This window comes from Aeromonas sp. 600527, assembly GCF_049175415.1.
Classification (GTDB): Bacteria; Pseudomonadota; Gammaproteobacteria; order Enterobacterales; family Aeromonadaceae; genus Aeromonas; species Aeromonas veronii_A.
Genome location: NZ_JAAKVA010000006.1, coordinates 168,268 through 225,321 on the forward strand (window position 1 = coordinate 168,268; position 57,054 = coordinate 225,321).

General features: G+C 57.4%; 51 protein-coding genes, 1 tRNA gene and 1 pseudogene (2 of these 53 cut by a window edge). 33 read left to right on the forward strand and 20 right to left on the reverse strand.

What is annotated here, in order from left to right; all coding sequences use genetic code 11:
• Both G5154_RS10335 and gshA read left to right on the forward strand, forming a co-directional pair.
• On the forward strand, window positions 1-64 hold the 3' end of the coding sequence (locus G5154_RS10335) for a M16 family metallopeptidase (RefSeq protein ID WP_421250775.1). It extends 2,750 nt beyond the left edge of the window; the window shows 64 of its 2,814 coding nt (coding positions 2,751-2,814); its start codon lies off the left edge, out of view; the stop codon is at window positions 62-64.
• 61 nt (window positions 65-125) lie between these two features.
• Window positions 126-1,724 carry a glutamate--cysteine ligase gene (gene gshA / locus G5154_RS10340; protein WP_421250776.1) on the forward strand — a complete coding sequence of 533 codons (1,599 nt, stop codon included), beginning with the start codon at window positions 126-128 and terminating at the stop codon, window positions 1,722-1,724.
• Window positions 1,725-1,805: 81 nt separating this feature from the next.
• On the opposite strand, the gene G5154_RS10345 is transcribed toward gshA, so the two are convergent.
• Window positions 1,806-3,596: an AMP-dependent synthetase/ligase gene (locus G5154_RS10345; RefSeq protein ID WP_421250777.1), complete on the reverse strand. Its 1,791-nt coding sequence runs from the start codon at window positions 3,594-3,596 to the stop codon at window positions 1,806-1,808.
• Window positions 3,597-3,823: 227 nt separating this feature from the next.
• Here G5154_RS10345 and G5154_RS10350 point away from each other — a divergent pair, with 227 nt between their 5' ends.
• The gene (locus G5154_RS10350) at window positions 3,824-4,327 is read left to right on the forward strand and encodes a hypothetical protein (protein WP_421250804.1); all 504 of its coding nucleotides are present in this window, start codon (window positions 3,824-3,826) and stop codon (window positions 4,325-4,327) included.
• 37 nt (window positions 4,328-4,364) lie between these two features.
• On the opposite strand, the gene rimI is transcribed toward G5154_RS10350, so the two are convergent.
• Both rimI and G5154_RS10360 read right to left on the reverse strand, forming a co-directional pair.
• The gene (rimI, locus tag G5154_RS10355; RefSeq protein WP_421263929.1) at window positions 4,365-4,814 is read right to left on the reverse strand and encodes a ribosomal protein S18-alanine N-acetyltransferase; all 450 of its coding nucleotides are present in this window, start codon (window positions 4,812-4,814) and stop codon (window positions 4,365-4,367) included.
• Between the two features lie 111 nt (window positions 4,815-4,925).
• On the reverse strand, window positions 4,926-5,351 hold the full coding sequence (locus G5154_RS10360) for a DNA polymerase III subunit psi (RefSeq protein ID WP_421250779.1): 426 nt from the start codon (window positions 5,349-5,351) through the stop codon (window positions 4,926-4,928).
• Between the two features lie 313 nt (window positions 5,352-5,664).
• On the opposite strand from G5154_RS10360, the gene G5154_RS10365 reads away from it, so the two are divergent.
• From G5154_RS10365 to G5154_RS10385, 5 genes are all read left to right on the forward strand, one after another.
• Window positions 5,665-7,278: an ATPase RavA domain-containing protein gene (locus tag G5154_RS10365; RefSeq protein WP_421250780.1), complete on the forward strand. Its 1,614-nt coding sequence runs from the start codon at window positions 5,665-5,667 to the stop codon at window positions 7,276-7,278.
• Between the two features lie 9 nt (window positions 7,279-7,287).
• A complete protein-coding gene (viaA, locus tag G5154_RS10370; RefSeq protein WP_421250781.1) occupies window positions 7,288-8,742 on the forward strand; it encodes an ATPase RavA stimulator ViaA in 1,455 nt (484 codons plus the stop codon).
• A gap of 204 nt (window positions 8,743-8,946) precedes the next feature.
• On the forward strand, window positions 8,947-10,794 hold the full coding sequence (locus G5154_RS10375; RefSeq protein WP_421250782.1) for a diguanylate cyclase: 1,848 nt from the start codon (window positions 8,947-8,949) through the stop codon (window positions 10,792-10,794).
• 219 nt (window positions 10,795-11,013) lie between these two features.
• Window positions 11,014-12,600, forward strand: a complete 1,587-nt coding sequence (prfC, locus tag G5154_RS10380; protein WP_005341267.1) for a peptide chain release factor 3 — start codon at window positions 11,014-11,016, stop codon at window positions 12,598-12,600.
• Between the two features lie 56 nt (window positions 12,601-12,656).
• Entirely contained in the window at window positions 12,657-13,133 is a 477-nt protein-coding gene (locus tag G5154_RS10385; protein ID WP_421250783.1) for an ASCH domain-containing protein, read from the forward strand.
• A gap of 43 nt (window positions 13,134-13,176) precedes the next feature.
• Here G5154_RS10385 and G5154_RS10390 read toward each other — a convergent pair whose 3' ends face one another.
• Together G5154_RS10390 and mdtH are read right to left on the reverse strand one after the other, a co-directional pair.
• Complete coding sequence (locus tag G5154_RS10390; RefSeq protein WP_421250784.1) at window positions 13,177-14,091, reverse strand: bifunctional helix-turn-helix transcriptional regulator/GNAT family N-acetyltransferase; 915 nt, start codon at window positions 14,089-14,091, stop codon at window positions 13,177-13,179.
• 135 nt (window positions 14,092-14,226) lie between these two features.
• Entirely contained in the window at window positions 14,227-15,423 is a 1,197-nt protein-coding gene (gene mdtH / locus G5154_RS10395) for a multidrug efflux MFS transporter MdtH (protein ID WP_421250785.1), read from the reverse strand.
• 92 nt (window positions 15,424-15,515) lie between these two features.
• Here mdtH and G5154_RS10400 point away from each other — a divergent pair, with 92 nt between their 5' ends.
• The gene (locus G5154_RS10400; protein ID WP_337073239.1) at window positions 15,516-16,409 is read left to right on the forward strand and encodes a LysR family transcriptional regulator; all 894 of its coding nucleotides are present in this window, start codon (window positions 15,516-15,518) and stop codon (window positions 16,407-16,409) included.
• Between the two features lie 32 nt (window positions 16,410-16,441).
• Here G5154_RS10400 and G5154_RS10405 read toward each other — a convergent pair whose 3' ends face one another.
• Entirely contained in the window at window positions 16,442-18,217 is a 1,776-nt protein-coding gene (locus G5154_RS10405; RefSeq protein WP_421250786.1) for a M4 family metallopeptidase, read from the reverse strand.
• A gap of 346 nt (window positions 18,218-18,563) precedes the next feature.
• On the opposite strand from G5154_RS10405, the gene G5154_RS10410 reads away from it, so the two are divergent.
• Complete coding sequence (locus tag G5154_RS10410) at window positions 18,564-19,118, forward strand: GNAT family N-acetyltransferase (protein ID WP_139436561.1); 555 nt, start codon at window positions 18,564-18,566, stop codon at window positions 19,116-19,118.
• Entirely contained in the window at window positions 19,118-19,669 is a 552-nt protein-coding gene (gene rimJ, locus G5154_RS10415; protein ID WP_216959370.1) for a ribosomal protein S5-alanine N-acetyltransferase, read from the forward strand. The genes G5154_RS10410 and rimJ overlap by 1 nt, the downstream gene beginning before the upstream one ends.
• Before the next feature lie 62 nt (window positions 19,670-19,731).
• On the opposite strand, the gene G5154_RS10420 is transcribed toward rimJ, so the two are convergent.
• From G5154_RS10420 to G5154_RS10430, 3 genes are all read right to left on the reverse strand, one after another.
• Window positions 19,732-19,977: a hypothetical protein gene (locus G5154_RS10420; protein WP_193860654.1), complete on the reverse strand. Its 246-nt coding sequence runs from the start codon at window positions 19,975-19,977 to the stop codon at window positions 19,732-19,734.
• A gap of 309 nt (window positions 19,978-20,286) precedes the next feature.
• The gene (locus G5154_RS10425; protein ID WP_421250787.1) at window positions 20,287-21,336 is read right to left on the reverse strand and encodes an oxidoreductase; all 1,050 of its coding nucleotides are present in this window, start codon (window positions 21,334-21,336) and stop codon (window positions 20,287-20,289) included.
• 135 nt (window positions 21,337-21,471) lie between these two features.
• The gene (locus G5154_RS10430; protein ID WP_042053392.1) at window positions 21,472-22,635 is read right to left on the reverse strand and encodes a multidrug effflux MFS transporter; all 1,164 of its coding nucleotides are present in this window, start codon (window positions 22,633-22,635) and stop codon (window positions 21,472-21,474) included.
• 238 nt (window positions 22,636-22,873) lie between these two features.
• Between G5154_RS10430 and rdgB the strand changes: the two genes are divergently transcribed.
• On the forward strand, window positions 22,874-23,470 hold the full coding sequence (rdgB, locus tag G5154_RS10435; protein ID WP_058059723.1) for an RdgB/HAM1 family non-canonical purine NTP pyrophosphatase: 597 nt from the start codon (window positions 22,874-22,876) through the stop codon (window positions 23,468-23,470).
• Window positions 23,471-23,560: 90 nt separating this feature from the next.
• Complete coding sequence (hemW, locus tag G5154_RS10440) at window positions 23,561-24,706, forward strand: radical SAM family heme chaperone HemW (protein ID WP_421250788.1); 1,146 nt, start codon at window positions 23,561-23,563, stop codon at window positions 24,704-24,706.
• Between the two features lie 215 nt (window positions 24,707-24,921).
• Here hemW and G5154_RS10445 read toward each other — a convergent pair whose 3' ends face one another.
• Together G5154_RS10445 and zntR are read right to left on the reverse strand one after the other, a co-directional pair.
• On the reverse strand, window positions 24,922-25,161 hold the full coding sequence (locus G5154_RS10445; RefSeq protein WP_236348958.1) for an alternative ribosome-rescue factor A: 240 nt from the start codon (window positions 25,159-25,161) through the stop codon (window positions 24,922-24,924).
• Between the two features lie 214 nt (window positions 25,162-25,375).
• Window positions 25,376-25,831, reverse strand: a complete 456-nt coding sequence (gene zntR, locus G5154_RS10450) for a Zn(2+)-responsive transcriptional regulator (protein WP_335837108.1) — start codon at window positions 25,829-25,831, stop codon at window positions 25,376-25,378.
• A 415-nt stretch (window positions 25,832-26,246) separates the two neighbouring features.
• Between zntR and purH the strand changes: the two genes are divergently transcribed.
• The 16 genes and pseudogenes from purH to G5154_RS10530 all read left to right on the forward strand — a co-directional run bounded on the left by purH (window position 26,247) and on the right by G5154_RS10530 (window position 41,827).
• A complete protein-coding gene (purH, locus tag G5154_RS10455) occupies window positions 26,247-27,839 on the forward strand; it encodes a bifunctional phosphoribosylaminoimidazolecarboxamide formyltransferase/IMP cyclohydrolase (protein ID WP_421260222.1) in 1,593 nt (530 codons plus the stop codon).
• A gap of 109 nt (window positions 27,840-27,948) precedes the next feature.
• Complete coding sequence (purD, locus tag G5154_RS10460) at window positions 27,949-29,241, forward strand: phosphoribosylamine--glycine ligase (RefSeq protein ID WP_216980125.1); 1,293 nt, start codon at window positions 27,949-27,951, stop codon at window positions 29,239-29,241.
• A gap of 247 nt (window positions 29,242-29,488) precedes the next feature.
• On the forward strand, window positions 29,489-29,863 hold the full coding sequence (locus tag G5154_RS10465; protein ID WP_216980126.1) for a cytochrome b562: 375 nt from the start codon (window positions 29,489-29,491) through the stop codon (window positions 29,861-29,863).
• A complete protein-coding gene (locus G5154_RS10470) occupies window positions 29,844-30,401 on the forward strand; it encodes a cytochrome b/b6 domain-containing protein (protein WP_216980127.1) in 558 nt (185 codons plus the stop codon). The genes G5154_RS10465 and G5154_RS10470 overlap by 20 nt, the downstream gene beginning before the upstream one ends.
• Window positions 30,402-31,031: 630 nt before the next feature.
• On the forward strand, window positions 31,032-32,480 hold the full coding sequence (locus G5154_RS10475) for a tyrosine-type recombinase/integrase (protein WP_043852300.1): 1,449 nt from the start codon (window positions 31,032-31,034) through the stop codon (window positions 32,478-32,480).
• The gene (locus tag G5154_RS10480) at window positions 32,473-33,483 is read left to right on the forward strand and encodes a DUF6387 family protein (RefSeq protein WP_368172282.1); all 1,011 of its coding nucleotides are present in this window, start codon (window positions 32,473-32,475) and stop codon (window positions 33,481-33,483) included. The genes G5154_RS10475 and G5154_RS10480 overlap by 8 nt, the downstream gene beginning before the upstream one ends.
• A 98-nt stretch (window positions 33,484-33,581) precedes the next feature.
• Window positions 33,582-33,812, forward strand: a complete 231-nt coding sequence (locus G5154_RS10485; protein WP_075116276.1) for a helix-turn-helix domain-containing protein — start codon at window positions 33,582-33,584, stop codon at window positions 33,810-33,812.
• A gap of 16 nt (window positions 33,813-33,828) precedes the next feature.
• Window positions 33,829-34,041, forward strand: a pseudogene (locus tag G5154_RS10490) (ogr/Delta-like zinc finger family protein); the annotation flags it as partial.
• 104 nt (window positions 34,042-34,145) lie between these two features.
• Window positions 34,146-34,775: a GPO family capsid scaffolding protein gene (locus G5154_RS10495; protein WP_019444969.1), complete on the forward strand. Its 630-nt coding sequence runs from the start codon at window positions 34,146-34,148 to the stop codon at window positions 34,773-34,775.
• A gap of 12 nt (window positions 34,776-34,787) precedes the next feature.
• Window positions 34,788-35,753, forward strand: a complete 966-nt coding sequence (locus G5154_RS10500) for a P2 family phage major capsid protein (RefSeq protein WP_421263930.1) — start codon at window positions 34,788-34,790, stop codon at window positions 35,751-35,753.
• Between the two features lie 4 nt (window positions 35,754-35,757).
• Window positions 35,758-36,471 (forward strand): hypothetical protein, encoded by a 714-nt coding sequence (locus G5154_RS10505; RefSeq protein ID WP_421263931.1) that lies wholly within the window; start codon window positions 35,758-35,760, stop codon window positions 36,469-36,471.
• 381 nt (window positions 36,472-36,852) lie between these two features.
• Complete coding sequence (locus G5154_RS10510; RefSeq protein ID WP_231556980.1) at window positions 36,853-37,020, forward strand: host cell division inhibitor Icd-like protein; 168 nt, start codon at window positions 36,853-36,855, stop codon at window positions 37,018-37,020.
• Window positions 37,017-37,268 carry a hypothetical protein gene (locus G5154_RS10515; RefSeq protein WP_043851642.1) on the forward strand — a complete coding sequence of 84 codons (252 nt, stop codon included), beginning with the start codon at window positions 37,017-37,019 and terminating at the stop codon, window positions 37,266-37,268. Before G5154_RS10510 ends, G5154_RS10515 begins: the two co-directional genes overlap by 4 nt.
• Window positions 37,265-39,982, forward strand: a complete 2,718-nt coding sequence (locus G5154_RS10520; protein WP_421263932.1) for a DUF927 domain-containing protein — start codon at window positions 37,265-37,267, stop codon at window positions 39,980-39,982. Before G5154_RS10515 ends, G5154_RS10520 begins: the two co-directional genes overlap by 4 nt.
• Window positions 39,983-40,058: 76 nt before the next feature.
• Entirely contained in the window at window positions 40,059-41,318 is a 1,260-nt protein-coding gene (locus G5154_RS10525) for an AAA family ATPase (RefSeq protein ID WP_421263933.1), read from the forward strand.
• Window positions 41,315-41,827 (forward strand): hypothetical protein, encoded by a 513-nt coding sequence (locus G5154_RS10530; protein WP_421263934.1) that lies wholly within the window; start codon window positions 41,315-41,317, stop codon window positions 41,825-41,827. The genes G5154_RS10525 and G5154_RS10530 overlap by 4 nt, the downstream gene beginning before the upstream one ends.
• Window positions 41,828-42,421: 594 nt before the next feature.
• On the opposite strand, the gene G5154_RS10535 is transcribed toward G5154_RS10530, so the two are convergent.
• The 6 genes from G5154_RS10535 to rpsU form a co-directional block, all read right to left on the reverse strand.
• A complete protein-coding gene (locus G5154_RS10535) occupies window positions 42,422-42,889 on the reverse strand; it encodes a DUF2335 domain-containing protein (RefSeq protein ID WP_167566886.1) in 468 nt (155 codons plus the stop codon).
• A gap of 769 nt (window positions 42,890-43,658) precedes the next feature.
• A tRNA-Ile gene (locus tag G5154_RS10540) sits at window positions 43,659-43,735 on the reverse strand.
• Window positions 43,736-43,922: 187 nt separating this feature from the next.
• On the reverse strand, window positions 43,923-45,818 hold the full coding sequence (gene rpoD, locus G5154_RS10545; RefSeq protein ID WP_263718854.1) for an RNA polymerase sigma factor RpoD: 1,896 nt from the start codon (window positions 45,816-45,818) through the stop codon (window positions 43,923-43,925).
• A gap of 183 nt (window positions 45,819-46,001) precedes the next feature.
• On the reverse strand, window positions 46,002-47,789 hold the full coding sequence (dnaG, locus tag G5154_RS10550) for a DNA primase (protein ID WP_421250798.1): 1,788 nt from the start codon (window positions 47,787-47,789) through the stop codon (window positions 46,002-46,004).
• 89 nt (window positions 47,790-47,878) lie between these two features.
• A complete protein-coding gene (locus G5154_RS10555) occupies window positions 47,879-48,322 on the reverse strand; it encodes a GatB/YqeY domain-containing protein (protein ID WP_005341238.1) in 444 nt (147 codons plus the stop codon).
• Between the two features lie 15 nt (window positions 48,323-48,337).
• Entirely contained in the window at window positions 48,338-48,553 is a 216-nt protein-coding gene (gene rpsU / locus G5154_RS10560; RefSeq protein ID WP_005309452.1) for a 30S ribosomal protein S21, read from the reverse strand.
• A 179-nt stretch (window positions 48,554-48,732) separates the two neighbouring features.
• Between rpsU and tsaD the strand changes: the two genes are divergently transcribed.
• Complete coding sequence (gene tsaD / locus G5154_RS10565) at window positions 48,733-49,746, forward strand: tRNA (adenosine(37)-N6)-threonylcarbamoyltransferase complex transferase subunit TsaD (RefSeq protein ID WP_005340567.1); 1,014 nt, start codon at window positions 48,733-48,735, stop codon at window positions 49,744-49,746.
• A 560-nt stretch (window positions 49,747-50,306) separates the two neighbouring features.
• Here tsaD and G5154_RS10570 read toward each other — a convergent pair.
• Window positions 50,307-51,626 carry an anaerobic C4-dicarboxylate transporter gene (locus G5154_RS10570; RefSeq protein WP_021229055.1) on the reverse strand — a complete coding sequence of 440 codons (1,320 nt, stop codon included), beginning with the start codon at window positions 51,624-51,626 and terminating at the stop codon, window positions 50,307-50,309.
• A gap of 125 nt (window positions 51,627-51,751) precedes the next feature.
• On the reverse strand, window positions 51,752-53,194 hold the full coding sequence (gene aspA / locus G5154_RS10575; protein ID WP_005341227.1) for an aspartate ammonia-lyase: 1,443 nt from the start codon (window positions 53,192-53,194) through the stop codon (window positions 51,752-51,754).
• 442 nt (window positions 53,195-53,636) lie between these two features.
• Here aspA and G5154_RS10580 point away from each other — a divergent pair, with 442 nt between their 5' ends.
• Window positions 53,637-54,113, forward strand: coding sequence for an FxsA family protein (locus tag G5154_RS10580; protein ID WP_421250799.1), 477 nt, complete (start codon window positions 53,637-53,639; stop codon window positions 54,111-54,113).
• A gap of 47 nt (window positions 54,114-54,160) precedes the next feature.
• On the opposite strand, the gene G5154_RS10585 is transcribed toward G5154_RS10580, so the two are convergent.
• A complete protein-coding gene (locus G5154_RS10585; RefSeq protein ID WP_236758186.1) occupies window positions 54,161-55,495 on the reverse strand; it encodes an MATE family efflux transporter in 1,335 nt (444 codons plus the stop codon).
• Window positions 55,496-55,755: 260 nt separating this feature from the next.
• Between G5154_RS10585 and G5154_RS10590 the strand changes: the two genes are divergently transcribed.
• Window positions 55,756-56,049: a co-chaperone GroES gene (locus tag G5154_RS10590; RefSeq protein WP_005309514.1), complete on the forward strand. Its 294-nt coding sequence runs from the start codon at window positions 55,756-55,758 to the stop codon at window positions 56,047-56,049.
• 44 nt (window positions 56,050-56,093) lie between these two features.
• A protein-coding gene (groL, locus tag G5154_RS10595) for a chaperonin GroEL (RefSeq protein ID WP_374807702.1) crosses the window boundary here: on the forward strand, window positions 56,094-57,054 show its 5' portion. It continues 674 nt past the right edge of the window; 961 of the gene's 1,635 nt are visible here — the first part of the coding sequence; it begins with the start codon at window positions 56,094-56,096; the stop codon falls past the right edge of the window.

Here is a 57,054-nt window from a genome sequence, read left to right on the forward strand (position 1 = left end):
GCAAAAGCTTGAAAAACCCCTGAAGGAGCTTCATCTTCCCATCTATCCGCTGCAGTTGCCGTAACTGACGCTTTATAAAAATCAAGAGCCGCCCCGGATGGGGCGGCCTCACATGAGCCGTGAATATGACTACAACAAGCTTGTCGCTCACCGAGTTGCTGAATGCGTTGGGATCACCGGAGCGCCTGACCGCGCTCAAGGGGATCCGGCGCGGGATCGAACGTGAATGCCTGCGCATCACGCCGGATGGCCGACTCGCCCAGAGTGACCATCCCCGGGCGCTGGGCTCGGCCCTGACCCATCCCAATATCACCACCGACTACTCGGAGAGCCTGCTGGAGTTCATCACCCCGGCCACCGACTCCATCGATAGCCTGATGGAGCAGCTCGGCGATATCCATCACCATGTGATTCAGCATCTGGGTGACGAGCGGATTTGGCCGCTCTCCATGCCCTGCTTCGTCGGTGGGGAAGAGAGCATCCGGCTGGCCCAGTACGGCAGCTCCAACATCGGCAAGATGAAGACTCTCTACCGTCAGGGCTTGAAGAACCGCTACGGCAGCCTGATGCAGGTGATCGCCGGGGTGCACTTCAACTTCTCCATGCCCGACAGCTTCTGGAGCGAGTGGCAGGATCTGGTGTGCGAAGGGTGCTGCAGCCAGCGCTTTATCTCCGACAAGTACATGGGGCTTATTCGCAACGTCTACCGCTTCGGCTGGCTGGTGCCCTATCTGTTCGGCGCCTCCCCGGCCATCTGCGAATCCTTCCTCAAAGGGCGCAAGAGCAACCTGCCGTTCGAGAAGACCGGCAAGGGCACCCTCTATCTGCCTTACGCCACCGCGCTGCGTCTCTCCGATCTTGGCTATACCAACAGCGCCCAGGCTGGGCTCAAGATCAGCCACGACAATCTGCCGGCCTATGTCAGCAGCCTGCGCCGCGCCATTAACACCCACAATCCCGACTTTGCCAAGATCGGGGTCAAGGTGGATGGGGAGTATCGTCAGCTCAACGACAACGTGTTGCAGCTGGAGAATGAGCTCTACGCCCCGATCCGCCCCAAGCGTACTCCGCGCAGCGGCGAGAAGCCTTCGGATGCGCTGGATCAGCGCGGCATCGAATACATCGAGCTGCGTACCGTGGACGTCAACCCCTTCACCCCGCTCGGCATCGATGCGGATCAGATCCGCTTCTTCGATCTGTTCCTAGTCTGGTGCCTGCTGCGCCCCTCTCCGGTGCTGAGTGACGAAGAGATTGCCCGCAACCGCCGCAACCAGAACAAGGTGGTGCTGGAGGGACGTCGTCCCGGCCTGACGCTGGAAGATGAGCAGGGCAATGCCATTGGCCTCAAAGAGTACGGCCTTAAACTGTTTGACGAGCTGGCTCAGGTGGCCGACCTGCTGGATCGCTGCTGTGGCCGCAACCGCTATCGCGAGACGCTGGCGATGCACCGCGAGAAGCTGCTCGACCCCGAGCTCACCTACTCCGCCCGCATGCTCAGGGAGTTGCTGGAGAGCGGCAAGGACAACGGCTGCTATGGCGACAAGCTGGCTACCCGCTATCGGGAGGAGCTGCTGGCAGGGGAGCTGCAATACTGGGATGAAGCCTACTTTGCCGGTGAGGCGAAGGATTCGCTGGCCAAGCAGCGCGAACGCGAGCGCAGCGACAGCCTGTCGTTCGATGACTTCCTGGCCGACTACTTCGGAACCAGTACCCCCACGGCCTGAAGGCTGGTTCATACCAACCAAGGTGCCAACAAAAAGCCGCTCGAGTGAGCGGCTTTTTGATTTCTCTGAACCTGAGCGATATCAGACGTGGTTATACATGGCCTCGATTTCGCTCTGGTATTTTGCCTCGATGATCTTGCGGCGCAGCTTCATGGTGGGGGTCAGTTCACCCAGCTCCATGGAGAAGGCGCTCGGCAGCAGGGTGAACTTCTTCACCTGCTCGAACTTGGCCAGCTCTTTTTGCAAGTCGGCGATGCGGGCCTCGAAGAACTCCATCACCCGGGAGTGGCGCAGCAGCTCGGTCTTGCACTGGTACTGCAGGTTGATGGAGCGGGCGTACTCCTCAAGCGACTCGAAACAGGGGACGATCAGCGCCGAGACGAAGTGGCGGGCATCGGCGACGATGGCGATCTGCTCGATAAAGCGATCCTTGCCGATGGTCCCTTCCACCAGCTGCGGTGCTACGTACTTGCCGTTGGAGGTCTTCATCAGCTCCTTGAGGCGCTCGGTGAAGTAGATATTGCCCTGGCTATCGAGCTCACCGGCATCGCCGGTACGCAGGAAGCCATCCTCGGTCATCACTTCTGCGGTCGCGTCCGGCTTGTTGTAGTAGCCGCGCATCACGGTGGGGGAGCGCACCAGCAGCTCGTTGTTCTCACCCAGCTTCACCTCGATGCCGTTCAGTGCCGTGCCGATGGAGCCCAACTTGAACTGGCTGTCTTCGTAGCAGCAGACAGTGGCGGTGGTCTCGGTCATGCCGTAGCCGTACTTGAGGTTGAGCCCCATCGCCTGGAAGAAGAGGTTCACATCGTCGGCCAGGCGGGCGCCCGCCACTGGCAGGAAGCGGGTGCGGCCGCCAAAACGGGCGCGCAGCTTGCGAAACACCAGTCGCTCGGCGAGCCAGATCTGGCCGTAGAGCAGCGGGGAAGCGGACTTGCCCGCCTGACGGGTGGCAACCATCTGCTTGCCGACCTTGGTCGCCCAGCCAAACAGGGCGCGCCGCAGAGCCGGAGCCTGAGCGACTTTGGCCTGGATCATGGCGTAGGCCTTCTCGTAGAGGCGCGGCACGGCGCACATTACGGTCGGCTGCACCTCGCCAATCACATCCATCACCTTCTGTGGATCGCGGATATAGACGTTCTCGGCACCGCAGTAGAGCACGTAGTAGCTCCAGGCCCGCTCGAACACGTGGCTGAGCGGCAGCATGCAGAGCGACACATCCTGCTGATTGAGGTCGAGGCGGCTGTTGTGCATCTCGAAACAGGCGGCGATGTTGCTGAAGTCGAGCATCACCCCCTTGGGCTCGCCTGTGGTGCCGGAGGTGTAGATCAGGGTCAGCAGATCATCCATCCGGTACTGGGTTTCCCGCTCGCGCAGCTCCTGCTCGCTGGGCTGATGGTTGCCGGAGACCAGAAATGTCTGGAAGTGACTCGCCTGCTCGCAGCCGCGCAGGTTGACGCTGCCATCGAGGGCAATGAGCTGGCGGATCTCGCCGCTTTCAATCAGTTGCAGCGCCTGATCGAACTGAGGTTGCTCGCCAACGAACAGCACCTTGATGCCGGCATCTTTGACGATGTAGCGCAGCTGATCGAGTGTGCTGGTGGGGTAGATAGGGACGCTGACGCCGCGGGCGGCAAGGATGCCGAGATCGGCCTGGGTCCACTCCGGCATGTTGCGGGCATAGATGCCGACCATTTCGGTTGGCTGGTGGCCGGCACGGATCAGCGCCTGTGCGCAGTAGTCCATGGCCTGGCCCAGAGTACGCCAGCCGATGGCGCGCCACTGGCCATCTTGCTGAACCCGCAGGGCAGCCTTGTTGCCAAGCTGGGAAATACGTTCACGCATCAGTCGAACCAGATGAAGCTTCGGCATCAGTTAAACATCCTTTAATTACAGTTGTACGCCCGCGAGGGCACTAAAAATCGGGCTAGAGTTTAAACTCCAACATTACGGCTTACAAGTGTTCGCCGTTTGTCTTGGATCACAAAGAGCGCAAATAGCTCTCCCTTTGCGCAGACTGGCCGATACTGCTAGGAGGCAGAGAGAGGGTTAACGATATGAATCTGTGGGTGAAAGGGGCGTTGGCCGCGGTCGGGCTGATGGTGGTGGGGGGCGCTGCGTTTTGGTTCTTTGCCGGAACGTCATCACAGGGGCCCGCCAATCCCTGGTATCAGGGGGCCGAGGGGTATCAGCAGGCGCAGCAACAGGCGCTGGCACTGGGCTATCCGCTGCTCTATGTGCTGGAGACCCCCAAGTGCCGCCGCTGCAGCGATCTGGAGAAAAAATTCTGGCAGAGCAAGGAGATGGCTGGTCCGCTTGCCCGGCTGGTCAAGGTGCGGCTCAACCCGGGCAAGGGGGATGGCAGCGAGCAGATCCTGCGCCGTTTTCCCAAGGTCGCCACACCGCCTGGCATCTATATCCAGCAGCCGGGTCAACCCCTTAAACCGATCAAGATAGTGGTGGATATACAGCAGATCTGGATGCCCGGGAAAACCTGGCAGCGGGGCTTCTATATGCCGCTTTCTGCCGCCGGATTCGAGGCGGTGGTTCATACCACTCTCGCCTTGCAGGATCCGACGCTGGACAATGCCCCCCTCGATTGAAGAGGGCAAGGTGCCTGAGTGCGATGAACAGGCAGGATCAGCCGAAATCGAACAGCCGTGACATCAGCACCGCATCTTCCCGATCATTACCGGTGCCGTAGTAGTCGGCGCGTCGGCAATACTCGGCAAAGCCGGCACTCTCGTAGAGGTTGATGGCGGTCTGGTTGCCAGCCCGCACCTCGAGGAACCAGGCCTGTGCCCCGGCTTGCTTGCTGCGAGTCAGGTAGGCTTGCAACAGTGCCCTTCCCAACCCCTTGCCCTGACATTCGGGATGGACACAGATGTTCATCAGCGAACTGTCTCCGGCTACCAGATCCGAGATATAGAAGCCGGCCGGGCGACCATCGACCAGCATCAAACCGTTGAGATAGCGAGGACCGAAGCAGGAGAGCAGGTTGGCCTCACTCCACGGCTCCTTGTGGGCAGCCTGCTCGATGGGGTAAACAAGGTTGAAATCGGCTTCGAGCAGGGGGTGAAACTCAGGCATGGTGACTCCGGGTAGCTGAATAGGGGATGTCTCGGGGTTGTCAGACACAACTTTTGTAAAATCAGGTAAATAGAGCTGCTTCAGTGAGGATGTTGAAGGCAGGATGCAGGATCATGCCGTGGAACTTGCCATATGTCGGCGCAGTTGTTGCCACAAGGCTCGCTTTTGCGCGGCGCTGGGGTCTAGCGGACAGATCAGCGCATCGGGTCGTTCCGGGTTGGCCTCCGTCAGCCAGAGTAGCGGCGAGGCGCCCGCCGTTTGCAGATCGGCAGGCGGCAGCTCGCTGAGCAGTGAGACCTCGTCGGGGGTCATGCCGAGCAACTGGCAGATATCCGCCAGCAGCGTGGTGGCAGGCAGCTGAGGTGCCAGCAACCAGAGTTTGCCGCTGGGCAGCGGGGCGCTGGTGGCGGGGGCTGTCTGGCTGGTATGTTGCTCAAGCTCTCGAGCGGGGTCTGCGCCCAGCAATGCCGGACGACGCAGTTGCCAGCTTTGAATGCCCATGCGGGCCAACATGCTCTGACGAACGGGATCTTGCATTTGAGGCGACTCACTCTTGATCTGCATTGGGGAAAAATGTGTTGCGCAGGGTACACTCGAACCGCTTTTGCTGCACCCTTTGCAACGCATCATCTGGCGCATGCTGGTATGGTGCCATCAGGACACTGGCTATGCATGGGCGCAACACGATGTCTATACGGTATCACGCCGACCTTGGTTTTTTTCCTGCCAGAGGCGGGTATTGTGCGGCAAGAGATACCAGAATAACCATCATAACCAGACAAAACCCTGTGGCGAATAGATGGATATCACGCCTTGGGGTCATCATTATCCCAGCTTCGGAACACTCTCTATGTCGCCTTTAGCTCAAGCCCAGAACCCTGCGCGTCTTATTCCTATCCAGGAGCGCCTGCCCCGGTTGCTTGCCGCCCTCGGTGAGGGACTCTACGAACGGCAGGATGCCCTGCGCCTCGGTCTGCTGGCGGCCCTCAGTGGCGAGAGTGTCTTCTTGCTGGGGCCACCCGGTATCGCCAAGAGCCTGATCGCACGCCGCCTCAAGCTGGCCTTTCACGACGCCCGCCACTTTGAATACCTGATGACCCGTTTCAGTACGCCGGAGGAGGTGTTCGGCCCCCTCTCCATTCAGGCGTTGAAAGAGGATGGCAAATACCTGCGCCTCACCGCTGGTTATCTGCCAGAGGCCGAGGTGGTGTTTCTCGACGAGATCTGGAAGGCGGGCCCCGCCATCCTCAACACCCTGCTTACCGCCATCAACGAGCGACAGTTTCGCAACGGCGACAGCCAGCACCCCATCCCGATGCGGTTGCTGGTGACCGCATCCAACGAACTACCGGCGCCGGATAGCGGGCTGGAAGCGCTTTACGACCGGATGCTGGTGCGGATCTGGATGGATCGGGTGCAGGAGAAAGCCAACTTTCAATCCATGTTGGCCAGCGATGGTCACGCCCACCAGAACTTGCCGGAATCCCTGCAGATCCGGGGGGATGAGTACGAGCAGTGGCAGAGCCAGATTGAACAGGTGCGCCTGCCGGATGCCTGTTTCGAACTCATCTATCAGCTGCGCCAGCAGCTCGACAGCCAGTTGGCCCACCGCTGCTATGTGTCGGATCGTCGCTGGAAGAAGGCGGTACGGCTTATCAAGGCGAGCGCCTTCTTCAACGGTCGTGACGAGGTCGCGCCGGTAGATCTGCTGCTGTTCAAGGACTGTCTATGGCATGACGAGGAGTCCCGCACCGCCCTGCTGGAGATGATGACCGAGTTTTCCCGTCTCTACGGCTATCAGCAACTGGCGATGACCCGTCAGCTGCTGGCGCTGCGGGATCAGTTCAAACAGCTCAAACAGAGCGTGGCCCAGCGCCTTTGCACAAAGGCCCGCCAACGCAAGCAGTGGTTTGGCCGGCGGGCCCGGGGTATCGAGATCCCGCTTGCCAATGCCAGACCCTTTGGCAAGCAGGTGCATTTCCATCTGCTCACCCCGGCGCCGCTGGATGGCAGCGATCCCGAGCGTCTTACCCGCACCTTGGTGTTCGATCGCACCCTGCTCTCCCACTGGCGCCCCACCGGTGAGGCGCTGGTGGGTTATGAGTTCGGCAACCCGAAAGAGGGGCATTACGAGCTGGTGCTGGACGATGAGCTACGGCTGCAGGTGCTCGATATCCAGCGCCAGCAGATCCCGTTGGTATTGATGGAGCGCAACGCCATCCCTGAGGTGGTGCTGGCGCCCTGGTTGCAGTCGCTCGACGAGCAACTGGTCCAGGTCGGCAAGGTGATGCAGGAGCTCAAGCAGCAGCGCAGCCTGTTCGAGCGTCATCAACAACACCTCTTTATCGCCTCACGCTGGCTGCAGCAGGTGGAAGATAGCTTCTTCGTGCTGAACCGGGATCTCGAACTGCTGCGCAGCGAGCTGACCCAGTGGCGCGAGCGGTTGCCAAGGCTGGACGAGTAAGGAGCGCTCATGCTTGAGATCGGCATGCTGGATCTGGGCCTTCTCATGGGGGAGGGAGAGCTGGCGGGAGAGGTGGTGGCGTTGCTGGCGGCCTCGCCCAAGATTTCCGAATTTATCAAACGCTCCCCGCTACAGGGCAAGCTGTTGAAAAAGCGCCTGCAGAGCTGGGGCGAGCAACTTGGTGAGGAGATCCGCCACAAGCCGGTGCCGGTGGCGCTGGAGCAGGAGTACCTGCTCTATCAGGCGCACCGGCAACTGCCGATGACCGAGCTGATTGGTCGCCTGCCCGGCCTGCTGGAGTCGCTGGAGCAGTACAGCCCCTTCGCCGGTGAGGCCAGATCCTTGGTGCGTCAGCTGACGGCCCACCCCACCGAAGGGCTGCGCCAGCTCTTTATCGACAAGTGGCGCGCCAGTCTGGTGGGGAGCCTGTTGCAGTTGCAGCAGCAGATCGCCGAAGCGGAGCGGGAGAAGCAACGTCAGGAGATTGAAGACCAGCTGCTGGCGAGCCGCACCCTGGCCGATGCCCTCGACCCCAACCAGATCTCCGCCGGTGGTTTGTGGGATCTGGCTCAGGGGCACTGGCACAAGCGCAGTCTGGTGCTGGTCAAGCAGTACGCCCGCATGTTGCAGCGCGAGCCCTTGCTGGCGGAGATTGCCGGTCTGCTCGGGCGCAGCGAGCGGGATCGGCGGGCGCAGGAGCAACCTGTGCCGCCGGTTCAGGTGCTGGAGCTGGAACCGGCACCCAGCGATGATGTGCCCGACGATCTGGTGGGCATTCATCAGGCGAGCGACCTGATGCGGCTGCTGCCCAGCGAGGCAGTAATGCTGGGGCTGCCTGAGCTGGAGCTGGAGTTTTACCGTCGCTATCTGGAGCGGCGTCTGCTCAGCTATCAGTCGCGGGGTACCCTGCCGCGCCAGCGCATCATGCTGCGTACCCCGGAGCAGGGGGGCAAACAGCTGCAGCAGCGCGGTCCCTTTATCGTCTGTGTCGATACCTCCGGTTCCATGGGGGGCTACCCCGAGGAGTGTGCCAAGGCACTGTTTCTGGCGCTGCTCAAGGTGGCGATGGATGAGAAACGCGGCTGCTACCTTATGCTCTTCTCTACCGAGGTGGCGACCCTGGAGATCACCGCCGATACCGGACTGGACAAGGCAGAACGCTTCCTTTCCATGAGCTTTCACGGTGGTACTGATCTGGTGCCCTGTCTCGAGAAGGCGCTGGTCAAACTCGATGAGCCCGCTTTTGCCAAGGCGGATGTGCTGGTCATTTCCGACTTTATCGCCCAGAGCCTGCCCCACGCCTTGCTCGATCAGATGAACCGCTATCGTCAACGCCAGACCCGTTTTCACGCTGTTGCCATGTCCCGTCACGCCAAACCGGCACTGCTGCGGGTTTTCGACAACAGCTGGTTGCTCGATTGTGGTCTGCGCGGTCGGCTGCTTCGGCGATGGCAGCATCATTAGTCACCGGGATGGGGCAGCTCATCTCTTTTCTCCCTGCATCCCCATCTTATTCCAACATTATGATATCCCTGTGAAATGTGACCAGGTAGCCATTCGAAATATCTCTCCTTGCGGTAGCCTATATAGCCATTGTTACAGGGGACAAGAGAGTGATTTTCCAGTATCGGCTTGCCCGGTGCTCTTTCCCATTGATCCGGAGTGTGTATGAGCCGACTTGCCTTGCTGCTGTTGCTGGCGGTATTCGGGCTTGCAGCCAAACCCTTGTCACCCGAGCAGTTGGAAAATGAACTGGAGGGGATGGAGCGTGCCCACCAACCGATAGCGTTGTTGCGGGAGCGTGTAACTCGCTTGCTACAAGATGACAGCGCCTATCCGCCGTCACAGCTAATGCGGATCCACCGTCTGGCTTGCTGGACGCAATCTGCCGATGACATTCTGGCATCTCGCCGTGCGATTGCGTATGCCGACAGCCAACTGGTGCAGGCTCAAAAACAGGAAGATGACGCAGCCATTGCAGAGTTGCTCATCTGTCGTGGCTGGTTCAATCAGCTACTCGGCGAGGTGGCACAGGCTCGTCGTGATTACGATGAGGGGCTGCGGGTGGCAGGGGAGGCTGCCCTACCCAAGCTGGAGGCGCTAGCGCTGTCCCACCGGGGAGCCATGTTGTCGTTTCAGGGGGCGTCAGGGCAGGGGCTGGTGGATCTCACTAGGGCGCACGACATCTACGAACGGTTGGGATTGACCACCTGGTATAACCGGGCGCAGCTCGAGATTGCCGCCGCGTTTCGTCGCATGGGCCTCTATGCCGAGGCGTTTACCACCCTGAATCGATTGCATGATCACTTTGCTCACAGCCATGACGAGTTCGGTCTGGTGAGGATGAGAGAGCAGTTGGCTCTGGTTTATCTGGAGACGGGACGCTATCAGGAAGCACAAAATGAGCTTGAACATAGTCTCGCTTTCTTGCATCAGCCCGAGTACCGGATTGAACATGCGGATCGTCAGGTGATGCTGGCGGAGGCTCTGCTCGGTCTGGCACATACGAAGGAGGCCAAGCGCTTGCTGGTGCAGGCTGCTGGCGTGCTCACTCCTGACGTAGACCCTATCCTCTACGCCCATCTCGAGCTGGTGATGGCTAAATTACAGGTGAAAATACGGGAGCCTGCCCCGGCCCTGAGCGCGCTGGAGAAGATTGAACCGATCCTGGAAGCTGAGGGGCACACTCGTTACTTGATGGACCTCTATGCCGTCCGAAGTGGTGCATTCGAGTTGCAAGGGGACTATCCGGCGGCATTGGCGGCGCTCCGAGAGCATCTGGCACAGGAACAGCGTCTCGACCAGATGCAACGAGAGCAGAGTACCGCCTGGGTGCGCGGCCAGTTTGAACTGACCCGCCAGGCGGAGGAGAACAAGCGGTTGCGGGTCGAGCAGCAGTTGCAACAGCATGAGCTGGCGCGGATCAAGGAGCGTCGCTTTTGGTTGCTGGTGGTGATGGTGCTCTGCGGGGGCGTGGTTTTGCTGACGATGAGATGGTTGCTTGAGCGCAATCGGCGAATGCATCGGTTGGCCTTTACCGATGAGCTGACCGGTATCGATAACCGGCGTCGGGTGCTGGTGGATGGTCGTGAACATTTTGAGCTGGCCCGCAGACAGCAAATGCCCTTTTCACTGTTGCTTTTTGATATCGACCACTTCAAGCGGATCAACGATTTGCTGGGGCATCATCAGGGAGACCGGGTACTGCAGTGGGTATCCCGAATGGTGGCAAGAGAGTTGCGGCAGCAGGATCTGTTGGGCCGCACCGGCGGAGAGGAGTTTTTGGCGCTGCTGCCGGAGACGGGGCTGGAGGAGGCGTCTCGTGTGGCGGAACGGATCTGCTCCAGGATCGGTCAACGGGCGTTGCCCGGTTTGTCTCATCCGGTGACCATCAGCATCGGGTGTGCTTGCCTGCGCGATGATGATCAGGATCTGGCCGCGTTGATCCGTCGTGCAGATGCTGCTCTCTACCGCGCCAAGGGGGCTGGGCGCAACCGGGTGGAAACAGACAACTGACGGACTGGGTATTTTTCACCCGTACGGGTATAATGCCGCGCAATTTTGCTTTGACTCAGGCGAGAAGACCCATGTAACGCAACCCTCCTCCCTCTCTCCACCAGGTTGGCAACACGCCAGCTGGCGTGGCTTTCGTTGCGTATACATGTGCCGTGAGCGGCATTCCGGATTTATTCCCACGGTGGCTGATGCCACCGCTCAATAGAAGAACGTTGAATTATGTCAGCTGAATTTCTGAGTGAAGTCTCCAAGAGACGCACTTTTGCGATCATTTCGCACCCGGATGCGGGTAAAACCACCATCACCGAGAAAGTCCTGCTGTTCGGACAGGCCATTCAGCGCGCCGGTACCGTCAAGGGCCGTGGCTCGGGCCAGCACGCCAAATCCGACTGGATGGAGATGGAGAAGCAGCGTGGTATCTCCATCACCACCTCGGTGATGCAGTTCCCCTATGCCGACTGTCTGGTCAACCTGCTCGACACCCCGGGTCACGAGGACTTCTCCGAAGATACCTACCGTACCCTGACCGCGGTCGACTGCTGCCTGATGGTCATCGATGCCGCCAAGGGTGTTGAAGACCGGACCCGCAAGCTGATGGAAGTCACCCGTCTGCGTGATACCCCCATCCTCACCTTCATGAACAAGCTGGACCGCGAAGTGCGCGATCCGATGGAAGTGATGGACGAGGTGGAGCGCGAGCTGAAGATCATGTGTGCCCCCATCACCTGGCCGATCGGTTGTGGCAAGTCCTTCAAGGGGGTCTATCACCTCTACAAGGATGAGACCTATCTGTATCAGAGCGGTCAGGGCCACACCATCCAGGAGAAGCGGGTGGTCAAGGGGCTGAACAACCCGGAGCTGGATGCCGCCGTCGGCGAAGATCTGGCCCAGCAACTGCGCGACGAGCTGGAGCTGGTGCAGGGCGCCTCTCCCGAGTTCGATCACGATGCCTTTATCGCTGGCGAGATGACCCCGGTCTTCTTCGGTACTGCGCTGGGTAACTTCGGTGTCGATCACATGCTGGATGGCCTGACCGACTGGGCGCCGGCACCCATGCCGCGCAAGGCCGAGAGCCGCGAAGTGGTAGCGACCGAGGAGAAGTTCTCCGGCTTCGTGTTCAAGATCCAGGCAAACATGGATCCGAAGCACCGCGACCGCATCGCCTTTATGCGTATCGTATCAGGCACCTACAGCAAGGGCATGAAGATGCGCCACGTGCGTATCGGCAAGGATGTGAACATCTCCGACGCCGTTACCTTCATGGCCGGTGACCGGGAGCAGGCGGAAGACGCCTTCGCCGGCGACATCATCGGTCTGCACAACCACGGTACTATCCAGATCGGCGACACCTTCACCCAGGGTGAAGATCTCAAGTTCACCGGTATCCCGAACTTTGCACCGGAACTGTTCCGCCGCATCCGCCTGCGCGATCCGCTCAAGCAGAAGCAGTTGCTCAAGGGGCTGGTCCAGCTCTCCGAAGAGGGGGCGGTACAGGTGTTCCGTCCGCTGATCAGCAACGATCTCATCGTTGGTGCGGTCGGTGTGCTGCAGTTTGACGTGGTGGTTTCGCGCCTCAAGAGCGAGTACAACGTCGAGGCCATCTACGAGGCGGTCAACGTCTCCACCGCCCGCTGGGTGGAAGGGACCGACGTCAAGAAGTTCGAGGAGTTCAAGCGCAAGAACGAGGTCAACCTGGCCCTCGATGGCGGTGACAACCTCACCTATATCGCGCCGACCATGGTCAACCTGCGCCTGGCCCAGGAGCGCCACCCGGACGTGGAGTTCCGCCAGACTCGCGAGCATTGATACTGCTTACCGAATCCCGCCAGATGGCGGGATTTTTTATCTATCAAGGAGAGATGATGGCTGAATCGATGAATCCCGCCTGCTCGGCTCTGGTTGAGCGTTATCTGTTATCCCTACCCGTTGAAGCACGAGTACGCCATGTGTCTGCTGACTACTTTTGTGCTGATGAACACAATGCCAATCTTTGTGCCGAGCTGGTGGCAGCAGGGCGCAAGCGAGCGACCTGTAGCCTCGCTTACTGGTATCTGGAGAAGGGCGAGCGGATGCCGGAACAGGGTGACTTGCTGGTGGTAACCGACTGGAGTGGTCACCCCAAGGCTCTGGTTGAGCTGGTGTCAGTCACCTTGTGTCCATTCGATGAGATTGATGCTGCGTTTGCCGCCGAGGAGGGGGAGGGCGATGGCTCTCTGGCCTGGTGGCGCAAAGCGCACAAGGCATTCTTCGAATGCGAGATGAAGGCGGAAGGGGGCGAATTTGATGAGCACGCCACGCTGGTGCTGGAGCGATTCCGGGTAGTGGCGCTGCCGCAGTAAACGAAGCGGCAAGCAGGGAAGACTCCTGCTTGCCGCTATCACTTTAGAGCGCCAGGTCTAACACCATGCAGATCTCGCAATCCCCGTGGCCGGTGCAGCCAAGGGGGCCGGGCAGGTGTTCAAAGCCCAGTGATTCATAGAGGCTGGTGGCTTCGCGCAAGACCTCGGTCGTTTCCAGATAGCAGCGCTGATAACCAAGCGCACGCGCCTCGTCCAGTGCCTGCAACACCAGCCGCTTGCCAAGACCCAGTCCGCGCAGGGCGGGCATAAAGTACATCTTCTGCAGCTCGCAGACTCCCTCTTCTCCCGCCAATGGTGCGATACCGCCACCGCCGAGGATGGAACCGTCCGGCCCTTCGATAACCCAATAGCGGCTCTTTTCCCCCTGATAGCTCTGGGAGAGGGTGTCGAGATTGGGATCCGAGACGCCATATCCCTTGTCGGCGGTGAGCCCATATTCAGCCGAGACGGTGCGGATAACGGTCGCGATGTGAGGGTTGTCTGCTTCTGTGATAGGGCGAATATGGTAGCCCTGCTGGCGGCGAGCGCGGGAGAGGGCGCTGCGGTAGAGCAGCATGCCGCTCCACAGCTGTTCGCGCTCGGATTGGCTCAGCTGCGCCAGCATCTCTTCCATCGCCCCGTCCATCTCCCGATGCAGCGTCAGCAACATCGCCTGCCCCTCGGCAGTGAGGCGGGCCTCCTTGCTGCGGCCGTCGGAGGGGTGCGGGTGCCAGCTGATGAGATCCCGCTCGGCGAGGCGCGCAAGCGGGCGGCTGGCGTTGGATTTGTCGATGTGCAGCTTTTCTGCCAGCTGCTGGTTGGTGGCCGGGGCGTTCTCCAGCTCGATCAGCAGGTGAGCCTCGATGGGGGTGAGGGCCAGATTGCCGCACTGCTGGGAGAGCATGCCGAGTTCGCGAACCAGATCGCGCGACAGGGCGCGCAGGGGACGGGGATCCATATCGTGGTTTCCTTTTTAGTTGTGCATGACAACTAAAATAGCGTAAAAGTTGTAATTCGCAACCTTTTGCTGTGATGACTTGCAGAATATGGGGTGAGCGGCAGCCCCGTTGATTGGGCTGCCGCAGGATACTCGTCAGGCGGCTGCTCTGATGGCCAGCTCCGGGCGGCGCGAGAAACAGCGGGCGAGCAGCAACATGGTGGCGACGCCTATGGTGCCCAGCACCAGCCAGGGGAGGGCAGGTTGTCCCTGTTGCAGCGAGAAGTCATAGAGGGAGCCACCGCCTACATAGCCGGTCATGCCTCCCAGCGCCAGCCCGAGGCGGCTGAAGCCCATGTAGCTGCCGCGGGCTGTGGGGTTGGCAAGCCGGGTCATCAGGGTCTCCCGGGCCGGTTCACTGATGATTATCCCGAGATAGAAGCATGCCAGCAGCACAAAGAGGCCGGAGAGGGTGCTGACGAAAGCGACCAGACCTATCCCCACCGTCATCATCAGAATGCCTGCCAGCAGGCGATTCTCGAGGCGATAACGCTGTTCGCTGAAGCGGGCGATGGGGTAGAGCAGCGCCAGTGACAGCGCCGTTTCCAGGCTGTACATCCAGCCCACTGCCGTGGTGGTGCCGGAGAGCTGCTTGACCAGAATGGGGAAAATCAGCATCACCTGTACCCACAGCATGTAGTAGCCGCTTAAGATCAGCACCAGTCGGCAGAAGGCGCGATCAGCCAGTACCTGTCCCAACCCTTCCCGCATCGGAGTCGCTTTGACCGAGAGGCGGTAGGCGGGCAGCAGGGTCCAGTTGCATAGAGCCGCCAGGGTGAAGAGTCCGGCGCCCAGCAGGCAGACGTAGGTGAAGTCAAAGCGCAGCAGCCAGCTGCCGAGCAGGGCACCGGTGACGGCTCCCGCGCTCTCCAGCATCATCAGCAGGGAGATAAAGCGGCCCCGCTCATGGGGACGGGTAAATTTGATCACCAGTGCCGCCCGTGGCGGGTCGAACAGGCAACCGCCCAGTCCAGAGAGGAAGCAGGAGAAAATCAGCATGGCGCCGCTGTCGGCCCAGGCCAGGGTGGCAAAGCCGACGGCGCGCAACAGCATGCCGGTGACGATGAGCGGGCGGGCGCCAAAGCGGTCAGCGAGTGAGCCGCCGAAGATCCCCAGACCCTGCTGGGTCAGCTGGCGCAGGCCGAGGGCCAGCCCCACCAGACCGGCGGCCCAGCCGAGCTGGTCGACGAAGCGCAGGCTGATCATCGGCATCACCACAAAGAAACCCAGGATCACCAGTGTGGTATCCAGCGCCAGAAACCAGCGTCCCCAAAACCTCGCCCTATCGACCATAACGCCCTCTCATTCACAGATACCTTCATTCTGGAGAGGGTTTAGATATAGTGGTAGACGACAACTACCTATATTTCATATCAGGATTATTTATGTCTATGGATCTGGACGATCTGCAATTGCTGCTGGATGTGGCCGAGCTGGGCAGTTTTAGTCAGGCGGCGGCCATTCGTGGCTGGTCACAGCCGCTGGTGAGCCAGCGGATTGCCCAGCTGGAGGAGAGCCTCGGGGCGCCGCTGTTTCAGCGCCATCGGCGTGGGGTGACGCCGACCCGCGCCTGCGAGGAGTTTCTGCCATCGGCCCGTTCGGCGCTGGCGATCCTGAGCGAAGGGCGGCTGGCACTGCAGGGGGCGCCGGCGCTGCCTTGTATCCGTCTCTCCAGCCTGCCATCCCTCACTTCGGTGGTGTTTGGCTCGCTATTGATGGAGCTGGTGGACGAGCCGTTCGAGATCCGCTGCACCACGGATCACTCCGGCGAGATCATGCAGTCGCTGCTGACCGGCGAGGCAGATATCGGCTTTGTGCTCAAGCGCCCGCCGGTTGCGGGTTTGCAGATGGAGCTGCTCTGCTGCTCCCCCATTATCGCTATCGCTTCGCCATTGCATCCGCTGGCCGGTTGTCACGGCCTCACCCTGGAGGATCTTGCCGACCAGCGGCTGGCGCCTCAGGTGTGGGGGCCTGGGTGTGACGTCTTTATCCAGCAGTTGCGGCGGCTACGGAGGGCGGCCAGCCCCCTGCATGCGGTGCAGCCCGCCAGTGCGGCGCGGGATCTGGCGCTGGAACACGGGTTTATCACCCTGATGCCGGAGCTGGCCATCAAGCGGGATCTGGAGGTGGGGCGGCTGGTCAGGCTCGATGTGCGCAACCTGCCGCAAGAGCATTGGGATGTGATGATGGCGTGGCGCGGTGGCAAGCGACCCAACCCGGCCCGGGAAACCGTGTTGGCCACCGCCCGCGCGCTGGCGAAACGGTGGCGCAATGAGTAGAACGATGCGGGACAAGGCCCGCATCGGGTGGATCAGTAGCTGGCCTTGAGGGTCACGCCACTGAACGCGGAAAACCCTGACAGCTGCACATGCCAGGTACCCGCCTTGGGATTGGTGAAGGAGCAGCTTTCGTTGTTACCGCCCTTGTAGGGACGGCAGTCATAACTGCTGCTGGTGGGGGCGCTGCCAAAGCGGACGTAGAGGTCGGCATCACCGGTACCGCCGCTGCTGCTGATCTGCAGCGACCTGGTGCCAGCTGGTACGTTCAGGGTGTAGTTGAGCTTGCCACCCTTGCTGGCGGCGAGGTTGCTCACCGGCACGCTGTTTTGCAGTACATTGTCACTCGGTGGCGGCGTGGTGCCGCAGCTGGCATCGACCCCGACGGTCTGGAAGGCACGCGCCACATCCGCCTGGCTGTAACCCAGATCGGCGGTCGCCCGGCTGACGCCGCAGGCCCCTTGCTGGTAGTTGGTGTTGGCGCCCCAGTAGAGGCGGTTAGCCAGCACGAACACTTCAAATGCCTTGCGGGTGTTCCAGCCGCTGCTGTTGGCCAGCAGATAGAAGGCGCGGTTATAGACCCCGGAGCTGTGGTGTACATCCATCCCCTCCTGATAATCCGCCGCATGGCCGATGGAGCTGCCATCACGGGTCGGATCCTCGAAGTAGCGCAGGGAGCCGTTGCCCTTGAAGATCTGGGCGCCGACCAGCCAGTCGTTACTCCCCTTCATGTAGAACTCGGCCGCTTCCCCCGCCATGTCGGAGAAGGCCTCGTTGATGCCGCCGGATTGTCCTGAATAGATCAGCCCGGAGTTCTGCTCGGTGAAGCCGTGGCTCACCTCGTGGGCCGCCACATCGAGGCTCACCAGCGGGTGGAAGGTGGTGGCACCGTCACCGAAGGTCATCTGGCTGCCATCCCAGAAGGCGTTCTCGTAATTCTTGCTGTAGTGAACCCGCATCTTCAGTTTGAAGGTGAGGGGCGCCGTGTTATACCAGTTGTGGTACATGTCGAACACCACGTTGCCGAAGTAGTGGGCGTCGTTGAGGGGCGAGTAGGCGCCGTTGATCTCCTTGACCCGGTTCTCCGGGCAGGTGAACTGGTGGATGGCGCCGCCAGAGGTGGCGTGGTTGAGGTTGATGGTATCGACGTTGGGGCTGGTCATCCGGCAGTTGTCATCGACGATGAGCGGGCCAAAGTCGGTGCCATAGAAGTATTTGCCTGTCTTGATGTTGCCCCCCGGGCCGATGGCATCCTTGTGGTTGATCCCCTCCCAGCGTTTGAGCTCCTCACCGCTCTGGGCATCAAGAATGACGAAGGGGCGGCTTGGCTTGTCACCTTCGGCGATGAAGGATACCTGATAGACCAGCCTGGCCAGCCCGTTCTCGTCCTGCATCACGTAAAGCTTGATCTGCTCGTTGCTCCCCTTGCTGCCCGCCTTGGCCTTGCTGGTGGCATCCTGTGGCGAAAGGGTTGCGACCGGGCTCGCCACATCCTGATCGATCTGGCGCAGCATGCGCCCGGTGGCCTTCTGCAGCTGGCCGCTCAGGCTCTTGTCAGCCACCACCACCTGACCCATTACCGGGATGCCGTTCCAGACCTGCTCGTAGCGGATCCGCTGCTGGCCGTTGGGCAGCTGGACCACCCGTACCTGACGAAACTCGCCATCTTCCAGTTGCAAGGTAGCTCTCGCGGCACTGAGGCCGGTTATGGCCCGGATGCCGTTTGTCGTTACGTTGATCTCTACCTCTTGCGCCGCCAGTGCGGCGCTTCCCCAGCAAGCCAGCGCAACGGCCAGATAAATTTTATTCATCTCTTCTTTCCTTAAATCGATGAGGTTGATAAACCGACCGAAGGTCGGGCGTTTTGAAGCTAGTGCCGGTGGGGGAAAGTACCCCCTGTCAAAAGTGACAGAGCAGCACAAAGGGGTAGCAGGATCTGCCAAAGTGCCGTTTGTGGGCATTCGTCGGCGCCATGTGGAGAGCATTATCCGGTTTCAGACACCCACCCTCCTCTTTTGAGGGAGGAGAGATCGTGCGCAGTCACCCTCTGCGAAGCCTGCCTGAGGAGGGCAGTAAAAGTGGCTGGCGCGGCCAGTGGCGATTGGCTACATTGGGTGCTGGTTCGCGATTTGATCACTGATTTGAAAGGAGAATCCCATGTTTTCATGGCAGTTGGACGACGAGCTTGCGCTGCTCTTCTTGCAGCCCGATATGGCGAGCGAACTGTTTGCCCTCTGCAATGACAACCGGGAGTACCTCTCCCAGTGGCTGCCCTGGCCGCCACTGATCCAGCGCCCCGTTGACAGCGCCCTCTTCATTCGCAGTGCCATAGAGAAGTTCGCCCGCGGCGAGGGGCTCACCACTGCCATCGAGTATCAGGGGGAGGTGGTGGGGGTTATAGGTTACAACAGCATCGATCACGACCTTGGCAAGGTGGTCATCGGTTACTGGCTGGCGGAGCGCTGGCAGGGCAACGGTATCATCACCCGTGCCTGTCAGGCCCTGATCCACCACGCCTTCGAGGAGATGGGGATGGAGAAAGTGGAGATCAGCGCCGCCACCGATAACGAGCCCAGCAGGGCTGTTTGTGAACGGCTCGGGATGCAGCTGGAGGGGGTGACCCGGCGCGCAGAGCGGCTGGGCAACCGGATTGTGGACCATGTCCACTACAGCCTGCTGCGCGATGAGTGGCTAAGACAGAGGGAGTCCTGATGGCGCTGCCACATATCAAGACGGCCCGCACCCACCTGACCATACTGTCGCCGGATCAGGCCCCCATGATGCTCGACTTCTACCGGCGCAACCGCGCCCATCTCGCCCCCTGGGAGCCGCTTCGGGACGAGCACTTTTACACCCTCTCTTACTGGCATGCCCGGCTGCAGGACAGCTACAGCCAGTTCTTCAACGGCACTGGCGTCAATCTGGTGGCCCTCGATCCGGCTGGCGAGCGGGTGATCGCCACCTGCAACTTCAGCAATATCCTGATGGGGGTCTTCAAGGCGTGTCATCTGGGCTATGCCATCGACCAGCAGCATCAGGGGCAGGGGGTGATGAGAGAGGTGCTGTCAGCCGCCATTGACTACCTGTTTCGCGAGCACGATCTGCATCGCATCATGGCTTGCTATATGCCTGCCAATCAGCGCAGTGGCGCCTTGCTGGAGCGGCTCGGTTTCGAGCGGGAGGGATTCGCGCGGGCATATCTGATGATCAATGGCCGCTGGGAGGATCACATCCTCACCTCGCTGATTAATCCGGCCTCCTGAACGACAGATAAAAAAACGGGCCCGAAGTTGCCTTCGGACCCGTCTTCGAATGAGGTGCAGGCTTAGTTGGCCTTGGCATCGCTCACTGCAGCTTCAACCTTGGTAGCCGCTTCGGTAGCAGCTTTTTCTACGGTTGCAGTCGCTTCGGAGGTGGCCTTTTCTACGGTAGAGGTGGCTTCGCTAGCGGCTTTTTCTACAGTGGCAGCAACTTCGGCGGCCGGAGCAGCAGGAGCGGCAGCTTTTTCTTCTTTCTGACCGCAAGCAGTCAACATCAGACCCAGGATACCGGCTACCAGTACTTTGTTCATGTGCATTCCCTCAAATAAATATGGAGAGATGGTCTGTGCAACCATCACAGCGCCCACCGTTGCCCGGTATTGAAACAAGAAGCCGGGAGGCAGCAGGCGGGCGCAATATAGCCCCATTAGTTACCGATGAAAACGGATATCACAATGACATTTTTTCGTGCCGTTGATAAAAAGCTCCACTGCAACGACTGATATCAATACAAGATGCCGTTAAATAGTGCTGATTGCACAATAAAACACCGCTTTGCTGCCATCTTGTGGCGGTTTAACAAGGTCAAGGTTGCTCAAGCGCGGCCGATGGCCCACACCTTAGTCAGACAGCTTCTGACAGGGCAGCCGTTTTCCCTCAAGGTGGCTCTGGCGGGCCAGATCCAGCAGCGCCATCACCGCCAGCGCTTCACTTGCTGGCACCGGGTTGCTCCCTTCGCCCTTGATGGCGGCGCAGACACCGCGATAGTAGGCGCCATAATCCCCCGCCTCACCCACCACGCTCTGCTGCTGTAACTGACCATCGACAATGCGGCTGAGCTGACCGGGTTCGCTATCCATGCCCCAATCCGCCGCCGGGGGCCGCTTGCCCAGCTTGAGCTGATCTTCCTGCACATCCATACCGAATTTCACGAACGAACCCTGGCTGCCGTGAACGATGAAACGCGGCATGGTGGCCGAGACCAGACAGCTGCCATGCAGAATGACCCGCAGAGCACCGTAACCCAGCACCACATGGAAGTAGTCGTCCGCCAGTGCGCCGGGGCGCTGCCCGGCAAGGTCTGCTTGCAGCCAGTCCGGTTGGCCGAACAGCTGTAGCGCCTGATCCAGTACATGGGGGCCGAGATCGAACCAGAGGCCGGAACCCGGGCCACCCGCTTCGCGCCAGCGCTGGCGCACTTCGGGGCGATAGCGATCGAAGTGGGATTCGAACTGGGCTATCTGCCCCAGACTCCCTTCTACCAGCAGACGGCGCACGGTAAGGAAATCCCCGTCCCAACGGCGGTTGTGGAAGATGCTGAGCAGTCGCTGCTGCTTTTCGGCTAGTTCGACCAGTGCTTGCGCCTCGGCCAGATCCAGTGCAAAGGGCTTGTCGATCACCACATGTTTGCCTGCCAGTAGCGCCTGGCGGGCGAGGGGGGCATGGGTGTCGTTGGGGGTGGCGATCACCACCAGATCGACGGTCTCATCGCTTAGCACCTCCTCCAGTGAACCGACCCGGCAGTCGGGCAGATCGGCCTGCACCTTGGCGGCATCGCGGCTCACCACCCACCTCAGGGACAAGCCCGGCGTGGTGGAGAGGAAGGGGGCGTGGAAGGTCTTGCCTGCAAAGCCATAGCCCACTAGGGCTGCGTTGAGAGTGTGGCTCATCGGGAGTTCTCCGCTGACATCGAGTGAGTGGGGTTGCCATCACAGGCTCTCTGCCGGATGGCCATATGCTGTAAAGGCGATACAAACGAGAAGGGGGCCGATGGCCCCCTGAGTGTGCCCATCAGAGCACAGGATTTATTGCAAACACAAGCGGCGGCCGCGGCGGGTCATCAGCATCACCAGAGGCGGCAGCAGCAGCCACATATGCAGCGCCAGCTGGCTGAGCGGGTCGTGCATCAGGGCGCCGGTCAGGCCAACCAGAGCGCCGGATCCGCTCATCTGGAACAGGCCGAGCAGGGCGGCGGCGGTACCGGCGCAGTGGCCGAACGGTGCCAGCGCCATCCCGGCGGCAGCGCCCAAGATCATGGCAAAGCCGATGCTGGAGAGGAATACCGGCCCCATCATCGCCAGCGGATGTTCGATGTGCATGGCCAGAGTCAGGGTGATGGCCGAGAGCATCAACACCAGCAGGCCGATGCGCAGAGTGCGTCTTGGCCCCACCTTGGCGATAAAGCGTGGTGCCATGAAGCAGGCCAGAATGTTGAGCGCGGCGTTGGCGGTAAACCAGTAGCTAAAGCCGCTCATATCGAGCCCCAGTTTCACCATCAGTTGTACCGGCGCAGCGGTGACGTAGGCGAGGATCACCGCCATCGCCAGCATGCACAGCGCCGCGTTGAACAGGAAGCTGGGGGAGCGCAGTACCGGGCTGTAGCGGGACCAGCTGATGAGGGCCCCTTCACTGCGGGTCTCCTCCGGGCGGGTCTCCGGCATCCGCCACATCAGCCAGCTGCCGACGATGAGCGCATAACCGGCCATAAACCAGAAGTTGGCAGACCAGCCCGCCTTGGCGGTGAGCCAGCCACCGAGCAGGGGAGCCAGCGCAGGAATAAAGCAGATGGCGCCATTGAGGTAGGAGATCATCTGACCGCTCTTTTTCGGGCCATAGCTGTCACGCACCACCGAGAAGGCGGCGACCGAAGTAGCGCAGGCGCCGAAGCCCTGCAGCACCCGGGCCAGCATCAATTCGCCGAGGCTGGCGGCAAAACCGGCCCCCAGCGCGCTCAGGCCATAGAGCAGCACGCCGCCCAGCGCGATAGGCTTGCGACCGTAGCGATCGGCCAGCGGGCCAACAAGCAGTTGCCCCAGCCCCATGCTGAACAGGAACCAGGTGATGGTGCCCTGCATCAGGGTTACTTCGGCGCCCAGCTGCTCGGCCATCTGCGGAATGGCGGGCAGGTAGATGTCGATAGCCAGCGGACTGAACAGCACCAGTAGTACGAGTAAAAGTATCAATGGCATCTGTCACCTCTTTAGTCAGCCAGGTTAATGAATTGGGGCGCGAGTCTACTGACTCACAGTAATGAATAGAAATGGTATTTAATCACTTTGGTTATTCCATTATGGAAACATGTATTAAAAAGCTGGTTATTCGATGGCGGCAAATCCCCCGTAACCCCATCACAGCGGGTGTAATTGACGCTTTTACTAAACGCTTGCGCCGCATAGAATGCGCAGATTATTTTTGCGGAGGTGCTCGATGAACAAGCTTGTCCTGGCAACAGGTAACCAGAAAAAGGTGAAGGAATTGGCCGCCATGCTGGCCGATATGAAGATCCAGGTGATCCCACAGAGCGAGTTTGCGGTCTCCGATGCCGATGAGACCGGCACCACCTTCGTCGAGAATGCCATCATCAAGGCCCGCCACGCCGCCCGCATTACCGGTCTGCCCGCCGTGGCCGATGATTCCGGTCTGGAAGTTGATCTGCTGCAAGGGCGCCCCGGCGTCTACTCCGCCCGCTTTGCCGGTGTGGGGGCTGGTGACAAGGCCAACATCGAGAAGCTGCTCGGCGAGCTGCAAGGTGCCCCCGAGTACCTGAAGAGCGCCCGCTTCTGGTGTGTGCTGGTCTATATGCGTCACGCCGACGATCCCACCCCCGTCATCTGTCAGGCGAGCTGGGAAGGGATGATCATCGACGAGCCGCGCGGTCAGCACGGTTTTGGCTATGACCCGGTCTTCTTCGTGCCGGATCACGACTGCACCGCCGCCCAGATGCCCGCCGAACTGAAAAACCAGCTGAGCCATCGTGGTCAGGCGCTGGCCAAGCTCAAAGCGGCGCTGGCTGCTGCGCACTGAGTCACTTCGCCACCTTGTCGGTTACACACGGCCAATCACACATAGTCATCTACAATGGGGGCCTTGAGCCCCCGTTTTATTGGAAGCCCCATGCTGCAACTGCCGCCGCTCTCTCTCTATATTCATGTGCCCTGGTGCGTCCAGAAGTGCCCTTACTGTGACTTCAACTCCCATGCCCAGAAGGGGGAGTTGCCTCACCTCGAATATGTCGCCGCCCTGCTGGAGGATCTGGATCAGGATCTGAAGTGGGCACAGGGGCGGCCGCTCTCCTCGATCTTTATCGGTGGCGGCACCCCCAGCCTGTTGACGGTGGAGGCGATGCAAGCCTTGCTGGACGGGGTGCGGGCCCGTATTCCGCTCGCCGCAGATTGCGAGATCACCATGGAGGCCAATCCGGGCACGGTGGAGGCGGACAAGTTTGCCGGTTTCCAGCGCGCCGGCATCAACCGCATCTCCATCGGTGTGCAGAGCTTCCAGCAGGAGAAGCTGAGCCGCCTCGGCCGCATTCACGGCCCGGAAGAGGCGCGCAAGGCGGCGGCACTGGCCCATGCCATCAAGTTGCCCACCTTCAATCTGGATCTGATGCACGGTCTGCCGGATCAGAGTCTGGATGACGCCCTTTATGACCTGCAACAGGCTATCGACTGTGCACCACCGCACCTCTCCTGGTATCAGCTCACCATAGAGCCGAACACGGCGTTTGCCTCCAAGCCGCCCAAACTGCCGGAAGATGACACCCTATGGGACATCTACGAGCAGGGCCACGCCATGCTCACCGCCAGCGGTTATCGCCAGTACGAGATCTCGGCTTATGCCAAAGAGGGCTACCAGTGCCATCACAACCTCAACTACTGGCGTTTCGGCGACTATCTGGGGATCGGCTGTGGTGCTCACGGCAAGGTGACCGATCTCGTGAATCAGCAGATCCTGCGCACCGCCAAGGTGAAGCATCCGAAAGGGTATCTGGACAAGAGTCGCCCCTATCTGGACGAGCAGTGGCAGGTGACGGCAGACGATCTGCCGCTCGAATACTTTATGAACCGCTTCCGCCTGTTTGAACCGGCCCCCAAGGCGGAGTTCGAGGCCTATACCGGCTTGCCGCTGGAGCGGGTGGAGACGGTGCTCGCCATCGCCCAAAGCAAGGAGCTGATCGAGGATTTGGGGGATAGCTGGCAGCTCACTTCTCTCGGCCACCGTTATCTCAACGTGTTGCTCGAACTGTTTATGGATGAGTGAAAACGGGTTCACGATCTGGCTGCGAGGCCGAGATCAAGGTTCATGTACTGCTCGGAAGCCTCACGTATCTCTATACGCTCCGGTTCCTGCGCTGCTCTTCACCTTGCTGACAGCTTCTCGCGACAGGTCGTGAGCCAGTTTTGGCGAACCGTGTTTTGAGATAACAATCAGGGCGCCAATGGCGCCCTGATTGTTTATGGTCGGTAGAAACCCGCTCAGCAGCAGACGCGGATCATCTGCTGTTGGCCGGGCTCCCACCGCTTGCCGAATTTGGCTTTGCGCTGGTAACTCCCCTTGCCCTTCTTGTTGCGCTCGACCCGGCTGCGAAACAGGGGATCGGAGAGCAGGGCGTGCAGATGGTTATCCTTTATCTCGCCGCGCTGATGGGCATAGCAGCCCCCTTGCGCATCTTCCTCACGGGGGAGGGCGGGTTGGTCGACCCGAATCTTGGCCATGATGGCTCCTCTTCTTTGTCCTTGGGGTGTTGATGCTTGTGTCTGGATGGCGGTTTTCGCTGCGGGCGCCTGTTCAGGCTAGCGCCCGGCAACCGGATGCACTGGCATCGGTTAAAAACGCGGTGATTTTGTCACCAAATCGCAGCTGGAGCAATGCGTCGGATACGCCGAGTCAGTCACACTGAGCTAGGCACGCTCAGTCAGGCATACCATGTCAGCCGTGAACCGGGTCATGCTGGTCGTGGCTATGATGCTCGTGATGGGCCGGGGCGCCAGATTCCAGCGTCTCGAGGATGGCGCATTGCTCCGCCGAGCGGGGGCCGCCGCAGCAGATATTGGAGAGCTCGCGCAGGTTGTCGCGAAAGCGGGTCAGTTCGATGATCTTCTGCTCCACCTGGGCCAGCTTGGTGTCGGCCACAGCTTTCACCTCCTGACAGGTGACTTTGGCCTTGTTGGTATCGAGGTCGAGCAGCTCGCCGATATCTGCAAGGGAGAAGCCCACCGACTTGGCGCGAATGATGAACTCCAGCCGCCGCTTGTCCTGTTCACTGTAGAGGCGGTAGCCGGATTCGTTGCGGATCCCCGGTGAGATAAGCCCGTTCTTCTCGTAAAAACGCAGGGTATCTGCCTTGACCCCGCACGCCTTGGCCAGTTCACCGATCCGATACATGCTCTCTCTCCCCTTGAATGTATGCCGCCACAAAAACCGGAATCCACTATCACCCCTTTGCCCATGGATTGCCAGCCAAGGGCATAAAAGGGGCAGATAAACATCTCCTGGCGACCCTTTTTCCCATAAAACACTGAAAGTGCAAACGTTTCGAGAAAATCAATTGGAAAACGTTTAACGCCGCGCCAAATAAGGCTTTGCTGTTTCAAAAAATCCACCACAGGTCACATTTTTTGTGTAGAATACGCGCCCATAACAGAGCGCCGCACCAAGCGGGCATTTCCTAAAACGCTTTTGCCGGATGTCGGGGCGAGAGTGGTTTGCGAAATCCCCCACTTCCATTTATTTGGGGACTCTCTGTGTTGAGCCTCGCCTCCCATGGAACGGTCCCCGTTATGTTGAGGACGATAGTGTGATGGAACAAGCTCGACCCATTCGCCGTGCACTGCTGAGTGTGTCTGACAAAACTGGCATTCTGGAATTTGCCAAGGCACTCAACGAGCGTGGTGTTGCCCTGCTCTCCACGGGCGGTACCGCCAAGCTGCTTGGCGAGGCGGGTCTGCCGGTGACCGAGGTCTCCGACTACACGGGTTTTCCTGAAATGATGGATGGCCGGGTCAAGACCCTGCATCCCAAGGTTCATGGCGGCATCCTTGGCCGTCGGGATCAGGATGACGCCATCATGGCCCAGCACGCTATCTCCCCCATCGACATGGTTGTCGTCAACCTCTACCCCTTTGCTGCCACCGTGGCCAAAGCGGGCTGCACCCTGGCCGATGCGGTCGAGAACATCGACATCGGCGGCCCGACCATGGTTCGCTCTGCCGCCAAAAACCATAAAGATGTCGCTATCGTCGTCAAAGCTGCCGACTATGATCGGATTATTCGCGAAATGGATGCCAACGGCAACAGTCTGAAACTGGCGACCCGTTTCGATCTGGCGATCAAAGCCTTCGAGCACACCGCTGCCTACGACGGTATGATCGCTAACTACTTCGGCACCATGGTGCCCTCTTATGGCGACAACAAGGAGGGTGATGAGGAGTCCCGCTTCCCGCGCACCTTCAACAGCCAGTTCATCAAGAAGCAGGACATGCGCTACGGCGAAAACAGCCATCAGGCTGCCGCTTTCTACGCCGAAGAGCATGCCGCGCCGGGTTCTGTCTCCAGCGCGACCCAGTTGCAGGGCAAGGCGCTCTCCTACAACAACATCGCCGACACTGACGCGGCGCTGGAGTGCGTGAAGGAGTTCGACGAGCCGGCCTGCGTCATCGTCAAGCATGCCAACCCGTGTGGCGTTGCCATCGGTAACGACCTGCTGAGTGCCTACGATCGTGCCTACCAGACCGACCCCACCTCTGCTTTCGGCGGCATCATCGCCTTCAACCGTGAGCTGGATGGCGCCACCGCCAAGGCCATCGTCGAGCGTCAGTTTGTTGAGGTGATCATTGCCCCAACCGTCAGCCAGGAGGCCCGCGATGCGGTCGCCGCCAAGCAGAACGTGCGTCTGCTCGAATGCGGTCAGTGGACGGCCCCGGCGCAAGGGTTTGACCTCAAGCGCGTCAACGGCGGCTTGCTGGTGCAGGAGCGGGACCTCGGCATGGTGACTCTGGGTGACCTGACCGTGGTTAGCAAGCGCCAGCCGACTGAGGCAGAGCTGCAAGATTTGTTGTTCTGCTGGAAAGTTGCCAAGTTCGTCAAATCCAACGCCATTGTCTACGCCAAAGATGGCCAGACCATCGGCGTCGGCGCCGGCCAGATGAGCCGCGTCTACTCCGCTAAAATCGCCGGTATCAAGGCGGCTGATGAAGGGTTGACCGTGGCGGGCTCCGTGATGGCCTCCGATGCCTTCTTCCCGTTCCGCGACGGTATTGATGCTGCCGCGCAGGCCGGTATCTCCTGCGTGATCCAGCCGGGTGGCTCGATGCGCGATCAGGAGGTGATCGACGCCGCCAACGAGCACGGCATGTGCATGGTCTTCACCAACATGCGCCACTTCCGTCACTGATGGATCAGGGCCGCCATGGGCGGCCCTTTTGTTGTCTCTTTTCCACTGACTATTGCGACCGGCTTCCCTCTGGCGGAAGCCTGCGACCCACATAGAAGCGAGCGATACGATGAAAGTACTGATCATTGGCAATGGTGGCCGCGAACACGCCCTGGCCTGGAAGGCCAAGCAATCCCCTCTGGTGACCCGGGTCTTCGTCGCCCCCGGCAATGCTGGCACCGCGCACGAAGGGAGTATCGAGAACGTGGCTATCGCAGCTACCGATATTCCAGCTCTGCTGGCGTTTGCCAAGGAGCAGCGCATCGGTCTGACCATCGTTGGCCCGGAAGCGCCGCTGGTGAAAGGGGTGGTCGATGCCTTCCGTGCCGAGGGGCTGGCCATCTTCGGTCCGACCGCGGCTTCTGCTCAGCTGGAGGGCTCCAAGGCCTTTGCCAAGGATTTCCTGGCCCGTCACGCCATCCCGACTGCCGAGTACCAGAACTTCACCGAGGTGGAGCCCGCGCTGGCCTATCTGCGCGAGAAGGGAGCGCCCATCGTCATCAAGGCCGATGGTCTGGCCGCAGGTAAGGGGGTTATCGTGGCGATGACCCTGACCGAGGCCGAAGAGGCCGTGCGCGATATGCTCTCCGGCAATGCCTTTGGCGACGCCGGTGCCCGGGTGGTGATCGAGGAGTTTCTGGAAGGGGAAGAGGCGAGCTTCATCGTCATGGTCGATGGCGAGCATGTGCTGCCGATGGCCACCAGTCAGGATCACAAGCGGGTGGGGGATGGCGATACCGGCCTCAATACTGGCGGGATGGGCGCCTATTCGCCGGCGCCTGTGGTGACTGATGAAGTGCACCGCAAGGTGATGGAGCAGGTGATTATGCCGACCGTGCGCGGTATGGCGGCTGAGGGCAACGTCTACACCGGTTTCCTCTACGCTGGCCTGATGATCGACGGTGCAGGCAATCCCAAGGTGATCGAGTTCAACTGCCGCTTTGGTGATCCCGAGACCCAGCCCATCATGCTGCGGATGCGCTCCGATCTTGTGGAGCTCTGTCTGGCCGCCTGTGCCGGCAAGCTGGATCAGGTGGAAGCGAATTATGACCCCCGCGTAGCCATTGGTGTGGTGCTGGCTGCTGGCGGTTATCCCGGCGACTACCAGCAGGGCAAGGCCATTAGCGGTCTGCCGGTGGAAGAGGCGAGCGGCGAGAAGGTATTCCACGCGGGTACCCGCCTTGAGGGCGATACCGTAGTGACCGCCGGTGGCCGCGTGCTGTGCGCGACTGCGCTGGGCCATACAGTGGCTGAAGCGCAGCAGCGTGCCTATCAGCTGGCTGCCCGTATCCAGTGGGACGGTGTCTTCTATCGCAATGACATCGGCTGGCGCGCCATCGAGCGTGAACAGCAGGCAGGCTGATAGCCGATACCCGTAGTGACAAGCCCCGCCAATGGCGGGGTTTTTTATGCCGAAAAGTGCCTGATTGTCGATGCATTCATGTTGCTGTGGTTAACAAGCGAGGCACTCTTGTCACCATTTGCCACAAAAAACATCATTTTTCACAAACGCTTCACCATGAGTCATGGCATTATGCTGGTGATGAATTCCTGTTTGGATTCATAGGTGACCCTAATAATTTGAGCATGTTGTTATATAAGGAAATCCCATGTTGAAAACTGTTCGCCCCCTGCTGCTGCCTCTGATGTTCGGTCTGATCGCGTTGCCTGCCATGGCTGGCGATCTGGAACAGCCGATGAAGAAGATTGGCTTCAACTACAAGCAGGCGGTCAAGGCTGATGATCCGGCTACCATGGAGAAGCACATCAACGAGATGAAGGCCCAGCTGGATGTGGCCAAGCAGAAGAACATGCCTGCCGCCAAGAAGGAGAAGTTCCTCGAAGGCATGAATGAGGTACAGACCGAGCTGGATGCCAGCCTGGCTGCGCTCAAGGCCGGTGACGAAGCCAAGGCGCGCGAGCACCTGGCCAAGGTCAACGACCTGAAGAAGGAGTATCACAAGTATGCCAAGCAAAAAGGGTGATCCCTTTCGCTGGGATGCTGTGGTTCGCCTGACCCATTGGGGTGTGGCGGCGATCTGTATCGGCAACCTCTGGGTTAACGAAGCGGGGGAGGAGTGGCACGAGTGGCTGGGTTACGGCGCCATTGGGCTGGTCTCCTTGCGTCTGCTCTGGGGGCTCACTTTCGCCCGTGGCTACGCTCGCCTTAGTGCCTTAATCCCCAGCGGTGAGGATTTTCGCCAGCAAGCGCGCGAGATGCGTGAGCGGCAGCCTCCGGCACCGGGTCATCACGGCAGCGGCAAGCTGGCTGTGTGGGCGCTCTGGCTGGTCGTGCTGGCGACAGCAGGCAGCGGCTGGTTTCAGAATACCGAGACGGGATTTGAACTGGGGGCTGACGAGTGGCATGAGTGGTGCGTGGTGGCGCTGCAGGGACTGATTGGTCTGCATCTGCTGGCCATCGTCTTCACCTCCTGGCGCCAGCGCAGCAATCTGGTTACCCGGATGCTGCCTGCCATCGGGAGTCGCTCATCCATCCAGAGCGGCAGCAACGAGCAAACCTGAGGCTCAGCATTAGGCTACTTGTTTCTTAGTGAGGCGCCTGATCCAGACCCTGCCCAGACCCGCCCATGGCGGGTCTTTTCTATGGCCTCCTCGAGCTTATCACGGGACATTGCTCGATCCGCAGATGCAAAAAGGCCACTCATCATGAGCGGCCTTTTTCAATTTGGTGGCCCCTGGGGGACTTGAACCCACGACCAATCGATTATGAGCGTGGGGAAAACGCATTTTACTGTATTTACGTACAGTATATGATGTTATATAAATCAATGCCTTAGAGCGCAATGATCATTTTATGACCTTCTCTGGTATTCCCCTATATTCTCCCTCTGTCATATCCTATAGGTATCCTTTTTCGACCAATCGATTTCTAGGATACCTGGATCGATTGGTCGGCCAAGAGCAGGCTAGCCAGGGAAGGGAGCAGCAAACGCCACTCCCCCCCCTTGGGCCAAAAAAGGTCGCATAGGGTTTAAATATTGAGGTTACAGAGGTTACAAGGTTACAAGTCTCTATAGGCCACGGTTTTACTGGGTTTGTTTGTAACCTCACCATAAATAGTCAGAGGTTACAGAGGTTACAAGACCTGTCTTGCCTGCCCTTCCTCTGGCTAGCCTGTTTTGTAGGGGGAAGATGAAAGCGTTCAAATTCACCAAGGCCACGATCGATGCTCTGCCCCGCGCACCAGAGGGGAAGCAGGTCGAGTACTGTGATGCCATGGTGCAGGGGTTGAGGCTTCGGGTCGGGGCCACTGGAACCAAGTCGTTTAGCGTGGCCAAGAGGAAAGAGGGGCGCTTTATCAGGGCGACCTTGGGGCGCTATCCGGCATTGACCATCGACATGGCCCGCGCCAAGGCGCTGGAGATCCTGGGAGAGGTGGCCATCACTGGCCAGAACCCCAACGTGATCCGCCGCGAACAGGACAAGCTGAAAGTCACCCTGGGCGAGGCGATAGATGCCTACCTTGCCAGCCGTGGCGACCGGATCAGAACAGAGACGGCCAAGCACTACCGCGCCGATCTCAACAACTACTCCGGCGACTGGATGACGATCCCCTTGGTCAAACTCACGCGGGAAAAGATCGAGGTTCGCCACAAGGCCATCACCGAAGGGTTGCCCAGTGCCTGGCACGGCGCATCGCCAGAGTTTCGCAAGGCGGGCACCGGCAAGGGCAGCAAGGCGCAGGCTGACCGCTGGGCGCGCACACTGCGGGCCGTGTGGCGCTTTGCCCGTGATCACTATCGGGATGCCAATGATCGGGTCATGCTGCCCGAGCCACCGACCGAAGTCCTGAGCAGCAAGCGGCTTTGGCACAACACCCCCAGACGCAACGACCGGATCCGCACCCATGAACTGAGGCGCTGGCTGGATGCTGTGGAGCAGGTCAGGCAGCACGCCATCGACTGGCGGGACGATACGACCGCCACCGTCTGCGATGCCATCGACATGGCGCTGTTTACGGGGTTACGCCGCGCTGAAGTATTCCAGCTCACCTGGGATCGGGTCAGCATGAGCGGCGGCTACTTCTGGATTGACCAGACCAAGAATGGTGATCCGCTGGAGCTGCCGATCACCGATACCCTGCTCACCATTTTCCGCCGCCGTTGGCACTGGAACCTGAAACAGAGCCGGTTTGTGTTCCCTGGTCGTAATCCGGATCGCCCCATCCATGAACCGCGCCGTGTCATAGCCAAGATCTGTGCGGCTACTGTACCTAACCCCAACCCTGACGGCCTGCCGCCGCTCGAGTTCAAATGCCACGATGCCCGCCGTACCTTCGGCACCGTGGCCGAACTGGCCGAGGTCGGTCAGTACACCATCAAGCGCCTGATGAATCACCGCACACTGCGCAGTGCAGATGTCACCCAGGGTTACATCCACTTCACCGCAGACGAGCTGCGCAAACCGGCAACCAGGATTGAACGGGATATTTTGGAATACGCAGGCCGCTTGGACAGTAAAAATAATGCCAATAGTAATTTATTAACCATTTTCGCCACACTGCCAGAAACAGAACAACGCCGGTTATTACTAAGTCTGCATGGCGTGGCCGACAACGAGAGAGGAAAAGATCTTGTTTAAAGCTAGCTATATGGAGAGTGAAGAGTTTAAGCATTCCATAAAAAATGGAGATATGCAGGTTAAACTATTTTCTTTTTTCAAGAGTGATAAATTTAAAAACGTAGTAAAGTTGACCTCAAAAGAATTGATTGAACAATTACATTTGAGAGCGAATATTTATGACCTTCTAATAAAAAATGATCCCGCAGCAGGATATTATATAGAACCTTGGGTGAGGATGTGCAAATCTGACTCTCTGATGATTATCAGACCAGACGATATAGAAATTGATGTGTATGAGTTTATGAAGGGGAAAATGGAGCCTCACGAGGTTTCAGAGTTAATAAAGCAGACTGGCATATCAGAGTTCACCACACTACGGGAACTCCGTACCAAAACAAAGCAGTTCCAAGCATTTATTAATGATATTGTCTTGGATGAGCCTAGGGTGCTGTCACATCTGAATAGCGTGACCCCTCTTTCAGTTGGCAAGGTCTACGAGATGGCCAACATAGCTAAGGAGCTGGAGTTAAGCCCTGTCGATTCATTCAGCGCACATTATAAAACCAAGGCATGCGTGGATGCTTTTGCATCTGAACCTAATTATTCTCCTGGTGATAATATTGTTGTGTCGCTCAACTTGAGTCACTACACGAACAGGGAGATCCTGGAGGATATGGGCAGATTGCTTGATAAGTGGCGCCAGGAAAGCGCTATCGATTATTGCCAAGATGGAGTCAAGGCTAGCAATAATGCGTTGCGGAAGGCTCTAACCAATAAGTACCTCATGTTATTGGATACCATGATTGCTAATCAGCTCTATCCTGGTCTCATTAATGATGAGGTAACGTTGGATTTAGTATATCCGAATTTGAATATTGAGCCTGAATCGCTAAGAAAAACACATAGGAAAAACGCCCTGGCATTTGCTGATCACCAGTGTCTCAAAACGTGGGAAAGAACGCTTACTCATGCAGGTGTATGGAATATGCCGGTAGAGCAGGCGATAACAGAACCGTTCTAGATTCTCAAGTAAAAAAAACAGAGCTTCGTTTCTCCCTACTAATATCATGGCCCCCCAGAGAAAATTAGCACCATCAAAGCAATACTGGGGGTGCCAAGATGAAATCAGTAATAAACCAGAACACTCCGCAACGCCTTACTCGCCGTGAGGCTGCCGCCTACCTTGGGTTGTCCGAGAAGACCCTTGGGGTCTGGGCCAGTAATGGCCGGTATGAGATCCCTTACTACAAGCTCGGCAACCGTACCCTCTACGAACGCGCCGATCTCGATGCGTTCCTCGCCTCCCGCAAGATGCTGCATTCCAGCAAACCCGCGAACTCCGTCCAATAACCAGGAGGTATGCACTATGCGCGTAATGTGCACCGAGTGCGGCCAATTAGGCCGTATCACCAAAACCAATCGCATGACGGTAGGGATCGCCAATCTCTATTGCCAATGCACTGATGCCAGTTGCGGTCACTCTTGGGTGTCCACACTGGCCTATAGCCACACCCTGAGCCCTTCAGCCAAGCGAGCCAGCGCCATGGCCATCGCACTGGCGCGAGGGCTGTCGCCGGAGGCGCACGCCCCGCTGTGTCAAAGCATGAACGAACGCCAAAAACAGCTGGATGAGCAGGCCGCTAAAGAGCAAAAAAAAACCGTTTCAAATGATCGGTGGGTGCTATGAGTAGTCAAGTCAAAACCGGCTGGGTGTGCATCGCCACGGCGGGGCCAACACTGGATGGCCGCACTATTACCCCCGAGTGCCTGCGCGAGCTGGCCCAGACCTACAACCCGAGTTTCTATGTGGCCAACCTCTGGCCAGAGGGGGCACGCATTCGCCCACTTGGCTATGTGGATGCGGTGAAGGTGCAAGAGGAAGACGGCCAGCTCAAGCTGATGGCGGTACTTTGTCCGACCCTTGAGCTGATTGACCTCAACGCCAACGGCAGCCACGGCTTTTGCACCATTGAGGCGGCTGAAAACTTTGCAGGAACTGGCCAGTGGTATCTGGCGGGGGTCTCTGTCACCGACCAGCCGACCATCACGGGGCTGACCCAACTGCAATTCAGTGCCAAGCGGCCCGAGGCGCGCCCGCTCTTGGTGCCAGCCTCTTTGCCTGTGCCAGTCCCCACCAAACCGGTGAACCGGACACCAGACCCTGATCGCATGTTTAAGCAGCTGGAAACCTTGGTGTCGGATATCGACAGCATCAACAAAAAGCTCGCCAGCATGATGCCCTGCCCACCAGACCCGCCCACTGCTGGCCGCCGTGATAACCCCGACTCTGACAACACCTACCCCCTCTACTAAGGAGCCTTTCTGATGACCTTATCTGACCTGCTGCGCGATGTGCGCATGAGCTTTGCCCCCGCGCCGCAACCCAGTTTCGGCAACCTCGACAATGCCACCAGTTTGGCTCTGACGGCGGCCATTTTGCAGGCCGTCCCGTTCCTGTGGATGGTCTCTATCTTGGGGGTGGATGACCCGCACGCCCCGCGCTTTGACCCGCTCAAGCCAACCCTGCGCAGTGGCCGCAAGGCGCAAGCGCGTTTCATGGTTCCGGCCAAGCCGAGCAAGCGCGCCCACCAATACGAAGAGATGGACAGCAGCGTTATCTGGACATGGCAACAGCTGGCCCAAATGCTGGAAGGGCTCGACCAAGCCCAGGTTAACGCCCTGCTCGAAGAGCTGGCCTTGGCCGCCTTTGGTGATGACTTGATACGGGTCGGCTTCCATGGCCAATCTGCTGCCGTCAATACCGACCCCGTTGCCAACCCCAACGGGGAGGATGTGATGGTGGGCTGGCCCGCCTTGGCCAAGGCAGCTGACCCCGAGGGGCTGCGGGTGCTGCGCGATGCGGTCACCTTCTCCACAAGCGGCAAGGGCGATTTCGCCGACCTCGACAGCATGGTGTATGCCCTGATTGAGAAGCTGCCTGAGGCGTACCGCCAAGACCCGCGCTTGGTGGTGATGGTCGGTGGCGACCTGCTGCGCGCTCACCAGAAAGCCCACCTCAAGGCCGGACAGGTACGGGATAAAACCCAGCGCATGAAGATTGCGGATTTGGGCTTTGTCTCGCACGAGCATATGCCAGGCACCTATCTGGCCATCACGCTGGTCGAGAACCTGCAGGTGCTCACCGTCAACCACACCCACCGCCTCACTGCGGGCGACATTGACGACTTGGCCAGCTGGGGCATTCGCTACAACCGCGCCCAGACCTACGCCTTGGGCGAGCCAACCGCCTACGCAGCTTTTGATGCCATCACCCTTGTCACTGAGGAGTAACACGATGCAAGAGAATCTTACTGTGCAGGCCGTGCCGACTGCCCCCGCTGCCACTTGTGCCAGTCGCCTGGATGAACATGTGGCCCTGTTTCAAAGCGAACACAGCAAGCTGATAGAACTCGACCAAGAGATATTGACCTTGCGCGAGCAGCGCAAAAACCTGATGGCGCAAATCCCGTCTGCCCAGGCGCGCCGTGAGGAGCTGCGTCAAGGGCGGATAAGCCAGATGATGGGGGGAGAGGTCTCGCTGGAGGAGGCGCGGGAATACCGCGAATTGGCCGAGTTGATAGAGGATGCCCAAGCGGCGGCCAGCATGTCGGAGCGCCAAGAGAAACGCTTGGCATTGCCGCTCTATGATGCCCAGCGTGAAACCGACCTCGCCAAGCGGAGGGTCTCCGGATGGTATGACAACCACCTCGACAACAAGTTGGCGCCCGCCATCTTGAAACCGCTCAAACAACAGTTGGCAGAGCTGGCTGCGTTGACCCGTGCCAAAGGGTGCATCATGGGGCTCGAGGAGGCCCGCCGCTGGGCACTTGCCGAGTTGGGGAGTGCTCTCAATGAGGCATTGAACGGCGAGCCGGTGGCGCTGGAGGGGGATAACCCCGCAGCACGCAACGCGCTCATTACCTCAACCCGTCCGGAGTGCGCTGATCTGCTGGCGTTGTGTGACAGTCCAGGCAAACGGCAGCAACTGAAAAGGGAGTTGGGGAAGTAACCGCCCAGAAAAACAAAAGGGAGCCTGCCAGGGCTCCCTATTTGCTTACCCCACCCCCAAATCCAGAGGAGCAAGCCCATGCACCATAGCAAAGCCCCTGATCCCCAGCAAGAGTTGCATCCACAGATCAATTCGGATAGCCTTCCTCGTGTCGCCTTAAGCAAGCGACAAGGCTGGCGGATTAAGCACCCGCAAGCAGCGACTCACGTAGGAAAATTTGCGTCCCTTTCCCCCATTTCTGGCATCTTGCCGGAGATCTATCCTGTTTTGGGGGCATGGGTCGGGAGCCAAAGAAAACGCCCCCACTGTGCCTGCCTACGTGAGCACTGCTTTGCGGCTACCCGATCCGCCCTGCGTCAACTTCACGTAGGGATAACCCAAATGATCTTCACCTTCCTGATCGCCACTCATGGCAGGGTCTCTGACCTTCACCGTATACGCACTATTTCTGCTGTCGCTGATACCGAAGCCCAAGCGCGCGCCAATCTGCCTGGCTTGCCGCTCGTGTTTGTTGCCCGTATTCCCAATGCGAAAAGGGGGCAAGTATGAACACCCACCAAACCCCCTCCAAAGAGCTTACCCGCGTTACTGCTGAACTGGATACGTCAGTGTGTGCCCTTCATACCCTTTCCCATTTGTTGTCAGCCAGCGTGGATTGGGAGCGTAAGAGCCGCATCGACCATGAAGAGTTTACCTATGGCCTGTCTGGCCTGCTCAAGGCACTGGCGAAAGACATAGACACCAACTCTTGCCGGATCAGTGAGCTGAATGATCGGCTGCCTGGAGGTGAGTCATGACCTCTATTCGAATTGTCTCTGATGTCTCCCTGGCAGCCCGTGGCCAATGGCCCTTTATCCTAGCTGAACTTGGCCTATCGGTTCCCAAGCGTGGCCAGCATGGCCCATGCCCTGCCTGCGGTGGCAAAGACCGGTTTCGCCTGGATGACAAGGAGGGGCGGGGCACCTGGATTTGTTCCCAGTGCGGCGCCGGTGATGGCTTAACCCTGCTGGCCAAGGCCACCCACAAGAGCACCAAGGAGGCCGCCCAAGAGGTGGCCACCTTGCTCGGGTTATCCCCAGACGGTCTCGATGCAAACGAGGTCGCCGCCCGCCGACAGAACGCCGAGCAGGTAGCAGCCAAAGCCAGACAGGATGAAGAGAAAGCCAAGCGGAAAGCCTGCACCAGGGCCGCCTCAATCATGGGGGATTGCGTTAAGGGTCGTAGCCCCTATCTCTCCCTCAAGCACCTGCCAGACTGGCTGGCAGATACTAATCAGACCCTGATCCGAGAAGCGCGGCACAACTTCCCCCAAGGCTCCCTGGTTATCCCGCTCACGGATGAACATGATCAGCTGGTTAACGTTCAGCTCATCGACCCCCAGGGCGAAAAGCGCTATTTGGCCGGTGGCCAGAAAGCTGGTGCATTTCACCGGTTAACCGGCGGGTTACGGGTGGCAATCTGTGAAGGCTACGCAACGGGTGTCTCTGTCCATTTGGCGACAGGGGCAACCGTCTATTGCGCCATGGATGCAAACAATCTGCTGGCCGTGGCGGAGATAGCCCAGCGCAGAGAGGGAGCAGAGCCGATCCTGATTACCGGTGACAACGACGCCCATATTGATGGCAACCCTGGCCAAGCCAAAGCCCAAGAAGCAGCAACAGCGATAGGGGGGCTGATCTGCCTTCCTGGTGAAGCTGGTGACTGGAACGATTACCACCAGGCCCATGGGCTGCTCGATACCAAGAAGGCGATCATGACCTCTTTCGCAGATACCAAGACCCCAACAGAACAAGCACCAGAGACACCAGAACTCCCCGACAACTACAGCATGGGGAAAGATCGCCTCTTTGCTATGGAGTGGCGCGGCAAGGGGGAGGAGGCCGAACGGGTGCCGGTGCCTATCAGTTCTCCGCTGCATGTCAGGGCGATCACCCACACTGAACAGGGCCAAGGCTTTGGCCGGTTGCTGGAGTGGCGGGATACCAACGGCAAGACCCGCCGTTGGGCGATGCCCATGCGCATGTTGGTTCACAAAGGCGGCGAGGAGGTATTTGGCCAGCTGGCGGAAAGCGGGCTCAGTTATATCAACATGAGCAAAAAGAACCTGCTGCGCGATTACCTGATGAGCTGCCAACCGCAAGCTAGGATCACCTGTGTCGAGCGCACTGGATGGCACAAGCGGGCCTATGTGCTGCCAAATGGCAACTTGGGGCCGGATGCCAACGAGGTGATCCTGCAAACCACCGGTTATGTGAATAACGACTTCACTACGTCCGGCACCTTGGCCGAGTGGCAAGCCCAGGTTGCCGCCCTGGCGGTTGGCAATAGTCGGTTAGCCTTTGCTATGTCGTGTGCCTTTGCTGCCCCACTGCTATCGCTGATTGGAGTTGAGGGGGGCGGTTTCCACCTGAAAGGCGAGAGTACTGATGGCAAGACCACCGTCATGATGGCTGCCGCCAGCGTGTACGGCCCCGAGGCGTTCGCCCATACCTGGCGAGCCACCGGTAACGCGATAGAAGGGATCGCAAGTCGCCGCAATGATGCCTTGCTGTGCCTAGATGAAATCAAGGAGGTGGATGGACGGGAGGCCGGTCTGGTCGCCTATATGCTGGCCAACGGACAGGGCAAGGGCCGGAGCCGCCAGGATGGGGAGCTGCGCGAGCGCAAGCAGTGGCGTCTGCTGTTCCTCTCAACGGGTGAGCTTTCCCTGGAAGACCACGCCGAGCAGGCGGGTCAGCGCACCTTTGCTGGTATGGAGATCCGTACCATCCAGATCCCGAGTGATACCGGCAAACACGGTGCGTTTGAGGAGCTGCATGGCATGGCTGATGGCCGCCAGTTTGCCGATACCCTGCGCGAGCGCCTGCAAGGGCAACACGGCACAGCCTTTCGAGCCTACATAGAGGCATTGGCCAATGACTTGAACGGGCACAGCGCTTGGATGAAGGGCGAGATCCGCCGGTTGGTCACGGCCATGACCCCAGAGGGCGCTGGTAATCAGGTAGGGCGAGCTATTAACCGCTTTGCCCTGGTTGCAGCAGCTGGTGAGCTGGCCACCCGCTTGGGTATCACTGGATGGCAAGCAGGAGAAGCCACCAAAGCCGCACGAACTTGCCTTGATGCGTGGTTGGCCGACCGTGGACACCTGGGCAACCAGGAAGATGCGGCAACCCTGCGCCAGATCCGCCAGTTCTTCACCGTCTACCAGTACAGTCGATTTGCTGACTGGGATGATCCAAATCATAGGCCTGCTCAGATGGTTGGATATCGGAAGAACCCTAAGATGGGAAGTGATGAAGGTGTATTATTTTTTGTTCTCCCAGAGGGATGGCGGGAGATCAACCAAGGGGGAGACTATAAAAAGGCTGCACGTTTAGCACTGAAACACGGTTGGATAATCAAGGCTCAACCTGGCAAAACACAAATGCTAGTGCGCCTCCCTAATACCTCAAAGCCTGTACGAGTATACATGCTGGGATGTTCTATTTTTTCTGACTCTGCGGTGTTGTAGCTAGCTTCGACAAATAGTAGGATTCCTTTAAGAAGATGATTTTCATTAACATATTTTGCAAGAGTGAGAGGCTTAAGTGATAAAGCAAATAAATCTTACAAACTGGAAAAGTTATGAAAAGTCCAGTTTATACATAGACCCATTAACAATTCTAATTGGTACAAATGCTAGTGGAAAATCTAATGTTCTTGATGCACTAGTTTTTTTACAAAGAGCGACGTCAGGGCTCAGTCTGCATCAATCTATTTTCGGTGATATGAATATTTCACCTCTTAGAGGTGGTGCTGAATGGATTTGTAGAAGAGGGACTGAGGAATTTTCCATTGAAGTCATTTTTGGTTCAGAAAATAAATTCATAGACTACAAATACTCTCTTACTGTGAGAGTTCACGAAACTGTAAGGGCTGAAGTATCGCAAGAGGAGTTGTTAATTCAGCGTTATGGACCAAGGTCTACGACTGCAAAAGAAAAACGCCTCTTTTATACTCAACAACAAGATGTTGCCGGTACTCCAAGTATACCTGCATATTTCGCATCAGGAACTAATGGTCCAGGGAAGAGACTTGATCTGAATCGATCTTTTACGATCATTAATCAAGCGGAAAGCCTGCTGATTCGCAAGGAAATCCAAGATGCAGTACGGTTGGTAATAAACCAACTACAAAAAATATTTGTATTTGATCCAATCCCAAGTCATATGAGAGGGTACACTCCATTCTCAGATAAATTACAATCTGATGGATCAAATATTGCGGGGGTTTTAGCTGCGTTAGAGATTGATGAAAAACAACTAGTAGAACAAATTCTGACAGACTATTTGAGAAAACTGCCTGAAAGAGACATTGCCAAAGTGTGGGCCGAGTCAGTAGGAAGGTTCAAAACTGACGCAATGATCTATTGTTCTGAAACATGGCATGATGGTAATGAAGAAACTGTCGATGCACGAGGAATGTCTGATGGGACATTACGCTACTTAGCTATAGTAACAGCCATGCTCACTAGAGCAGAAGGAAGCCTTCTTGTAATTGAAGAGATTGATAATGGGTTGCATCCTTCTAGAGCAAAAATCCTTATTAATATGTTGAGAGATTTAGGTAGGGATAGAGGAATTGATGTTATTGTAACAACGCACAATCCAGCTTTACTTGATGCGGCAGGTAATAAAATGGTTCCATTTATTACTGTGGCACATAGAGATCTAGAAACAGGATTTAGTGTACTAACTCCATTGGAAGATATAGAGAAACTTGACTACTTGATGGCAAGGGGATCATTGGGGCGGCTCTCAACAGAAGGTGCAATTGAAAAAGCGCTGATGTCGGGGGATTCCTTATGAGAAAGGTCCTGATAATAGATACAAGTGTTCTATGTGTGTGGCTACAAGTGCCAGGGATGCTTGATTGTGGCCCTCAGAGAGATAAGTGGACCCATGAACGTATAGTTGAAAAAATAGAGGCCTCAAGAGCGGAAGGTGCATTGCTAGTACTTCCTTTAGCAACCATTATTGAGACTGGTAATCATATTACAAGGCATGCTGATTGTTATAATACGGCAATGAGATTATCAGAAAAAATTAGGGAGTGTGCGAATGGAGATAGTCCTTGGGCTGCCTTTGTAGAACAAGCAGAATTGTGGACAACAGAGAGGTTAATTCAACTTGCTGATAATTGGCCCATTCTTGCTGCAAGAGCCATATCTATAGGTGACGCAACAATAAAGGATGTAGCAAGTTATTATCTTGACATGGGAAGACATGTTGAAATATTGACCGGCGATCAAGGTCTTCAAGAAGAACTACCAGAAATTAGGACATTACCTAGACGGCGTGCCGCACGTACACAGTGAAATAATTTTTCATTTTTTAAAATCTCCATTAATTGAAAATAATAAAAAGGCCCCTTGATTATGGGCCTTTTTATTATTGGACGTACTGTATATATCGCTTCCGTGGCCTGCCATAGGACTACAGACAAAGCGATGCAACGAAATCCGCGCTCATCCGCTCCCGCCTGCGGGCTGCGTTAAGAAAATTTTTTGCAAAAATGGATTACCGCAGTTTCCTAGCTCTAGGCCGCGCCGTTCTTGGGGTTTAGGGGCTTGGGAGGAACTGCACGAAGTGAAAGGAATTGCAGCTTTTTGCAAAACCACATCCCATTTTTGAGGCACAAAGAAAACTTAATCCTTTGATATATATGAAAAAACTGTACTTTTCGTGGACGTTTATCTATCTCCACGCTTTAACCTTTTACTTGCAGAAATACAATTTTCTTCTTTATAAACAGTGGTTTAAGTAAAGATGGGCATACAGAAGGAACTGTAGGATTTCAGTTTTGTGGGCGCATAGTCTGGGTTAGCAGTGCGAGACAAGGTGAGAAGAACTATTGAGGCAGGGAAAGAGGCTCTGAGAGCCTCTTGGTAACACTAACTATCTTGCTCAAGCTACTGGGATTTTCTACCAATAACAAAGACCGTGACGAGGGCCACTAGATCAACAGAGCCAATAATGGCTGCCAGTGTCTCAAGACCATTCAAGCCAAGCACAACCGTAATTAGTGCAAAGCTCAAAGCGAGGAGTAAACCGTAGTTTTGTCCACGTTTATCGCGGTTGATATCACCGTTCAGAGCAATAGTGTCAATGCTATGACGGTGAGCTTGTTCTCGCTCCGCCATTTGAATAATTCGCTCAGCGGTGCCAGGTAGGATCGTCTCGTAAGACTTCAGTACTTTAGGGGGAGGGAGTGGGCCAGAAAAAAACTCTCTTGAAATCATAGACTTGATTTCTGGCTTTTGAATTAAACGTTCTAACAGCTCAGGATGAGCGAGTACATCATCCTCAATGCGGCTGAGTTTGGTATCAGCCGCATTTTCATCATGATCTGGACGGTTGGCCGGTGTTGTATTTTCCATTTACCTTATCTATCGCATTCCAAAGATCTTTACCTACAGCAACCCAGTCACTAGCCAGTTTGTCTGCGTCTGACGTGTGCTGCCGAGCCTTTGCATAGCTACGACTAGGCATCAAGTCCAAGATTGAACCCGCAGCATAGAGAATTCTGTAGCTTGTTGCTTTCATCTCACCTCACCTCACTACTCTTTTAATGAAAGGCTCTAGGTATTTATGATTGCCTTTCTATACCCATAGTAACTGATAGGCGCAACAGAGGGTATCAAATTTGAGCAAGCTAATGCTTAGCCGCTGGGCCTAGCGGGGTAGGATTTCATGCTCTATGGAAAAGTGTAACCTCTCAGTGTTACAGGTTACCGCGTCAAGAAAAATGGCTACAGCCCGCACCAGACAAGGGCTACAGGCTTGTAACCTCCTGCCTCTTTCGGAGCGTGTAACCTCTATCCGCTTTTTGCGCTCTGAGTGGGGTTACAGCTCAAAGCCGCGCCATTACTGGGCTAGAGCCGAGTTGTAACCTCGTAACCCGTGTAACCCCGCTTTTTTCAACATATAGAGATAGAAAAGGGAAATCTGGGGAGGAGAAAAAATTTTAGCGAAGGTTCTCAAAAGAGAACATTTCGACGAGGCTGATAATTTTTCTTCTTGGTGGAGAAAAATTTTTTGAGGGGATGGGGAGTGGTTTTAGAGTGGTTACTCTACAGGCTGAGATATCCTATAGGTATCCTATTGAAAAGAGGGTTAGCGAGTACTATCTCGCTAACCCTCTGGAATTGGTGGCCCCTGGGGGACTTGAACCCACGACCAATCGATTATGAGTCGACTGCTCTGACCAACTGAGCTAAGGGGCCAAATTGTGCGTTTAGCGGCGTGGATTATAGGGGAAGAGGAAAGGGCAGTCTATAGGCATATCAACCACTTGGCGACTAATTGTCCAGCTTGATTGAGGGCGCAAAGAGGGTCGCAAGGGTAAATGCCAGACAAAACAAAGCCCCGCATGGCGGGGCTTTGGCAGAGTAGTTTGACACAGGGTCAGGACTATTCGTCCAGGAAGCTGCGCAGCACTTCCGAGCGGCTCGGGTGGCGCAGTTTGCGCAGTGCCTTGGCTTCGATCTGACGAATACGCTCACGGGTAACGTCGAACTGCTTGCCCACTTCCTCGAGGGTGTGGTCAGTGTTCATGTCGATACCGAAACGCATCCGCAGTACCTTGGCTTCGCGAGCAGTCAGACCGGCCAGCACTTCGCGGGTGGCGTTGCGCAGGCTTTCGCTGGTCGCTGCATCCGCTGGCAGAGCCAGGGTGGTATCTTCGATAAAGTCGCCCAAGTGGGAATCTTCATCATCACCGATGGGCGTCTCCATGGAGATAGGCTCTTTGGCGATCTTCAGTACCTTGCGGATTTTGTCTTCCGGCATGCCCATGCGCATGGCCAGCTCTTCCGGGTTCGGTTCGCGACCCATTTCCTGCAGCATCTGACGGGAGATACGGTTGAGCTTGTTGATGGTCTCGATCATGTGTACCGGGATACGGATGGTACGGGCCTGATCCGCGATGGAGCGGGTAATGGCCTGACGGATCCACCAGGTTGCATAGGTCGAGAACTTGTAGCCACGACGGTATTCAAACTTGTCTACCGCCTTCATCAGACCGATGTTGCCCTCCTGGATCAGATCCAGGAACTGCAAGCCGCGGTTGGTGTATTTCTTGGCGATAGAGATAACCAGACGCAAGTTGGCCTCAACCATCTCTTTCTTCGCACGGCGGGCCTTGGCCTCACCGATGCTCATACGACGGTTGATATCCTTGATCTGGGCAATCGACAGACCGGTCTCTTCTTCAATCTGCTGCAGCTTGCCGATGGCGCGCTGAATATCCTCGTCCATTTCAACCAGACGGGGAGACCAGGCTTTGCCAGCCTGCTTCTGGTATTCGAACCAGGCAGTTTCACACTCGTTGTTGGTGAAGGCCGCGACGAAGGTTTTCTTCGGCATCTTGGCCTGCTCAACGCAGAGCTTCATGATGATGCGTTCCTGCACGCGGACGCGCTCCATCATTTCACGCATGTTGTTGACCAGGCGATCGAACTGCTTGGGCATCAGGCGGAATTGACGGAATACATCGGCCAGCTGGGCGATGGCGGCCTGGGTATCTTCGTGCGCGCGACCATTCTTCTGAATGGAGAGGCGGGTCACTTCATACTGGGCACGCAGTTCACCGAACTTCTCGCGAGCGACTTCCGGATCCGGACCACCGTCACCGTCGTCGTCAGAGCTGTCACCATCTTCGTCTTCGTCTTCTTCGTCCTCTTCATCTTCGTCGGCCAGATCGTCTTCGCCGAGTTCGGAACCGATATGCGTGGCGGTAGGCGCCATATCTTCAGTTTCGTTCGGGTCAATAAAGCCAGAGATGATGTCAGAGAGACGCAGCTGCTCGGCTTCGTACTTGTCGTACTGTTCGAGCAGGTAAGTAATTGCTTCAGGGTACTCGGCTACGGAGCTTTGTACCTGGTTGATACCGTCTTCGATCCGCTTGGCGATGTCGATTTCGCCTTCACGGGTCAGCAGTTCGACGGTACCCATTTCCCGCATATACATGCGGACGGGATCGGTCGTGCGACCAATCTCAGATTCAACAGATGCCAGAGCCTGGGCCGCTGCTTCGGCAGCGTCCTCATCGGCGGTACCACCTTCAGCCATGATAAGGTCATCGGCATCCGGAGCGTTTTCAACCACTTGAATGCCCATATCGTTGATCATCTGAATGATGTCTTCGATCTGGTCTGAATCGACAATGTCTTGCGGGAGGTGATCGTTCACCTCGGCATAGGTCAGGTAGCCCTGTTCTTTACCTTTGGCAACGAGGAGTTTAAGCTGAGACTGCGGGGTTTGCTCCATAGAACTCATCCGGTTGGTGTTGCTAGGTTGCGCGTACAGTGCGCTGCTGCGCAAATAGCCAATTCTAATAGAAAACCGCCAGACATGCTATGTCTGGTTGCGGCGTCGGTCATGAGAAACCCCTGCCCGCAGTATTGTCGGGGCCAGGCGGTTATAAAATTTTTGCTTTTCATCCCGTCGATTCGGGCAACGCTATCCATATTGGGACTAATCACTCAAATATCAAGCCCCACTCTCATTTCTTTTCTCAATTTGCACCTCTCTTATCAGCATCATCAGCTCTTGGGTTTCTTCGGAGCTTAGTCCTTCCTGAGCCACTTTGGCCTGCAATTCTTCGATCCGCTGTTTCAGAAACTGGTTGATGAAGCCGACGAAGGTGTCCTGCAATTCTCCCAGAATATCCGGCTCCTGATCGAGTTTGATCTCCTCGAACAGGTCGTGCATGGCCAGCTGAGCAAGGATCTCTCCCTCCTTGGTACCGCGCCAGTGTTCCAGCAGGATAGCGGTTGTGATACCAGGCTGTGCCAGGATCTGCTGGTGCAGTTGCAGCAAGAACTTGATGCCTTGTACGCGTAGTCCGGCCAATTCCGGCATGGGGGGAAGCTCAGCCGTTACTGCCGGATATTGCACCATCAGTGCCAGCGCACGCCGCAGTGGCGTCAGCTTGGCAGCCTTGGGTTTGTTGACCTCGGTTTTGGGCTGACTATTGCGGGCAAACAGTTCGGTGATACGCTGCTTGTTCTCACCCCAGCGCATCATGCTGGATAGACGGGTGATCAACCCTTCGCGGGTAAACCCTTCCGGTACGCGACGAATAAGCTCGGCGGCCTTGTTGGCCACTTCGAACTTGCCTGCCTCACCGGAGAGGGCGGCATCCCGGCTGAGACGCTCGAACATGAAGTCGGCGAACGGTTGAGCTTCATCGAGCAGGGCTTCAAATCCCTCCTTGCCGATCTGCCGTACCAACGAGTCGGGATCCTCGCCATCGGGCAGGAACACGAACTTCAGCTCGCGGCCATCCTGCAGATGGGGGAGGGCATTATCCAGCGCCCGCCAGGCCGCTTCACGACCGGCGTTGTCACCGTCGTAGCAGCAGACCACTTCGGCGGTGGTGCGAAACAGGGTGTGGATATGATCGCTGGTTGTTGCAGTACCCAGCGCAGCCACCGCATAGTCGATGTCGTACTGGCCGAGTGCCACCACATCCATGTAACCTTCCACTACAAGGATCCGGCGCGGATCCTTGTGTGCCTGCTTCACTTCATAGAGACCGAACAGCTCTCGCCCTTTATGGAATATGGGGGTCTCCGGCGAGTTCAGATACTTGGGCGTGCCATCACCCAGCACCCGGCCACCGAAGCCGATGACCCGGCCACGCTTGTCGCGGATCGGAAACATGATGCGATCGCGGAAACGATCGTAGCTGCCACCGCCATTTTCACGAGTGATGAGCATGCCACCCGAGATAAGCAGTTGCTCGTGATCCCGGCTGGCACCAAAGCGGCGGCGCACCTGATCCCAATCGCTGGGTGCATAACCGATGTTGAAGCGTTTGACTACTTCACCGGTCAGGCCGCGTCCCTTGAGGTATTCCACTGCATGGGGAGCGCTCTTCAGATTGCTCTCGTAGAAGCGGGCGATCTGGTTCATCAGCTCGAACAGATCCTTGCTGACTGCGGGTTGGGAGCTGGCTGAACCACCTATGCTCTGCTCGCGAGGCACTTGCATGCCCTGCATGCTGGCGAGCTCTTCGATGGCATCGGGAAATTCGAGGCCGTCGTATTCCATGACAAAGCCGATGGCGTTGCCGTGGGCGCCACAACCGAAACAGTGGTAGAACTGCTTCTCCTGGCTGACGGTAAAAGAGGGGCTTTTTTCGTTATGAAAAGGGCAGCAAGCCTGGTAGTTCTTACCGGCTTTTTTCAGCCGCACTCGCGAGTCGATCAGCTCGACTATGTCTGTGCGTGCGAGCAGATCGTCGATAAAGGATTGGGGGATCCTGCCTGCCATAACCGTCCTGTTTCACTGCGATAGAAAATAAAAAAGCCGCGCATTCCAAGGGAAGCACGGCTTCTTCGACCAAACAAGAGAGTTGCCTGTTACGCCAAGCGGGTTTTCACCTGAGCACTGACGGCGCCGACATCGGCACGCCCCTGAATTTTTGGCTTCAAGACAGCCATGACTTTACCCATGTCAGCCATGACGGCAGCACCGCTCTCGGCGATGGCTTGCTCGATCAGGGCGGCAATTTCATCTGCGGTCAGTTGTTGTGGCAGGAACTCCTGCAGCACAACGATCTCGGCGGACTCTTTGTCGGCTAGATCCTGGCGACCGGCAGCTTCAAATTGGCTGATGGAATCGCGGCGCTGTTTGACCATCTTGGTCACGACAGCGAGGATATCCTCATCATTGAGCTCGACACGGGTATCGACTTCACGCTGCTTGATTTCTGCCATCAACAATCGGATAGCGCCCAACCGCGGCTTGTCTTTGGCAAGCATGGCGAGCTTTTGCTGATCCTTGAGTTGATCCTTCAGAGACACGGCATGATCCCTTGATTAGTACAGGCGGATACGACGTGCGTTTTCGCGAGACAGCTTCTTGGCGTGACGCTTGACAGCAGACGCTTTGGCGCGCTTACGAATGGTAGTCGGCTTCTCGTAGAACTCACGGCTACGAACTTCGGACAGGATACCGGCTTTTTCGCAAGAACGCTTGAAGCGACGCAGAGCAACGTCAAACGGCTCATTTTCACGGACTTTGATTACTGGCATGTGCCTTTCACCTCAGTGATAAATTGTTAGCTGACCTTCAATCGATCAGCATGTCTTAAAATGGTGCGAAATTATACTCTGGACAGGGAATGAAAGTAAACCCGCAGAGATCGCTCTGGTTTAAAAAACCCGCGAAGGTTACCATAGCCGTCTCATTTTAGCAGTGAAAATTTTTAGCAATGCGTGTATTGGGCATAGAGACATCCTGTGACGAAACCGGGATCGCGATCTTCGACGATCAAAAAGGGATCCTTTCCCATCAGTTATACAGCCAGGTCAAGCTGCATGCGGACTACGGTGGCGTCGTCCCCGAGCTCGCCAGCCGGGATCATGTTCGCAAGACGATCCCGTTGATCCAGGCCGCATTGCAAGAGGCGGGACTGGGCAAAGATGACATCGACGGCATCGCGTATACCGCGGGTCCTGGTCTGGTTGGCGCCATTCTGGTGGGCGCCACTATTGGTCGTTCGCTGGCGATGGCATGGAACAAGCCTGCTATCGCCGTCCACCATATGGAAGGGCACTTGCTGGCCCCCATGCTGGAAGAGAAAGCCCCCGAGTTTCCCTTCGTGGCGCTGCTGGTCTCCGGTGGTCACTCCATGCTGGTGCGGGTTGACGGCATCGGCAGCTATCAGCTGTTGGGGGAATCCATCGATGATGCCGCTGGCGAGGCGTTCGACAAGACCGCCAAGCTGATGGGGCTGGATTATCCGGGCGGTCCGCTGCTCTCCCGTCTGGCCGAGAAAGGCACTAAGGGACGCTTCCACTTCCCCCGTCCCATGACAGATCGTCCCGGGCTCGACATGAGCTTCTCCGGCCTCAAGACCTTCACCGCAAACACGATTGCTGCCAATGGTGATGATGAGCAGACCCGTGCCGATATCGCTCGGGCGTTCGAAGATGCGGTGGTTGATACCCTGGCCATCAAGTGCCGTCGTGCGCTGAAAGAGACCGGTCTTACGCGTCTGGTAGTCGCTGGAGGTGTCAGTGCCAACCGCCATCTACGTGCCCAGCTGGCCGAGCTGATGGAGAGCCTCAAGGGCGAGGTGTTCTATCCGCGCACTGAATATTGCACCGATAACGGCGCCATGATCGCCTATGCCGGTATGCAGCGTCTGAAGGCGGGCGTGTTCGAGCCGTTGGCGGTTAAAGCGGTGCCGCGCTGGCCGCTGGATACCTTGGATCCGGTCTGATCCCGAGGAATCTGCTCCTTGTCGGACGGGTGTTTTGATATGCCTTGGGCATGCTCCCGATAATCCGGAAGCCTGCTCGAGGCATTTTTATTGCCAGTTTCTCGACATGTTTCCCTTCACATCGGCAGCGGCTCAGCCAGACCTGCTGCAACATCCCGAAGCCTGTTTGGGAGCCTGTTTGGGACGCATATTGCTCGCAATAAACTGAATTTATGGCTTTTGCCGATATACCCTCATCTCGGCTTATAGCTGTTCGTTCTGCTATCTGCCGCTCTCTCTGGTTTTTCTATATCTGTTTTAACAGTGGCTTCCCGCTCTTCTTGTATGACGCGATAAATCAGATCGCGCCATTAGCGTCCTATAAAGCGATAGTGATGGGTTGGTGAGGGATAGCCTTTCCGGAGCAGCCAAAAGGCTCTCACGGCCATTTAGGACCTTATAAGGCGAGCGTTACCATCACTTGCCTTACATGGTCGCAACACTCAAAGCGCTAGAGGAAGAGATAAAAAAATCCCCGCCAACTGGCGGGGATTTTTATTTGGCGATCGGCAGGCGATGAATTACAGCAGGATGCCGCCGAAGAAGAAGCCCAGTGCCACGGCGATGGCGATGGTGGCGGTGCCCGGTACGAAGAAGGGATGGTTGAAGACCGCCTTACCGATACGGGTGGAGCCGGTGTCGTCCATCTCTACCGCGGCCAGCAGAGTCGGGTAGGTCGGTAGTACGAACAGGGCGCTCACGGCTGCGAAAGAGGCAATCGCAGTCAGCGGGCTGACACCCAGTGCCAGTGCGGCAGGCATCAACGCTTTGGTAGTGGCGCCTTGTGAATAGAGCAGCATGGCAGCGAAGAACAGCACCACAGCCAGCAGCCAGGAGTACTGGTTCAGCAGATCGCCAGCGATCAGCTGGATGGTGTCCATGTTGCCTTTAACGAAGACGTTACCCAGCCAGGCCACACCCAGTACGCAGATACAGGCGGACATACCGGACTTGAAGGTCGGCATGTTGGTGACCTGGGTGGCGTCCAGTTTGCACACCAGGGTCATGATGGTGGCCGCGGCCAGCATGATGCCCATGATGGCGCCGTCACGGGGGATCGGCGGGTTGGTGATCAGGCCCACTTTACCGGAGATGGCAGTGGCATAAGCCATGACAGCAACGATGGCGGCGATGAAGATCCAGACCGACAGCTTGGCGTACGGTTTGATCTCGAGCTTGGTAGTACCACGCAGTTTGATCAGACCCTTGGCTTTGCGCTCCAGATAGACTTCGTCCTGCTCCAGCGGCTTGCCCATCATGTTGGCAATGAAGGCGCCCAGGATACAGGCCAGGAAGGTAGAGGGGATGCAGATGGCCAGCAGGGTCAGGTAGTCAACACCAAACGGCTCGAGCATACCGGAGAAGGCAACCACAGCGGCAGAGATCGGGGAAGCTGTGATGGCGATCTGGGAGGCGACAACTGCGATGGAGAGCGGACGGGACGGACGGATCCCCTGCTCTTTGGCCACTTCCGCGATCACCGGCAGGGTGGAGAAGGCGGTATGACCGGTACCGGCCAGCATGGTCATCAGATAGGTGACCACCGGGGCGGCGAAGGTGATGTATTTGGGGTTCTTGCGCAGCGCTTTTTCTGCCAGGAAGACCAGATAGTCCATCCCGCCAGCCAGTTGCATACAGGCGATGGCACAGATGACGGACGCGATGATCATGATCACATCCCAGGGGATGTAGCTGACCAGTTGATCGCTCGGGATGGGCATGCCCAGACCCCACGTCAATACCAGTACCCCCAGACCACCGGCAAAGCCGATGCCGATGCTGCCTATCCGGGCCCCCAGATAGATAGCGGCGAGCACGACAAGTAACTCGATTCCAATCATAGCGATAACTCCATTTTTTAGTTTTTGGTTTTTATTTGGCAAAAAGCCAATTCCCGATCGGGCTGGGGATAAAGACCAATCGGGAACTGACTTTATGGGCCGGGAAGATCCCGGCCCACACTCGCTTATACGGCAGCTTCGCGGGTGAAACGCTTGGCTTTGTATTGCGGGTTCATCAGGTTCTCGATGGAGAGAATTTCGTCCAGCTGCTCGGCGCTCAGCAGGCCGCGCTCAAGAACGACTTCGCGGACGTTCTTGCCGGTCTGGGCACAGATCTTGCCGACGATATCCCCTTCGTGGTGGCCGATGAAGGGGTTCAGGTAGGTCACGATACCGATGGAGTTCAGCACGTGATTCATGCAGATTTCCGGGTTGGCGGTGATACCTTCCACGCACTTCTCGCGCAGGGAAATACAGGCTTTTTCCATCAGGCTCAGTGATTCGAACATCGCCTGACCAATCACCGGCTCCATGACGTTCAGCTGCAGCTGACCGGCTTCGGCGGCGAAGGTGATGGTGATGTCGTTACCGAATACCTTGAAGCAGGATTGGTTGACCACTTCCGGGATAACCGGGTTGACCTTGGCCGGCATGATGGAGGAGCCCGCCTGCATTTCCGGCAGGTTGATCTCTTTCAGTGCGGTGCGCGGGCCGGAGGAGAGCAGACGCAGGTCATTACAGATCTTGGAGAGCTTCATGGCCAGACGCTTGATGGCGCCGTGCAGCATGACGTAGGCGCCACAGTCGGAGGTCGCTTCGATCAGATCTTCTGCCGGTACATAGGCACGACCGGTGATCTCGGCCAGACGCTTGATGGCCAGTGCAGAGTACTCGGGCGGAGTGTTCAGACCGGTACCGATGGCGGTCGCGCCCAGGTTCACTTCCAGCAGCAGCTCCTGGCAACGCTTGATGGACTTGATCTCTTCACGCAGGGTCACGGCGAATGCGTGGAACTCCTGACCCAGGGTCATCGGAACCGCATCTTGCAGTTGGGTACGCCCCATCTTCAGGATCTTCTTGAATTCTTCTGCTTTGGCATCAAAAGCGGCGATCAGTGCTTCCAGAGCATGCAGAGTCACGTCAGTGCTGTTGACCACAGCAACGCGGAAACCGGTCGGGTAAGCATCGTTGGTGGACTGGCACTTGTTGACGTGGTCGTTCGGGTTGATGACGTCGTAACGGCCTTTCTCCAGACCCATGATTTCCAGGGCGATGTTGGCCAGTACTTCGTTAGTGTTCATGTTGACGGAGGTGCCGGCACCTCCCTGGTAAACGTCGACCGGGAACTGGTCGAAGCATTTGCCTGTGTTCAGCATCAGGTCGCAGGCTTCTACGATCTTGTCAGCAATTTCAGGACGGATGGTACCGAGCTCGCCGTTTGCCAGTGCAGCAGCTTTCTTGGTCAGCACCATACCGCGGACAAATTCCGGAACGTCAGAAATCTTCTGAGAGCTGATCTTGAAGTTCTCGACAGCGCGCAGGGTGTGCACACCGTAGTAGAGATCATTGGAAACTTCTTTGGTGCCCAGCAGGTCTTCTTCAATGCGGACGTTCTTGATGTCGCTCATTGTAATGCCTCAGAAATCAGATAAATGGAAAAATCCTCACCGAGTGGTCGCGAGTTCCTTGCGCACAGCTCATCCTGAAGCACCACACATCGAGTGGGGCGGTAGGGAGAGTGACCTCCCGAAAAACTAATCAATATACTACTCCAATTGAGGTATCGGTTATTAGAGGTGGATCACTAAATTTGCGACATTTTCAAATTACTTTGAGGAAAGTACACATATGTTATGAAGTTTTTATCGTGATGATTTTTATATATTTTTGTGACTTTTTGCTGGTTTTTTAGATTGCTGATGACGTAGGAGTCAGTTGACCAACTTGAAAAAGGGGGGACGGCCCCCATTTATTCAGGGCAGAAAGTGGTGATGACGGGGCGGCAAAATCGCCTCTGACCATCGTTGGATGGGCGCCACTTTTTCTCAATTTACCGGTGCTGGAGTGGATATGGGCAAGTTGTTTTTGTTGTTGGTGGGTCTGGTTGTGCTGGAGCTCACCGTGATGATCGAGGTCGGCTCGGTAATCGGGGCGCTGCCGACTGTCGGCTTGCTCATACTGACTGCGGTATTGGGCTCCTCGCTGGTGCGCAGTGAAGGGATCAAGACCCTGTTCAGCGCCCAGCAAAAGATGCAGATGGGCGAGATGCCGGGCCGCGAGGTGATGGGGGGCATGATGCTGGCGTTGGCGGGCCTGCTGCTGATTATCCCGGGTTTCGTGACCGACATTTTCGGTGTGCTGTTGCTGCAACCCTGGCTGCGCAACAAACTGGCTGACAAGCTGATCGGCAGCAGCCAGTTCCGGATGCAGATGGGCGGTTTCCAGCGTACTCAATCGCCGTTTGGCAACGCACCGTCCGATGATCATCTGGGGAACGCCAAGCAGGGCGGCACCACCATCGAAGGCGAATTTGAGCTCAAAGAGTGAGCGTAAAGAGTAATCGACGAAACGAAAACCCGAGGTGAGTGACTGAATCAGGGTTTACCCTGATGGCACAACGCCTCGAAGCGGTGTCGGGCATACCACCATGCGAGGGTGCCCGCCGCCAGATTGGCCAGCAAGATCCCCAGATATATCCCCTGTTCTCCCCCCAGCTTTGCCCCCAGCCAGGCTCCTGGCAACAGAAAACCAAACAGTCGCAATCCGTTGAACAAGAACGAAATACTGGATGCCCGCACGCCATTGAGTGCCGAGGCCAGCAGCATCACCATGCCCTGAAATCCGTAACCGATCGGCACTAGATGCAGATAGAGAATAATCAGGCGGATGACCTGTGGATGATCGCTGAACAGGTTAGCGATGAGTGGCGCCAGTAGCCAGGTCAGGCCATAGATGGCGAGCTGGAACAGCAACGCAAAACTCATGCAGCTCTGCAGTGCAGCTTTGGCGCGGGCCGGATTGCCGGCGCCACAGTTTTGCGAGATGAAGGGGGCCAGTACGGAGGCGAGGGCCATCATCACAATCAGCAGCAGCGCCTCGACCCGCGATGCGGCGCCGTAAGCGGCCACCACCTCGGTACCCAGTCCAGCAAAGATCGTCATCAGCACCGCATTGGCCAGGGGGTTGAGCATATTGGTAAAAGAGGCGGGGACGGCGACATGGAGCAGCGCCCGCCAGTGGGTTAGCAATCGCGCTCGCGGCGAGAGGCGCCACAGCAGCAAGCCTTCCCGATGACGCAGGATATAGAGGCTGACCAGCATCGCCATCAACCAGGAGAGAGAGGTCGCGATGGCGGCCCCGCGGATCCCCCATTCGGGAAAGGGGCCGATACCGAAGATCAACAGAGGATCCAGTACCCCGTTGACCAGCCCGGCTACTGCCATCACCAGACTGGGGGTTTTAGTATCGCCGGTCGCCCGGATGGCGGCATTGCCCACCATGGGCAGCACCAGCATGGGGACGGTGAGATACCAGATCAGCATGTAGTCATGGATGAGAGAGATAAGCTCGGCACTGGCCCCCAACAGAGTAAACAGAGGCTTGATGGTGAGAGCCCCCCCCGCGGAGAGCAGGGCTACCATGATCACCGCCAGAAACAGGCTGTCGGTGGCGAGATGGGCTGCCTCATCGTGTTTGCCCTGCCCCAGGGTATGACCGATCACCGCTGACAATCCGGCACCCAATCCCATCGCCAGCGAGGTGACCACAAAAGTGACAGGAAAAGTAAAACTGATGGCGGCCAGAGCTTCGGTTCCCAGCATACCGATAAAAAAGGTATCGACCAGATTGAAGGCCAGAATGGCGATGATGCCGAAGATCATGGGGCCCGTCATCTGGCGCAGTACGACCGGAATAGGGGCTGTCAGCATGGGGTTGGTGCGGGTCAAGGGCTCGTCTCTACAGCTGGCTTTGAAGGTTCTGGCATGGAAACCGGGCGGCTTGAACCGACCTTGCTCCAGAGTGCGGACATGGCTGAACCATCGAAGATGTTTATAGTACGTGAAAAAATTTTTTTTGTATTTGCCCTTGAAGGGTTAGCAACTCTGCCCCACATCAGGGACATATCTGATTTGGCCTGGAACGGCCATTCCTCAAAGCAACAATGAGACTCATTTTGGGAGAGTTATCGATGAAAATTCGTCCACTGCACGACCGCGTCATCATCAAGCGCATCGAAGCTGAAGCCAAATCTGCCGGCGGTATCGTCTTGACTGGTACTGCGGCCCAGAAGTCCACCCGTGGTGAAGTGCTTGCCGTGGGGACTGGTCGCATCCTGGATAATGGCGATGTGAAAGCGCTGGCCGTGAAGGTTGGTGACAAGGTTATCTTCAACGAAGGCTACGGAGTGAAGACCGAGAAGCTGGATGGTCAGGACGTCCTGATCCTGTCCGAGACTGACATCCTGGCGATTGTCGAAGAGTAATCCATCCCCGATTTTCCCCGAATTGATAGAAAGGATTGAAGAAAATGGCTGCTAAAGACGTCAAGTTTGGTAACGAAGCTCGCATCAAGATGCTGGAAGGTGTCAACATTCTGGCTGATGCCGTCAAGGTGACTCTGGGCCCGAAAGGCCGCAACGTGGTGCTGGACAAGTCCTTTGGCGCTCCGACCATCACTAAAGATGGTGTATCTGTTGCGCGCGAAATCGAGCTGGAAGACAAGTTCCAGAACATGGGCGCCCAGATGGTCAAGGAAGTTGCTTCCAAGGCGAACGATGCCGCCGGTGACGGTACCACTACTGCAACCGTTCTGGCTCAGGCTATCGTCAACGAAGGTCTGAAAGCCGTTGCCGCCGGTATGAACCCGATGGATCTGAAACGTGGTATCGACAAGGCCGTTGTGGCGGCTGTTGCCGAGCTGCAAGCACTGTCCCAGCCGTGCGCCGACAGCAATGCCATCGCTCAGGTGGGCACCATCTCCGCAAACTCCGACGAGAAAGTGGGCAAGCTGATTGCTGAAGCCATGGACAAAGTGGGTCGCGATGGCGTCATCACCGTTGAAGATGGTCAGGGTCTGGAAGATGAGCTGGCTGTTGTTGAAGGTATGCAGTTCGACCGCGGCTACCTCTCTCCGTACTTCATCAACAAGCAGGAAACCGGTTCTGTCGAGCTGGACGATCCGTTCATCCTGCTGGTTGACAAGAAAGTCTCCAACATCCGCGAAATGCTGCCGGTGCTGGAAGGTGTTGCCAAAGCTGGCAAACCGCTGCTGATCGTTGCCGAAGACGTAGAAGGCGAAGCCCTGGCGACTCTGGTGGTCAACACCATGCGCGGTATCGTGAAAGTGGCTGCCGTCAAGGCGCCTGGCTTCGGTGACCGTCGCAAGGCCATGCTGCAGGATATCGCCGTACTGACTGGCGGTACCGTCATCTCTGAAGAAGTTGGCATGGAGCTGGAAAAAGCGACTCTGGAAGATCTGGGTCGTGCCA

What these genes read in the sequence shown, in the direction of transcription:
- G5154_RS10520 (WP_421263932.1), top strand. Translation starts at nt 37,265, where the DNA reads ATGACCTCTATTCGAATTGTCTCTGATGTCTCCCTGGCAGCCCGTGGC.
- aspA (WP_005341227.1), bottom strand. Translation starts at nt 53,194, where the DNA reads ATGAGCGACATCAAGAACGTCCGCATTGAAGAAGACCTGCTGGGCACC.
- G5154_RS10495 (WP_019444969.1), top strand. Translation starts at nt 34,146, where the DNA reads ATGAGTAGTCAAGTCAAAACCGGCTGGGTGTGCATCGCCACGGCGGGG.
- G5154_RS10470 (WP_216980127.1), top strand. Translation starts at nt 29,844, where the DNA reads ATGCCAAGCAAAAAGGGTGATCCCTTTCGCTGGGATGCTGTGGTTCGC.
- rimJ (WP_216959370.1), top strand. Translation starts at nt 19,118, where the DNA reads ATGGCGCTGCCACATATCAAGACGGCCCGCACCCACCTGACCATACTG.
- rpsU (WP_005309452.1), bottom strand. Translation starts at nt 48,553, where the DNA reads ATGCCAGTAATCAAAGTCCGTGAAAATGAGCCGTTTGACGTTGCTCTG.
- G5154_RS10505 (WP_421263931.1), top strand. Translation starts at nt 35,758, where the DNA reads ATGCAAGAGAATCTTACTGTGCAGGCCGTGCCGACTGCCCCCGCTGCC.
- G5154_RS10430 (WP_042053392.1), bottom strand. Translation starts at nt 22,635, where the DNA reads ATGCCATTGATACTTTTACTCGTACTACTGGTGCTGTTCAGTCCGCTG.
- G5154_RS10535 (WP_167566886.1), bottom strand. Translation starts at nt 42,889, where the DNA reads ATGGAAAATACAACACCGGCCAACCGTCCAGATCATGATGAAAATGCG.
- G5154_RS10420 (WP_193860654.1), bottom strand. Translation starts at nt 19,977, where the DNA reads ATGAACAAAGTACTGGTAGCCGGTATCCTGGGTCTGATGTTGACTGCT.
- G5154_RS10400 (WP_337073239.1), top strand. Translation starts at nt 15,516, where the DNA reads ATGTCTATGGATCTGGACGATCTGCAATTGCTGCTGGATGTGGCCGAG.
- G5154_RS10465 (WP_216980126.1), top strand. Translation starts at nt 29,489, where the DNA reads ATGTTGAAAACTGTTCGCCCCCTGCTGCTGCCTCTGATGTTCGGTCTG.
- dnaG (WP_421250798.1), bottom strand. Translation starts at nt 47,789, where the DNA reads ATGGCAGGCAGGATCCCCCAATCCTTTATCGACGATCTGCTCGCACGC.
- zntR (WP_335837108.1), bottom strand. Translation starts at nt 25,831, where the DNA reads ATGTATCGGATCGGTGAACTGGCCAAGGCGTGCGGGGTCAAGGCAGAT.
- G5154_RS10475 (WP_043852300.1), top strand. Translation starts at nt 31,032, where the DNA reads ATGAAAGCGTTCAAATTCACCAAGGCCACGATCGATGCTCTGCCCCGC.
- G5154_RS10385 (WP_421250783.1), top strand. Translation starts at nt 12,657, where the DNA reads ATGGCTGAATCGATGAATCCCGCCTGCTCGGCTCTGGTTGAGCGTTAT.
- gshA (WP_421250776.1), top strand. Translation starts at nt 126, where the DNA reads ATGACTACAACAAGCTTGTCGCTCACCGAGTTGCTGAATGCGTTGGGA.
- prfC (WP_005341267.1), top strand. Translation starts at nt 11,014, where the DNA reads ATGTCAGCTGAATTTCTGAGTGAAGTCTCCAAGAGACGCACTTTTGCG.
- G5154_RS10445 (WP_236348958.1), bottom strand. Translation starts at nt 25,161, where the DNA reads ATGGCCAAGATTCGGGTCGACCAACCCGCCCTCCCCCGTGAGGAAGAT.
- G5154_RS10365 (WP_421250780.1), top strand. Translation starts at nt 5,665, where the DNA reads ATGTCGCCTTTAGCTCAAGCCCAGAACCCTGCGCGTCTTATTCCTATC.
- G5154_RS10360 (WP_421250779.1), bottom strand. Translation starts at nt 5,351, where the DNA reads ATGCAAGATCCCGTTCGTCAGAGCATGTTGGCCCGCATGGGCATTCAA.
- hemW (WP_421250788.1), top strand. Translation starts at nt 23,561, where the DNA reads ATGCTGCAACTGCCGCCGCTCTCTCTCTATATTCATGTGCCCTGGTGC.
- rimI (WP_421263929.1), bottom strand. Translation starts at nt 4,814, where the DNA reads ATGCCTGAGTTTCACCCCCTGCTCGAAGCCGATTTCAACCTTGTTTAC.
- G5154_RS10390 (WP_421250784.1), bottom strand. Translation starts at nt 14,091, where the DNA reads ATGGATCCCCGTCCCCTGCGCGCCCTGTCGCGCGATCTGGTTCGCGAA.
- G5154_RS10530 (WP_421263934.1), top strand. Translation starts at nt 41,315, where the DNA reads ATGAGAAAGGTCCTGATAATAGATACAAGTGTTCTATGTGTGTGGCTA.
- G5154_RS10405 (WP_421250786.1), bottom strand. Translation starts at nt 18,217, where the DNA reads ATGAATAAAATTTATCTGGCCGTTGCGCTGGCTTGCTGGGGAAGCGCC.
- purD (WP_216980125.1), top strand. Translation starts at nt 27,949, where the DNA reads ATGAAAGTACTGATCATTGGCAATGGTGGCCGCGAACACGCCCTGGCC.
- G5154_RS10510 (WP_231556980.1), top strand. Translation starts at nt 36,853, where the DNA reads ATGATCTTCACCTTCCTGATCGCCACTCATGGCAGGGTCTCTGACCTT.
- tsaD (WP_005340567.1), top strand. Translation starts at nt 48,733, where the DNA reads ATGCGTGTATTGGGCATAGAGACATCCTGTGACGAAACCGGGATCGCG.
- G5154_RS10345 (WP_421250777.1), bottom strand. Translation starts at nt 3,596, where the DNA reads ATGCCGAAGCTTCATCTGGTTCGACTGATGCGTGAACGTATTTCCCAG.
- G5154_RS10580 (WP_421250799.1), top strand. Translation starts at nt 53,637, where the DNA reads ATGGGCAAGTTGTTTTTGTTGTTGGTGGGTCTGGTTGTGCTGGAGCTC.
- mdtH (WP_421250785.1), bottom strand. Translation starts at nt 15,423, where the DNA reads ATGGTCGATAGGGCGAGGTTTTGGGGACGCTGGTTTCTGGCGCTGGAT.
- G5154_RS10590 (WP_005309514.1), top strand. Translation starts at nt 55,756, where the DNA reads ATGAAAATTCGTCCACTGCACGACCGCGTCATCATCAAGCGCATCGAA.
- G5154_RS10425 (WP_421250787.1), bottom strand. Translation starts at nt 21,336, where the DNA reads ATGAGCCACACTCTCAACGCAGCCCTAGTGGGCTATGGCTTTGCAGGC.
- G5154_RS10375 (WP_421250782.1), top strand. Translation starts at nt 8,947, where the DNA reads ATGAGCCGACTTGCCTTGCTGCTGTTGCTGGCGGTATTCGGGCTTGCA.
- G5154_RS10410 (WP_139436561.1), top strand. Translation starts at nt 18,564, where the DNA reads ATGTTTTCATGGCAGTTGGACGACGAGCTTGCGCTGCTCTTCTTGCAG.
- viaA (WP_421250781.1), top strand. Translation starts at nt 7,288, where the DNA reads ATGCTTGAGATCGGCATGCTGGATCTGGGCCTTCTCATGGGGGAGGGA.
- purH (WP_421260222.1), top strand. Translation starts at nt 26,247, where the DNA reads ATGGAACAAGCTCGACCCATTCGCCGTGCACTGCTGAGTGTGTCTGAC.
- G5154_RS10570 (WP_021229055.1), bottom strand. Translation starts at nt 51,626, where the DNA reads ATGATTGGAATCGAGTTACTTGTCGTGCTCGCCGCTATCTATCTGGGG.
- G5154_RS10500 (WP_421263930.1), top strand. Translation starts at nt 34,788, where the DNA reads ATGACCTTATCTGACCTGCTGCGCGATGTGCGCATGAGCTTTGCCCCC.
- G5154_RS10485 (WP_075116276.1), top strand. Translation starts at nt 33,582, where the DNA reads ATGAAATCAGTAATAAACCAGAACACTCCGCAACGCCTTACTCGCCGT.
- G5154_RS10350 (WP_421250804.1), top strand. Translation starts at nt 3,824, where the DNA reads ATGGTGGTGGGGGGCGCTGCGTTTTGGTTCTTTGCCGGAACGTCATCA.
- G5154_RS10515 (WP_043851642.1), top strand. Translation starts at nt 37,017, where the DNA reads ATGAACACCCACCAAACCCCCTCCAAAGAGCTTACCCGCGTTACTGCT.
- rdgB (WP_058059723.1), top strand. Translation starts at nt 22,874, where the DNA reads ATGAACAAGCTTGTCCTGGCAACAGGTAACCAGAAAAAGGTGAAGGAA.
- G5154_RS10585 (WP_236758186.1), bottom strand. Translation starts at nt 55,495, where the DNA reads ATGCTGACAGCCCCTATTCCGGTCGTACTGCGCCAGATGACGGGCCCC.